Here is a 57,671-nt window from a genome sequence, read left to right as displayed (position 1 = left end):
GCCGCGGGCTCGGCGCTCCTGGTGACACCCGCCGTGACCATGGCCCCCTCCGCCAGCAGGAACAGCTGCCCGCCCAGCGCGGCGGGCAGCCCCGCCGCGTCCACGAGCGTGTCGAGGTAGTTCCGGAACGCCCGCTTGTGGGCGCGCACCCGGTCGGCCACTCGCTCGGACCTGGCGCCGAGCTCCCCGTACGCGTTGATCCACGCGCAGCCGCGGAAGCCCGGCTCGCCGAACCACGCGCCGAGCCAGTCGAACACGGCCAGGATCCGCTCCCGGGGCTCCCCGTGCCGCTCGACGTACTCGGCCAGCCGTCCGCGCCAGCGCGTATCGCGCCGCTCCAGGTACGCCTCCACCAGCTGCTCCTTCGCCGGGAACAGCTGGTAGAGCCGCTTGAGCGACACCCCGGACGTGCCGCGCACGTCATCCATGCCGACGGCCTGCACGCCCCGCCCGTAGAACAGCTCCTCGGCGGCGTCCAGGGCCCGCTCCCGGGCGACTGCGCTGTCCATGTACGACCACTCCTTGACGCGAGAACGAGCGTTCTCCTACCGTATCAGCCGATGTGGAGAACGCTCGTTCTCCGCTGCCGATCAGGGAGGATCCATGACCGACCGCCCGCCGCTGCCGCCCTTCACCCGCGAGACCGCCGCACGGAAGGTCCAGGCCGCCGAGGACGCCTGGAACACCCGCGACCCGCACCGGGTCGCCCTCGCCTACGCGGAGGACTCCGTCTGGCGCAACCGCGACACCTTCGTCACCGGCCGCGCCGCCATCGCCGACCTGCTGACCCGCAAGTGGGAGCGCGAGCGGGAGTACGCCCTGCGCAAGGACCTGTGGGCCTTCGACGGCAACCGCATCGCCGTCCGCTTCCAGTACGAGTGCCGCGACGCCGACGGGCAGTGGTGGCGCTCCTACGGCAACGAGCTGTGGGAGTTCGACGCGCACGGCCTGATGAGCCGTCGCGAGGCCAGCATCAACGACGTACCGATCGAGGAGACGGAGCGCCGCATCCACGGTCCACGGCCGGAGTCCGAACGCGGGCACACGTTCCCCGTCCGGTGAGCCCGGGAGGCCGCTAGGGTTTCCGGGATGACCGAACAGGCCGCCGCCCGGAAGCCCTTCCTCTACGTCGTCGTCTGTGCCGCCGGCATCGCCGCCGACGTCAGCAAGCTGATCACCGCCGCGCAGGAGCGGGACTGGGAGGTCGGCGTCATCGCGACGCCGGTCGCCATGAACGGCTTCTTCGACACCGCAGCCGTCCGAGCGCAGACGGGGCGCCCCATCCGGTCCGCCTGGCGCACCCCGGGCGAGCCGCGGCCGTTCCCGGCGCCCGATGCCGCGGTCGTCGCGCCCGTCACCTTCAACACCGTCAACAAGTGGGCGGCCGGCATCGCCGACACCCTCGCCCTGGGCACCCTCTGCGAGGTCGCCGGGCTCGGCGTGCCCATCGCCGCCCTGCCGTGCGTGGCCGACGCACTGGCCGCCCACCCCGCCTACCAGGACAGCCTCGCACGGCTGCGGGGGATGGGCGTGCGGTTCGGGGACCCGTACGCCGGAGAGCCGCAAGAGGACGGCGACCGACCGGAGTTCGGGTGGGAACGGGCGCTGGACCTGCTCGAACGCGGCTGACGGTCAGTCGCAGCGGACGGCCGGCCCTTCCATCATCCCGCCTGTACAGCGCCTGCCCGCGCGGCATCCCGTACCCCGGCTTCGACACCACCGTCGAGCAGGCGGACGCCGGCGCGACCCGGACCCGCGGTGCGCGTCCCGTCGGGGGCCGACAGGGCAGGATGACCGGCTAGGGGGCTTCTGATGGATCTCCGCGGCGTCGCGACGCCCGGCACGCTCCCCCAAGCTCTTCGAGCAGGGGGGACCCCCACTCGCCGCACCGGACAAAAGGCCTGGTAGCTCCGCTACAAGGCCTTCCGCCCGGCACGCCGAGAGCACGCACCGAACGCCGCTCCTTCTTCCACGGAGATCCATCAGAAGCCCCCTAATGGGGTTCGCGCGGCGCGAACTCGGTTCCGCAGGGCCCTGCCCCGTCGCTCTCCGGCAGCACGACCCGCGCCCCGCTCATCGCCAGCGTCCGGTAGAACCTGCCGATCCGCTCGGCGGACCGCCCCACGTAGTGCCCGATGAACGACCGCCGGAACCGGTCCGCCGAGCGATTGGGCTGCGAACCGTGCACCAGACTCCCGTTGAAGAACAGAACATCCCCCGGCGTCATGTCCACCGGCACCGCCGCCAGCCCTGCCGGAGGCGCCACGTACTCCCGAGCGAAGGACACCTCCGCGTCGGCGAGCTCCGGACAGAACAGGTCCATCCGATGCGTGCCGGGCACGACCTCCAGCCCACCGTTCTCCCGGTCGATCACATCGCAGGCCACCCACGCGGCCACACACGTCCCCGGCTCCACCCGCAGGTAGAAGTTGTCCTGGTGCAGCGCCTGCCCCCGGGCCCCCGGCGGCTTGAAGTAGAACATGCTCTGCGCGGCGAGCACCTCCTCCCCGAGCAGCACCTCCAGCACCGTCCGCAGCCGCGCGTCCAGCAGGACCTCGCGTGCGACCTCGTTGATCTCGTGCGGGTGCATCACCCGCGGCCAGACGCGCAGCGGATCGGCGTCCGGCGTGTCCGCCGCTTGCGGCTCGAAGTGCCCCGGCACCGGCCCGCCGTCCCGCAGCGCCGCGAACGCGCCGCACAGACGGTCGGTCTCCCCGGCCCCGAAGAGCCCGCGTGCGACGGTGAAACCGCCCTCCTCGAACTCCTCCCGGTATCGCCGCAGCCGCGCGGGGTCCAGGAGGGGAGCGCCGGTGGCGCTGTTGCCCGGGACTGTCATGAACGCCTCCTCGGTTGGGTGCCGACAGTGCGGAACGGTAGACCGCCGAGCGGTGAGAGAGGATGCCCGTGCGTGCTGACGGATTGCCCGGCACCGCTGAGGGGTCCCTTCACCATGCCCGCCCGGCTGCTGGAGGGCACCGGCCGGCCCGTGGAACGCGTCGCCGCGGCCCCGGGTTTCGCCGGCCCCTTCCCTTTCAGCCGCGTCTTCCGGGAACGCTACGGGGCACCGCTCGGGGCCTGCCGGACGGCGCACGGCGGTCCACCCGGCTGAGCACCGCCATTGGTTTTCCGGGGCGCCTCGAAAGGCCGGCGCGCGGACGGCGGCCGAGGGCGTGAGCTGCCGTGCGGGCGGCGGTTCAATGGTTTTGCGGGCGACGCCAGAAGCCGGGCTAATACACGTTTCCAAACCGGGCGGACAGCGCGTAAATCCCTTTCGCCGTACTGGCTGACAGTTTGTCAAAAGGCGTTGGGCGGGTACGCAATGCACGAAACCGCAAGATCCCTTGTTCCTCGTCGCTGACCTGTGCAAAGGTGTGCCCTGTCGGTGTGCTCACATCACACCCTTCTTTCGTATGCGCGAGGCCACCGTGCCGGCATACCCCTTGGTATGGACCTTTCTCCGCATGTCCTTGAGAGGAATGCTGCCGTGAAAGACGCAGGCCCGTCGAATTCCCCGGCTCAGGCCCGCAGGTTCGGCCCGACGGATGAGCAGCTGAGCTCCGAGCTCAGGAAGTGGACGGGGGCGACGCCCGCGCTGCATCCCGTCGGCGAACTGCTGGACCGGCACTGGGAGGCGGCCTTCGCCTACGCCCGGCTGTGCACCGGCGGCCCGCGTTCCGCCGGCATGCTCACCACCGCCGCATTCACCCGGCTCTTCGGCGAGACCCTGCGCCAGAACGGCCCGACCTCCGCATGGCGGCCCCAGCTCCTCGTCACCGTACGGCGCATCGCGGCCGAGTGGGCCGGCGATCACCGGCGCGACATGCTCCACCCGGACGTGCTGTCCGGGACCGGTGAGGTGGAGCGGCCGACCGCCCGGCTGCTGCCGTCAGCGCACCGGCGCCTGCTGTCCGGGGCGTTCCAGCGGCTGCCCCAGTCCGCCCGCTGCCTGCTGTGGCACGTCGAGGTCGAGGCCGAAGCGCTCGCCGCCCCCGCCGACCTGCTCGGGCTGGACGAGGAGGGCGCGCGCGTCGAACTGGGCCGGGCCCGCGACCGGCTGCGCGAGGAGTGCCTCCAACTGCACCGCGAACTCGCCCCCGCCGAGGAGTGCCGGCGCTATCTTCGACTGCTCGACGTGACGTACCGGCGTGGCGGTCTCGGCATCGACCCCGATCTACGCGCGCATATCGAGGGCTGCGGCCACTGCAGCGCCGCCGCGGACCAGCTCAGCCAGTTCAACCACGGCCTCGGCGTCGCCCTCGCGGAGGCCGTGCTGGGCTGGGGCGGCCGGGAGTACGCGGAGAGCCGCGTGAGCGGTGCCGGGGAGGTCTCCCCGGAGGGCGGGATACCCGTGGGCCTGGCCGGTGACGTGTTCACGCACGCGGCGAGGACCGCCATGGATCCGGCCGACATCGCGCGTGCGGCCTTCCCGGACCCGGTCGACCCGGTCACCCTCGCGGGCACGATCGGCGAGTCGTTCACCGACCCTTCGGGCCCGCCGGCCGCCCCGGCCGGCTTCGCGGCCGAGGCGCAGGCGCCCGCCGACGACAGGGCCCACGCCCCGGAAGTCCTCCCCACCACCCCCGGCGCCCCCGCAGCGGCCGGGGAAGCCGCCGGGGGCCCGCATGTCCTGGGCCCCCGTACCGCTGCCCGCAGATCTGCCCTCAAGGCGGCCCGCCGTGCCGCCCGCCGCCGTCATCTCACCGCCGGCATCCTGACCGTCAGCGGCCTGGTCGCCCTCCCGCTGGTCCTGTGGTCCATCGGCGGCTCCGGTGACGACGCCCCGGCCGGCGCGGGCCGGCCCGCCGGGGAGGCCCCCGACTCCGAGGCGGGCGGGCCGAGCACCGATCCGTCCTGGGTCGGTGCGGGCGACGCCCGGAAGGGCGCCCTGCGCGGCCGGCTGCACAACGTCTCCTCCGGCCTGTGCGTAGGTCTCGACGGCAAGAAGGCCGTCGAGGACGCGGAGGCCGAACTCACCGCCTGCTCCTCGGACTCCACCCAGCAGTGGACGTACGAGACCGACGGCCTGCTGCGCAGCGGCGCCGCCCCCGGCCTGTGCCTGGACTCCCGCCTCGGCTACTCGGTGCGGCTGGCCCCCTGCTCGGGCGCGTCCCGGCCGGACGGCAAGGACATCCGCTACGACTTCACTCTGCAGGGCGCCCTGGTGCCGCGCTGGAACCAGGACCTGGCCCTGACCCCCGCCGCGACCGACGGCTCGGGAGCGCTGGTCCTCAAGGCCCGGGCCGACGACCGGGTCCAGCGCTGGGCGATCGACACCTCCAAGGCCGACCTCCAGATGGAGGCCGTCACCTGGGACGCCCCCGCGCCGGCCCCGCGCCCCACGCCCACCCCGACCCCCACGCCGTCGAAGACACCCGAGCCGGCACCCACCCCGAGCCGGTCGGCCCCGCAGCCGACGCCGAGCACCCAGCCCCCCACCGCTCCGTCCTGCGAGCGCTACGGCTACTACTGCGACGACGACGGCCAGTACGGCTATCCCGGCTACCCCGGCTACGGCTACGGCTATGGCGGCTACGGAGGTGGCCACGGGTACGGCGGAGGCGGCCGCCGCTGACCCGGGGCCCGCCCCACGGCCCGGCCACGGCCGGCGACAGCCGCAGCGCCACCACGGCCGGCACGAGCGCCGCCGGTACCGTGAGCAGCCCGATCCGGGTCAGCTCCCCGAGCCCGGCCCTGTGCCCGGACTGCCGCACGATCCGCCGCCGATGAAACAAGGCGCCGGTGAGAGACCCGCGACGGCCCTGTTCGCCGTCCAGCGCCCGCCCCGGCCGTGGTGGGGAAGCCGTGCCCCAGAGGGAGATCTGGCCGCGTGCCGGCGGGAGGCAGCCCGGCTTCAGATCTCCTCGAGCAGCGCCAGCTCCGCCCAGATCGTCTTGCCCTCGGTGGTGTGCCTGCTGCCCCACCGCTGGGTGAGCTGGGCGACCAGGAGCAGACCCCGGCCGCCCTCGTCCCAGGTCTTGGCCCGGCGCAGATGCGGTGCCGTGTGGTTGGCGTCGGACACCTCGCAGATCAGCGTGGCGGCGTCATGGATGAGGCGGAGCCGGATGGGCGGGGCGCCGTAACGGATGGCGTTGGTGACCAGCTCGCTCACCACCAGCTCGGCGGTGAACGTGGCCTCGACCATCCCCCAGCGTTCCAGCTGGTCCACGACCTGCTTGCGGATGGGCGCCACCAGCGCCGGGTCGGCCGGGATGTCCCACGTGGCGACCTGGGACGACGGCAGGCCGCGGGTGCGGGCCAGCAGCAGCGCCACGTCGTCCGCGGAGCCGCCGGGCGGGAGCAGGGAGTGCAGGACCCGGTCGCAGGTCTCGTCCAGGGAGTCGGAGGGGGCCGACAGGGCCTCGCGGAGCATCCGGGAGCTCGCGTCGGCCTCCCGCTCGCGGCTCGCGAGCAGCCCGTCCGTGTGGAACGCCAGGACGCTGCCCTCCCGCAACTCCACCTCGACACTCTCGAAGGGCAGCCCCCCGACCCCCAGCGGTGGCCCCGAGGGCAGGTCGAGCCGCCGGGCCGGGCCGTCCGGCGGGACCAGCAGGGGCTGCGGGTGCCCGGCCCGGGCCAGGTTGCAGCGCCGCGACACCGGGTCGTAGACCGCGTACAGGCAGGTCGCTCCCATCTCCCCGGTGCCGGCGTCGCCGCCGGTCTCCTGGGACAGCCGGACGACCAGGTCGTCGAGGTGGGTGAGCAGCTCGTCGGGGGCCAGGTCGATGTCGGCGAGGGTGCGGACGGCGGTGCGCAGCCGGCCCATGGTGGCCGAGGCCTGGATGCCGTGGCCGACGACGTCCCCGACGACCATCGCGACCCGCATCCCGGACAGCGGGATCACGTCGAACCAGTCGCCGCCCACGCCGGAGCGGGTGGCGGGCAGATAGCGGGAGGCCGCCTCGACCGCCGCCGTGCGCGGCAGGGTGCGGGGCAGCAGACTGCGCTGCAGCGTGAGGGTCGTCTCGCGCTCGCGGGAGTAGCGGCGCGCGTTGTCGATGCAGACGGCGGCCCGGGCCGTGACCTCCTCGGCCAGCAGGACGTCGTCGTCGGTGAAGGCCTCGGGGCGTCGGTACCGGGTGAACACGGCGACCCCGAGGGTCGTGCCCCGGGCCTGGAGCGGGACGGACATCGTGGAGCGGATGCCGTACTCGCTCATCCGCCGGAAGCGGTCCGTGTCCCAGGAGAGCCAGTGCTCCAGGTCGCCGGACGAGCCCGAGGCCACGATGGTGTGGCTCGCCACCAGCGAGGTGGCCTGCGGGGAGCTCTCCGGGTAGACGTCGACCTGCCCCGGCTTGGCGCCGGCCTCGGGGCTGTCCGGATGGACCGAGCGGTGGGCGGCCCGGCGCAGAATCACCGGCGGAACCGGGGGCCCGACCGACTCCTCGCCGTGCTCCTGCTCCTCGAGCAGGTCGACACTGACGAAGTCGGCGAGCGCCGGGACGCACACGTCCGCCAGCTCCTGGGCCGTACGGGTGACGTCGAGGGTGGTGCCGATGCGCACGCTCGCCTCGTTGACCAGCTGCAGCCGCTCCCGCGACCGGTACTGGTCGGAGAAGTCGTGCGCCGTCACGCACAGGCCCCGCACCCGCCCCGTGTCGTCGGTGAGCGGTGCGATCCGGGCCAGCCAGGCGTGCGCCGCCCGGGCCTCGCCGCTGGCCTTCAAGTACGTCTGCATGTCCTGGCGCCGTCCGGTGCTGAGCACCCGGCGCAGATACGCCTCGAGCTCCCTGTTCTGCGGGCGGCTGCCGATGTCGGTGGGCCGCAGACCCAGCAGCCGCTCGGCGGGCAGCCCGACGAGGTCCGCCATGGCGTCGTTGACGCCGCGCAGCCGCAGCCGCTCGTCGAAGATCATCGTGGCGCAGGGCGACTGCGTCAGGGCCGCCCGCACCAGCGGATCGTCCGGCAGTCCCTGCCCCGCCTGGGCCTCCGGCGGGGACACGGCGAGCCAGTCGGTCGTCTCCGCGCCGTCCGGCGGTCTGCGGTGGGCGAGCACCCACACGGGCACCGGATGGCCGTCCTGGTGACGCAGTGTGACGGTACCGCTCCAGCGGGCGCCGTCCGGCATCGGCGGCGGTTCCGAGGCGTCGGCCAGCAGCGCGGCGGCCGGGCGCCCCACGACCTCGTCGGCCGTGTGGCCCAGCAGGCGGCGGGCGCCCTCGCTCCACTCGGTGAGCGTGCCGTCGGCGGCGATGACCGCACGGGCGGCCACGCCATCGTCGATCGGCTCGTCCGGGCTCATCGTCGCCACTCCATACGGACACTCACAGTGAACAGGGAAGTCGCTTGAGTTCCAGCCTAGTCCGTAGGAGCCCGGCGTGAACCGGTAACCCCCGTGCCGCCCGGCCCGGCCGGCCGGCGCGCCGAACCGGCCGACGTGGCATCCGGAGCAGAAGGACGCTCCCGCACCCTTGACGGGCCGGTGTGACACCTCGACAGAATCTGTTTGTTCGCGATGAGTTGTGATTACTTCTGGGCCCTGATGAGGGAGAGTCGCCATGTCGGTCACGCGCAGATCGGTCTTACTCGCCTCCGCGGCCGCCCCCGCGGCCGGAGCGCTGCTCGGCGCCCCGGAGGCATGGGCCGCCGAGGAGGCGCGCGGCGCGTCCGGCCGCCGCGTCGTCGCGCTGCGCGACGGGTGGCGCTTCGTGCTGGTGAATCCGGGCGGGATCAGCGACCCGACCGGCGCCTACGCCGACGCCCACCTTCCCGGACACGACGACTCCGGGTGGCGCGAGATCGCCGTCCCGCACGACTGGAGCATCGAGCAGGCCCCCACCACCGAGCACGGCACCACCAGCGGCACCGGCTTCCTCCCGGGCGGCCTCGGCTGGTACCGCCTCGCCTTCACCCTGCCGCCCGCACTCGCCGGCAAGCGGATCTCGGTCGAGTTCGACGGCGTCTACATGGACTCCTCCGTCTACTGCAACGGCGAGGAGGCCGGCCGCCACCCCTACGGCTACACCGGCTTCGCCCTCGACCTCACCGACCTGGTGCACACCGACGGAACCACCGAGAACGTGCTCGCGGTCAAGGTCCACAACCGGCTCCCCAGCAGCCGCTGGTACTCGGGCAGCGGTATCTACCGCGAGGCCCGGCTGGTGATCACCGAGCCGGTGCACGTGGCCCGCTGGGGCACCCGCGTCACCACGCCCGAGATCTCCGCCCAGCGGGCCGTCGTACGGGTGGCCACCTCGGTCGTCGACGCGTCGGGCGAGGGCGTGGACGTCGAGATCGTCTCCCGGATCGTCGACCGCAAGGGCCGGACCGTCGCCCGTACCTCCTCCACCGTCGCCGTCACCGGCGAACGGACCGAGACCCACGAGCTCACCGTCCGGCGGCCCGAGTTGTGGGACATCGCGGCCCCGCACCGCTACACCCTGCACACCGACCTGCGCGTCGGCGGCAGAACCACCGACACCTACCGCACGGTCTTCGGCATCCGCACCTTCCGCTTCGACCCCGACGAGGGTTTCTTCCTCAACGGCACCCACCACAAGATCAGGGGCGTCGACCTCCACCACGACCTGGGCGCGCTCGGCGCCGCCGTCAGCGTCGACGCGGTGCGCCGCCAGATGGAGATCATGCTGTCCATGGGCGTCAACGCCCTGCGCACCGCCCACAACCCGCCCGCGCCCGAGGTGATCCAGGTCTGCGAGGAGCTGGGCGTCGTCATGCTGGTGGAGGCCTTCGACTGCTGGCGCACCGGGAAGAACCGGTACGACTACGGCCGTTTCTTCGACGAGTGGGGCGAGAAGGACGCCACCGAGATGGTGCTGGCGGCCCGCAACTCGCCCGCCGTGCTGATGTGGTCCATCGGCAACGAGGTGCCCGACTCCACCTCCACCGCCGGCCTCGCCATGGCCGACCGGGTCATCGCCGCGATCAGGGCGGCGGACGACACCCGCCCGCTGGTCATCGGCTCCGACAAGTACCGTCGCCTCCCCGCCAAGGGCTCCGCGGCCGACCTGATGCTGGCCAAGCTCGACGGCCTCGGCCTCAACTACAACACCGCCAAGTCGGTGGACCAGCTGCACGCGGCCTACCCGCACCTGTTCCTCTTCGAGTCCGAGTCCTCCTCGGAGACCTCCACCCGCGGCGCCTACCAGGAGCCCGAGCACCTCAACACCGGCGAGAATCACACCCCCGGCAGGCGCTCCACCTCCTCCTACGACAACAACCTCGCCTCCTGGACCATGAGCGGCGAGTACGGCCACAAGAAGGACCGGGACCGCGAGTGGTTCGCCGGGCAGTTCCTCTGGTCGGGCATCGACTACATCGGCGAGCCCACGCCGTACGACGTCTTCCCGGTCAAGGCGTCCTTCTTCGGCGCGGTCGACACCGCGGGCTTCCCGAAGGACATGTACTACCTCTTCCAGAGCCAGTGGGTCGGCGAACCGATGGTGCACCTGCTGCCCATGACCTGGAACCATGAGGAAGGCGAGACGGTCGAGGTCTGGGCGTACGCGAACGTCGACACCGTCGAGCTGTACCTCAACGGCAGGTCCCTGGGCGTCAGGCGGTTCGACACCAAGAAGACCGTCGACGGCCGCACCTACCTGGAGACGACCGAGGCGACCGGCGACGACAAGACCTTCACCGACGGCCCCTACCCCGGCAGCTACACCAGCCCGAACGGCAGCGCCGGCAAACTCCACCTGACCTGGAAGGTGCCCTACCGGCCGGGCGTACTGAAGGCCGTGGCGCGGCAGGACGGCAAGGTGGTCGCCACCGACGTGCTGCGCACGGCGGGCGCTCCGCACGCGATACGCCTGACCGCGGACCGCGAGTCCCTCGCCGCGGACGGCCGTTCCCTGGTCTTCGTGACCGCCGAGGTCGTCGACCGGCGCGGTGTCGTGGTGCCGGACGCGGAGCACCTGCTCTCCTTCGAGGTGGCGGGCGGTTCCCTGGCCGGGCTCGACAGCGGCCGCCAGGAGAGCGCCGAGCGCTACCAGGCGAGCACCCGCACCGCCTTCCACGGCAAGACCCTCGCCATCGTCCGCTCCGGCACCAGGGCGGGCACCGTGAAGGTGACCGCCCGCGCCGGCGGCCTGCGCGCGGGCACGGTGACGGTACGCGCCACCCGGGCGCAGGACCGGGCCCGGACGGCTCCGCCCGCCTTCCAGCCGGAGCACCCCAAGCCCCTCGACCCTCCGCACGCGGACGCCAGTTACTCCGGACGCCCGGACACCCTGCCCGCCGCCATGCTCGACGGCGACCCGGCCACCGGGTGGTCCAACGGCTTCTTCAAGCAGGCCACCGCCCTGCTGCCCGCCTTCGACGGGGCGCGCGCCGAGGACTGGGTCTCGGTCGACTACGGACGCACCCGCGGCTTCGACCGGGTCGACGTCTCCTTCACCGAGGACGCCGCGCACAGCCTGCCCGCGGCGATCGAGGTGGCGGTGTGGGACGGCCGCGCGTGGCGTGCCGTGCGGAACACCGCGATCGACTGGGCCACCGCCTCCGGCAGCCCGACCGTGATCACCTTCGAGGCCGTGCGGGGCTCCCGGATCCGGCTCACCCTGACGAGCCGCCACCCGGACGAGGCCCGGGGCGCGATCCGCATCAGCCGCCTGGAGGCGCCGGCGCTCTGACCGCTGCGCGCAGCGGTCCGGGCGGGCGGCGACAGCCAGTCCCGTCCGGACCGTTGACGGGGTGTCACATCTGCCACAACCATGGCGGGCATCCGCACTTGGGAGCGCTCCCACACCGAGCGCCACCCGCACCTCCCCAGAGGAGCCCGGACGTGAAACGACGCAGAACCGCCCTGTTGTCCCTGACGGCACTGCTGGCGACGGCGCTCACCGCGCTGCCCTCCGCGCCGGCCGGGGCCGAAGAGAGCGAGCAGGTCAGGAACGGAACCTTCGACACCACCACCGACTCCTGGTGGACGACCAGCAACGTCACCGCCGCTGTGTCCGACGGCCGGCTCTGCGCCGACGTCCCCGGCGGCACCACCCATCGCTGGGACGCCGCCGTCGGGCAGAACGACATCACCCTCGTGAAGGGGGAGTCGTACCGCTTCTCCTTCAGCGCGACCGGGACACCCGCCGGGCACGCGGTGCGGGCGATCGTCGGTCTGTCCGTGTCGCCGTACGACACCTACCACGAGGTGACGCCGCAGCTCAGCGTCTCCGGCGACACCTACGCCTACACCTTCACCTCGCCCGTCGACACCGCTCAGGGCCAGGTCGGTTTCCAGCTCGGCGGCAGCGCGGACGCCTGGCGCTTCTGCATGGACGACGTCTCGCTGCTCGGCGGGGTGGAGCCGGAGCCGTACGAACCCGACACCGGGCCCCGGGTCCGCGTCAACCAGGTCGCCTACCTGCCTGCCGGGCCGAAGAACGCCACCCTGGTCACCGACGCCACGGCGAAACTGCCCTGGGCGCTGAAGAGCTCCGGCGGGAGGGTGGTCGCCCGGGGCACGAGCGTGCCGCGCGGCGTGGACGCCTCCTCCGGGCAGAACGTCCACTCCATCGACTTCGGCGCCTACCGCAAGAAGGGATCGGGCTTCACGCTCGTCGCCGACGGCGAGACCAGCCGGCCCTTCGACATCGGCGCGAGCGCCTACGAGCGGCTCCGGCTGGACTCGGCGAAGTACTACTACACCCAGCGCAGCGGCATCGAGATACGCGAGGACCTGCGCCCCGGCTACGGCCGCCCGGCCGGTCACGTGGGTGTGGCGCCCAACCAGGGCGACACCGCCGTGCCCTGCCAGCCCGGAGTGTGCGACTACACGCTCGACGTCAGCGGCGGCTGGTACGACGCCGGCGACCACGGCAAGTACGTCGTCAACGGCGGCATCTCCACCTGGGAGGTGCTGAGCACCCACGAACGCGCGCTGCACGCCCGCACCGGCGACGCCGGCAAGCTCGGCGACGGCGCGCTCGCCATCCCCGAGAGCGGCAACAAGGTCCCCGACATCCTCGACGAGGCCCGCTGGGAACTGGAGTTCCTGCTCAGGATGCAGGTGCCCGACGGCAAGCCGCTGGCCGGCATGGCCCACCACAAGATGCACGACGAGCAGTGGACCGGCCTGCCGCTGCTGCCCAGTGACGACCCGCAGAAGCGCGAACTGCACCCGCCGTCCACCGCCGCCACCCTGAACCTGGCCGCCACCGCCGCGCAGGCCGCCCGCCTGTACCGGCCCTACGACAAGGCGTTCGCAGGCAAGGCGCTGGCGGCCGCCCGCAAGGCCTGGTCGGCGGCGCTCGCGCACCCCGACCGCTACGCCTCCGAGAGCGACGGCATCGGCGGCGGCGCCTACGCCGACAGCGAGGTGACCGACGACTTCTACTGGGCGGCGGCCGAGCTGTACCTCAGCACGGGGGAGAAGCGGTTCGAGGAGTACGTCCTGAAGTCGCCGGTCCACACGGCCGACCTCTTCGGTCCGCTCGGATTCGACTGGGCCCGCACCGGCGCGGCGGGACGGCTCGACCTCGCCACGGTGCCGAACAAGCTGCCCGGCCGGGACAAGGTCCGCCGGTCCGTCGTCAAGGGCGCCGACCGCTACCTGGCCACGCTGAAGGCACACCCCTACGGCATGCCGTACGCACCGGACGGCAACACCTACGACTGGGGCTCCAGCCACCAGATCCTCAACAACGCCGTCGTCCTCGCCACCGCCTACGACATCACCGGCGCCTCGAAGTACCGGGACGGCGCACTGCAGAGCATGGACTACATCCTGGGCCGCAACGCGCTGAACATCTCCTACGTCACCGGCTACGGCGAGGTCAGCGCGCAGAACCAGCACAGCCGCTGGTACGCCCGCCAGCTCGACCCGAACCTGCCGAACCCGCCCAGGGGCACCCTCTCCGGCGGGCCGAACTCGAGCATCCAGGACCCCTATGCACAGAGCAGACTCCAGGGCTGTGTCGGACAGTTCTGCTACATCGACGACATCCAGTCCTGGTCGACCAACGAGCACACGATCAACTGGAACGCCGCCCTGACCCGCATGGCCTCCTTCGTGGCGGACCAGGGGTAGGGACCGTACGAGCACACCGGGTGCCGGGGGGAGTCCGCCGACAGGACGCCCCCGGCACGCGCGCGTAGCCTGGTGGCATGCCAGCGGTGCGGGTCGACGGCATCGAGGTCGCGTACGACCGGGTGGGCCAGGGCCCGCCCCTCGTGCTCGCGCACGGTGCCACGACCGACGCGCGCCTGTGGCGTCCGCAGGCCGAGGACCTGGCCGACGAGTTCACCGTCGTCGCCTGGGACGAACCGGGCGCAGGGCGCTCCTTTGACGTTCCGCCGTCCTTCGCGCTGGCCGGGTACGCCCGCTGTCTGGCGGCCGTCATCGAGGACGTGGACCTCGGCCCGGCGCACGTTCTCGGCCTGTCCTGGGGCGGGACCGTGGTGCTGGAGCTCTACCGGTACCACGCGGAACTCGTCAGGACGCTGCTCCTCGTCGACACCTACGCGGGCTGGAAGGGCTCGCTGCCCGCGGCGGAGGTGCAGGCGAGGGTCACGGGGGTGGAGCGGATGCTCGCGGTCCCCGCCGAGGAGTTCGCGCCGACCATGCCGGGCCTGTTCGCCGGGCGGCCACCGGCCGAAGCGGTCCGCCTGCTGTCCGTGATGTCCGCCGACACCCGCCTGGAGAGCATGCGGACGGAGCTCACCCTCATGGCCGAGACCGACCAGCGCGATCTGCTGCCCGGGATCACGGTGCCGACCCTGCTGCTGTGGGGCGAGCTCGACGCGCGCTCCCCGGTGGACCTCGTCGCCCGTCCGCTCCTGGAGGCGATCCCGGAGGCCACCCTGGTCGTGCTGCCCGGCGTCGGGCACCTCAGCAACATCGAGGACCCGGAGGCGTTCAACCGGACCGTCCGGGAGTTCTGCCGCGCCCATTCCTGAGCGGACCCGCGACGCACGGCCGCGACGGCTCGTGCCCGACGGGCTCCCCCGGCCGCTCATGGGCGTCGACCCGACACGGTGATCTGGGCCGTGCGGATCGCGGCGTTCGCCGTCCCGGCGGGGAAGCGCCGCATCACGCGCGTCAGCACCCCGGCGACGAAGGCCGGCTCGCCGCCTCCGGCGCTCACACCGCCTCCCTGGACAGGTGGGCGAGCTTGTCCGGGTTGGCCACGACGTAGATGCCCCGCACCCGGTCGCCCTCCGGGGTGAGGTCCAGCACCAGGACGGCGAACGGGGCGTCGCCGTCGAACAGCACCGCCGCGTCGTCGCCGTTGACCCGCCGGTAGCGGAACACGGGGTGGCGCGGGCCGCCCCGGCCGGACCTGAGCAGCCGGGCTACCTTGTCCCGGCCGTGCACGGGGCGCAGACTCGCCGGCCTGCGCTTGCCGCCGGCGTCCGTCCACGCCGTGACGTCCGGCGCCAGGACCTCCATCAGCTCCGCGATGTCCCCGCCGAGCGCCGCTCGCACGAACCGCTCGGTCGCCTCCCGCCGCACCCGCGGATGCGCCTCGTACCGCGGCCGCCGCGCGTGCACGTGCTCCCGGGCCCGGTGCGCCAACTGCCGTACGGCGGCGGGGGAGCGGTCGATGATCTCCGCGATCTCGGCGTGCGGGTAGCCGAACACCTCACCCAGGACGAACACGGCCCGCTCCAGCGGGGTCAGCGACTCCAGAACCACCAGCATCGCCAGCGACACCGACTCGGAGCGCAGCGCCGGACCCTCGGCGGTCTCGGCGTCCTCGTCCGCGACCAGGGGCTCGGGCAGCCACGCCCCGACGTACGTCTCCTGCCTGCGGCTGATCACGGCACGGCGGCGCAGCGCGTGGTTGACCGCCACCCGCACGAGATAGGCGCGGGGATTCCCGACACCGGCCAGGGGGGCGCCCCCGCCGCGGGCCGTCCAGGACAGCCAGGTCTCCTGCAGGACGTCCTCGGTGTCGGCGACACCGCCGAGCATGTTGTAGACGACGCCGAACAGCAGCTCGCGATGGTCGACGAACACCCCGGTCGCCTCGTCGAGCGGGGCGTCGGTGCCGGGTACGGGGATCTCGGTCATGTGTGGGCCTCCCAGGGACGCGCTCACCACTGCGAGCCGGGACGGAACCCGGAATGTGACATCGCGCGGCGCGATGTGACCCACCTCTCAGCTCCCGGCCGTCCGGGAGACCTCGTCGGTACCAGCGGGCCTCCGCCTTGACCTGGGGGTATTTACGAGTCAGTACCCGAGCGGTACCGTGAAGTCATGCCAGCTCTCAACGTGGAGTTCAGCGACCGCGAACTTGAGGACCTGCGGCAGATCGCCAAGGAGCGCGGTACGTCCATGAAGGCGCTCGTGCGGGAGGCGGCCGCGGCGGACATAGCCCGGCACCGGGCCCTGCAGGAGGGCGCCGAAGCCTTCCGCCGGTTCTTCGCGACCCACGCCGACGAGTTCGCCGCCGCGTTCCCCGACGACGAACCGCCCGCCAAGGGCGAAGGGCGGGCCGCCTGACCGATGGCACCCGTCCTCCATATCGACGTGCCCTGGCTGCTGCAGCGCCACGAAGAGGTTTTGCCGGACCAGCCCACCGTCAACGACTTCTCCGCGCTGGTCGCCGCCGTCGCCCGGCACCGCGTCGACCCGCCGCGCCTCGGGGTGAACTCCGACCCGGCCTGGCGGGCCGCCGCGCTGCTGCACACCATCACCGTGCTGCGGCCACTGCCCTCGGCCAACGCCCGCTTCGCCTGTGCCACCGCCGTCGCGTACATGTTCGTCAGCGGTGCCGGCATCGACCCGCCCTACGGCGCCCTCGTCGACCTCGCCCGCGACCTGCTGTCCGGCGCGACCGACATCTACGGGGCGGCGGACCGGCTGCGTTCCTGGCAGATCTGAGGTGGATCCGAGGCAGATCCGAGGAACCCGGCTCGGGTGCCCGATTCACACGGGCCGCATGGAAATGTCGAAAACCGGTGCGAGCCACGTGCGCACGTTCCCGTTTCTGACTTTCTGTCAAAGGCGTGTATATCGCCCCCGCGCCTTGTTGGCCGTGAGGGGGTTGTGCCAGAGTGCACCACACGTGCGGGGGGGAATGGCCGGGTGTCGCACGTGATTCGCAGACCGGGTCCGATTCACCACCAATGAATTCGCACCTCCCGCGCCGCGCCAAAGAGGTACGCACCAACCGGGCCTCCTTTTCCGGCGCCAGGACTTCTGTGTGTCACATGCGTGGGAAGGAACCATCTCAGTGCCCACCCCCCACCCCCCTCGTCCCCCGTATCCCCCGCCCGGCGGGGATCCCGGGGACTCCGACGAAAGCCTCGCCGCCCCGCTGAGAGGCAGACCGGAGGGCGAGGTCGCCGCCCATTCCGTCGCGCTGCTGATGGCGCGGCACTGGCAGCCGGTGCACGACTACGCGGTCATCTGTCTCGCCTCGTCGGCGCAGGTCGCCGCGATGGTCACAGGGACCGCCTTCCACCGGACCCTCAACCGCCTCGCCTTCGGGGAGTCGGCCGTCGCGCTGCGTCCGGCCCTGCTGGTGACCGTGCGCGACACGATCCGCGAGTGGTCCGGCGACGATCGAATATCGGCTGTTCTGCCCGCGTTGCAGAAACCGGCCGGAGGACGCGGACTGCGCGCGGCGACCTCCATGACCCCCGAAAACCGCACCCTCGCGGAGCGGGCATTCCAGGCACTTCCCGCACCCGCGCGCTGTTTGCTGTGGCATGTCGAGGTCGAGGCAGATCCTTTAAGCGTTCCGGCCGGACTGCTGGGCATGGATACCGACGTCGCGTCGGCAGCCCTCGAACAGGCACGGGCCGCATTCCGGGATGGCTGTGTACATGCCCATCGCGAACTCGCGCCGACCCAGGATTGCCGGTTCTACAACCGTCTGCTCGATGTCCCGATCCGCCGGGGCGGCGCCCTGCTGCCGGATGTCCAGGAGCATCTGACGGAGTGCCGCTACTGCCGGAACGCGGCCGAGCAACTGAGCCACTTCGAGGGCCCGCTGGGCCCGCTGATCGCCGAAGCGGTGCTCGGCTGGGGCGCCCGCCGCTACCTCGACTCCCGTCCGGGCCGGGCCTCGCCCGCCACCCGGGGCGGTCGCGCGGGCCGGCGCGGCGGCGGGCGGCACGGGCTGCTGTCCCGGATCCCCCTGCCCGCGCGCCGGGGCGCGGGCGCCCGGATGCCTCGGGCGCCGCGCTCCTCGAGGGCGCTGCTCTCGGGCGTCGGCGCGGTGTCGGCCGGGGTACTGGCGACCGTGCTCATCATCAGCGCACAGTCGTACGACGGCGGGGAGGCCGACCCGGCCGGCTCCAACAGCGCTGCCGGCGGCAAGGGTCCGACGTCGGCGACGCCGCCCGACACGGCCGGACTCCCCACGGCTCCCGGTGTGACGCGGCTGCGCAACGTGGGCGCCGACCTGTGCCTCGACATCCGGGACCTGCCGAAGGAGGGCGCGGCGACGAAGCTGGCGCAGTGCTCGGCCGTGTGGACCCAGCAGTGGACGTACGAGGACGACGGGCTGCTGCGCAGCGTCGCCGACCCCGGGCTCTGCGTGGACTCCCACAAGGACGCGGGCGTCGTGGTCCTCGGCACCTGCGCCGACGAGAATGCCGAGCGGGGCGACGACGTGCGCTACGACCTCACCGTGCAGGGCGGGTTGCTGCCCCGCTGGGACGAGCAGCTCGCCCTCGCCGCCACGAACGACGAACCGGACGCCGACATCGTGGTCAAGGTCCGCGACCGCTCCGACGCCCAGCGCTGGCTGTCCGAGCCGGTGCCGGAGACGGCGGGTTCCCTGTCGATCGAGGAGCACGAGGATCCGGCGGCCCGGCAGGTGACCCTGCCCCACGGCTGGACGGCGTGACCACGGGCCCCGGGGCCTGGGCGGGGCCGCGCGGCGCACGCGTCGCGCAGCCCCGCCTGTCAGGCCCGGGTCCTCGACGAGGTCCGCCGGGCCGATCGTGCTCGGGCCGGCATGGCCCGACAGGGCGAGGTGAGATCGAGTTCGGCCGGCAGACAGTGGATGACGTGCTCCGCTCCCGGCTGCCCGTCGGGCCCGAGGTCGTAGACGTACGGGCGGCCGACCAGGACGGCGCGGGCGCCGAGGGCGAGCGCTTCGACGATGTCGTCGCCGGTGCGGATGCCGCTTCGAAGAGGACGGCGAGCCGGTCGCCGACGGCCTCCACCACGCGGGGCAACGCGTCGGCCGCCGCGACGGAGCCGGCCACCTGCCGGCCGCCGTGGTCCGACACGACTGCCCCGTCCATGCCCGCGTCGGCCGCCAGCCGGGCGTCGTCCGGGTGCAGGACGCCCTTGGCACGGAGCGCCGGTTCAGGATCCCCCGGCCGACGCGCGCAGGACTCGGGCCAGTTCACGCGGCTGGGAGAACATCGGCCAGTGGCCGGTGTCCATCGTCACCAGCTCCCAGTGGTCGCTCTCGAGGAGCGCGGCCACCGCGGGCATCGGCTCGTCCCCGTCGAGCAGGCACTTCACATACGTCGCCGGCAGCTCGCCCAAGGGGCGGGCCAGGACGGCCGGTTCGGTGAGCGTGGCGCCCGGGTGCGGCGTCGAGCCGACGATCCGGGCGATCTGCGCGTCCGTCAGGCCCTGCCCCGTGTAGTCCTCCGCGCCGAGTGGCGGCCAGTACCCCGCGTGGCCGTCGATCGCCTGCCGGACATGGCCGCTGGGCCAGCCGGACAGGAACGACTCCCCGGCCACCGGCACGTTCGCGTCGACGAACACCACGCGCCGCAGCCGGTCGCCGATCCGCTCGGCGGCCTGCCCCACCGGGATGCCCGCGTAGCTGTGTCCCACGAGGACGACGTCGTGCAGGCCGAGGCGCTCCACCTCCTCGACGATGTCCCGGACATGCGTCTGCTGCCCGGCCGGCACACCCTGCTTCTCGGCGAGGCCCGACAGCGTCAGCGGATGGACCTCGTGCCCGGCGCCGCGCAGTTCCGCGGCCACCTCGTCCCACGCCCACGCCTCGAGCCACGTCCCTGCCACCAGTAGGAAGTCGGTCATGCCGGCAACTTAGCCGAGGGGTACGACAACGCCCCCTCGGTCACTCCTCGTCATCCGCGCCCGGCGTGCGGTCCGACTCGGTGTCCGGCCCCTGCTCCCGTACCCGCTGCACGTGTTCCAGGGAGTCGCGCAACTCCGCCAGCCAGTCGTCCGTATGACGCTGGACCAGGCGTACGCACCAGGCCAGCGCGTCGCTGCGGCTGCGGGCGACGCCGCCTGCGATCAGGGTGTCGAGGACCTGGCGCTCCGGCTGCCGCAGCCGCGTCATGACGGGCGCGGCCACATGCGTGAAGAGAGCACGCCGTCCGCCGCACTCCACGCCCCAGGACACCTTGCGGCGGTACCGGTGCTCGGCCTCCCGGGCCACCGCCATCCGGTCCTCGCGGGTGCGCTCCCGGAATTCGCGCACCCGGCTCTCCAGGGCCGCCTCCCGTTCGGTGGCCAGCGCGGCCTTGGCCAGCCGGGGTTCGGGGATGCGGCCGATCACGGTGATCTCCTCGCGGTCGACCGTGATCTCGGTCAGTTCCTCGAAGAGGTCGTCGGGGAGGCGGCCGGTGAACCAGCCGCGCAGTTTCTCTCGCTGCTCGTTCGTCATCATGTAATGACGATTACGCGGCCGGAGCATGAACGCAAGCGGTTGCAAAGTGGTCGTCCGAGAGCGGATTCGGAATGTTTCAGGCCTATTAACGAACGCACCAGAATCAGCCATCTGGCCGCTTCGTACCCCCGGAGGCCGTGCGGTTACGGGCTTCCTCCGTGCGGGTTCCGTAACTTCACGCCACTGATTCAATACGCAATGTTACTGAAACCCGTGGGGTCGATGTGTGTTTCGGCGGCGGACTCGGCAGACTCGCGCTCGCCGCCCCGGGCGCCGACCGGGCACGGGCCGGCACACGTTGTAATCGAGCGGAAGGATGCACACAATGCGGACCCCCGCGCGCTGGGCCATGACTCTCGGACTGACGGCCACCGCCGTCTGCGGACCCCTCTCCGGGGCCGCGCTCGCCGACCCGGGTCAGGCCCCCACCGCGCTCTACGCCCCGTCGGCCCTCGTTCTCACGGTGGGCCACGGCGAGAGCGCGATCGCCGCGACCCCGGAACGCGCGGTCACCCTGACCTGTGCCCCGAGGCCCTCGGGGACGCACCCCGCCGCCGGCCCGGCCTGCGCTGAACTGCGCGGCGTCGGCGGCGACTTCGACGCCCTGACCGCCAAGGAGGGCGTGATGTGCACCAAGCAGTACGACCCGGTGGTCGTCACCGTCGCCGGTGTCTGGCAGGGGCAGCGCGTCTCCTACGAGCGCACCTTCTCCAACGAGTGCATGAAGAACGCCTACGGCACGGGCGTCTTCTCCTTCTAGGGCAGCACTCCCATGGACCGGGATCGCGCTGTTCCCGTGAGGCACAGCGGACCGTGGCTGGGGAGCCGGGCCGCTGTCACGGGACGCCGTGATCTCGCACAAGGGGGCCGGCGGGCGGAGTGGGGCCGCCCGCCGGCCCCTGGGCGTTGCCTGGCCCCGGGCCTCGGGGCCTGCGCATCACGCCCGGTCGCGGTGGCTCGTGTCGCACCACGGATAGCGGCGGCTGCGGCGGCAGGTGCACAGGGCCACGCGGAAGCGGTCGGAGGTGACGATGGATCCGTCCTCCAGTTCCACTTCCACCGGGCCCTCCATCAGTAGCGGCCCCTTGCGCTGGACGGAGACGCGGCGCGGGGCCCCGGAGCGGTCAGACGGGGAGTTCGGCACGGACGACCACCAGCTCTTCCTCGTTCTCGGTGGCGGACAGCAGTCCCCGCTCCCGAAGCCAGCGTTCCCGGCCGCGCAGCACGGGGCCGAACGCGATCCGGTGCCGGCGGGTCACCGCGGCCTTCAGGCCGGCCGCGCGCAGCCGCCCGGCCGTGAGGTCCGGGTCGCTCAGCGCCGACTGTACGAGCAGGAGCACCCCGCCCGGCCGCAGCAGTGCCGGTGCCTCCCGGCAGAGCCGGTCGACGACCAGCCGTCCGTCGCCGCCCGCGTCCCAGGCCCGGGCCGCGCCGCGCGGCCTGCGACGGCAGTCCGGAGCCGGCACGTACGGCGGATTGGCCAGGATGAGGTCAAACGTTTCGCCACGCACGGGACCGAAGAGGTTCCCGTGCCGGATGCGGACCGTGAGACCCGCCAGCCGGGCGTTCAGCCGGGCTGCCAGCACGGCACCCCAGGACACGTCGACGGCGGTCACACGCAGGCCGCGGCGCGCGGCCTCCAGAGCCAGGGCGCCGGACCCGGTGCCCACATCGAGTACCTCCGCGCCCGGAGGCAGCGGCTCGTCGGACAGGGCACCGGCCAGCAGCTCGGTGTCTTCCTGTGGGGCGTACACGCCCGGGAGTACCAGTGGATTCACGGCACGCCGGGTACCCCGGCCTTCAGGAGATATGGGTTGTTTCCTGGGCAAACGGTTCACGCAGTGACGAACGTGATGCGCGCCAGTCGGTGAGCAGCCGGGCGCCGAAGCGTTCCTCGACGAACTCGGTGGCGTCGATCCCGAAGGCGACGTCCGGGGCGAGGTGCGGCTCCCGCTCCAGCAGGCCGCCGATGACGTCGTGGCGCACCACCTGCTCGTGGACCGCGTCGGCCTCGACGTGCTCGTCGTAGAAGTGCTCGGCTGCGGGCCCGGCGCCGGTGCGGCGCATCGCCTCGGCGAGCCGCCGCGATCCCGGTGACGAGGTGATCTCGACCGTCGCGAAGTGGCCCACCAAGGCGCCTCTGAGGGCCCGGTGCAGGCCGAAGAGGGACATCATGTTCACGGTGACCAGGGCCTCGGCCGACGCGGCGCCGAGGTAGCGGCCGTACGTCGTGTCCAGGCCCAGGTCCGCCATCAGGTCGGCGAACAGGCGGGCGTGCACCCGGTCGGCGCGGCCGCCGCCCCACTCGTCGAACTCCACCGCCGCCATCGCCGCCTTGGCCCGGCCCCACAGCCGCGGCAGGACCCAGGCGTGCGGGTCCGCCTCCTTCAAGTGGTACAGGGAGCGCTGTGCCGCGTACTCGCGCAGGTGCCACAGCTCGCCCTCGTCGCGCAGGAAGTGGCTGACGCCGGTGCCGTCGACGGGCTCGACGAGGAGGCCGGCCAGCGCCTCCTCGACGCTGTCGTGGGTCCGGGTGTCGGCGCGCAGGGCGGACAGGAAGCGGTCTTCCATGGCCGCGCGGACGCGCAGCAGGCCGGGGTCCCACTCGTGCTCGGGGGGTACGCCCGCGTAGCCGCGGTAGTGCAGCTCGTAGCAGAGGTAGAGGGCGAGCTGGAGATCGTCGCCGTACACCTCGGCGCGGGCGACCTCCTCGAGGCGGGGCAGCCGGCCCGCACCCCGCAGATACGCCCCGACACCCCTGCTCAGCGGACCGCGCGGGGTGGGCAGTCGTGGTCCATCGTGCTCCATGCGCGCCGAGTACCCGGTTGGGGCACAAGGTCACCGAAGGAGCCGGAGATCCTGGTCATGGCCCTGCGTGCGGGTGAAGGCGTGGCGCGGGCCCGGGCCGCCCGCGGTAGCTCCGTCCGCAGCCGCCGGCAGCCCGGGCCCATCCCGGTCATCCCTCGTTCAGTCCCCTTCGGACTCCTCCTGGGCGCGTACGTTGGGAGTGATGGCCTCACCGGCCTCGCCTCGGTGGTGTCGCTGTTCGGCGGAGTCCGGGGTGCGCGTCTCGGCGTCCTCGATCTCGTGCAGGACCTCCTCGAACGCCGTCCGGGGCTGCTCGCCGGAGCTGTCGCGGTGCTCGTCGTGGGACACAAGGTCTCCTTTCCTGCGTGCGGTACGGGAACCGTTCCTGGGTTCGGTCGGGGGACCGCTCAGTTCGAGCCGGTCGCTATGCGCAGCGGCACCGGGTCGGGAGGGGCCGTCTCCTCCTCACGGTGAGCGACCTCCGCCCACCAGGACGGTCCGTCCTCGATGTGCCGCAGCAGCACGCCCTCGCGGATCGCCCAGGGGCAGATGGTGACCGACCTGATACCGGTCAGTTTCATCGCGGTGTGCCCGACGACCGCGCCGGCCAGGCTCTGGGCGGCCCGGGGCGCGGAGATGCCGGGCAGGCGGGCGCGTTCCTTGGCGGGCAGGGCGGCCAGCTGCGTGATCGCCTCGCGCAGTTCCGAGCGGGGCATCTCCCGGTCGACGAACGGCCCGCGCCGTCCGGGCGCGGCACCGCACAGCCGTCCCAGCTGCTGGAACGTGCGGGAGGTGGCGACCGCGGTGCGCGGCCCCTCCCAGCGGATCCGGGCCGCGACGTCCCGCAGCTGGTGGCGGACCTTGCGGCGCAGCGCCCGTACCCGCTCCGGTGACGGCGGGTCCTCGTCCGCGAAGAACTCGTGGGTGAGCCGCCGCGCGCCCAGCGGCAGCGAGGCCACGAAGTCGGGCAGCCGGCCGCGTCCGAAGGCGACCTCCAGGGTGCCGCCGCCGATGTCGAGCAGGGCGAGCGGCCCCGAGCGCCAGCCCATCCACCGCCGGGCCCCGAGGAACGTCAGTTCGGCCTCGACCTCACCGGGCAGGGTGCACAGGTCGACGCCGGTCCGGGACCGGACGGTCTGCAGCACCTCGTGCCGGTTCGGCGCGTTGCGCACCACGGCGGTCGCGAAGGCCAGGGGGCCGGACGCACCCCACCGGGTGGCGGTCCGGCTCGCGTCGGCGACCGCCTCGACGAGCTGTTCCACGGCCTGCTCCGGGATGGGTCCCCCCGGTGTGACCTGCTCGGACAGCCTGAGCCGCCACTTGGCGGTGTGCACGGGCAGCGGTACCCCGTCCGCCGCGTCGGCGACCACAAGTCTGACCGTGTTCGATCCCACATCCACCACGCTGATTCGCATGGGCCGTGGGTACCCATTTCCGCGCCGGATCAACGGAACGGCGCGTGTACCAGGGCGAAGATGCGCCACCGGGCAGAGGGGAGAGGGACCGACGCGTCATTGCGCACGGCGCCCCCCGGGGCCTCACCGGTGACCTGCCGCGCCGGACGCCCGGGCGCGCGGCGCGCGGCAGGTCACCGCTCCGCACGCCGGTGCCGAGGCGCCCTGGAAGGGGTACCGCACCGCCTGCGCCGCCGCGCGGGCCCCCTTTGGCGTCCCGGTGCCCGGACAGGCCTGGGCCGTCACGTCATCTGACGCCGTACCAGCTCGTGCAGCCGCCCGTTGGTGTCGGCGAGCAGCTGCGCGGGCGGGCCCTGCTGGATGACCTTTCCGTCCTCCATCACCACGACCCGGTCGGCGTCCATCACCGTCGACAGCCGGTGCGCGATGACGACCCGGGTGGCGTTGAGGGCCTTGGTGCTCTCGATGACCGTGCGCTGCGTCTCGTTGTCGAGGGCGCTGGTCGCCTCGTCGAAGAAGAGGATGCGCGGCCGGCGGATCAGGGCCTGGGCGATCATCAACCGCTGGCGCTGACCGCCGGAGACGGCACCGCTGCTGGAGACGATGGTGTGCAGGCCCATCGGCATGCGCTTGATGTCCTCGGCGAGCCCGGCCATCTCTGCCGCCGCCATGGCCTCCTCCGGCGTGTACGCCTCGGTGCCGCAGATGACGTCCAGGATCGAGCCGGTGAACGGCTGCGCGTGCTGCAGCACCACACCGCACTGGCGGCGCACCGCCGACTGGTCGAGGGCCGCCAGGTCCTGACCGTCGTACAGCACGCTGCCCGACACGGGCCGGTCGAAGCCGATCAGCAGGCGCAGCAGCGTCGACTTGCCGCAGCCGCTCGGGCCGACGACCGCGACGAACTCGCCCGGCCGCGCCTCGAAGGACACGTCGTCCAGGACCAGCGGACCGTCGTCGGAGTACCGGAAGGACACCCGCCGCGCCTCGATCGCCCCGGTCAGCGGACCCGGGCGGGTGCTCGCCGCGCGCACCTCGGGTGTGGCGTCCAGCACCGGCTTGATCTGTTCGAACAGCGGCAGCGCGGCCACCGCCGAGACGAACGCGCCCGTCAGCTGCGTGACGGAGGTCAGCAGCATCGTCACCGAGGTGTTGAAGGTGAGGAACGCGGCCGCCGACATCGAGCCCCGGGCCGGACCGGCCAGCAGCATGAACATCAGCAGGGTGCACAGCGGCAGGTACACCGCCCCCAGCACGCTCGTGAGGTTCTTGATACCGCCGACCTTCTGCTGGAGCTCACGGCTGCGCGCGAACTGCGCCGCCCACGCGGCGTACGCGTAGTTCTCAGCGGCGGCCACCCGCAGCTTGGGCAGGCCGCGCAGGGTCTGGAACGCCTGGTTGTTCAGCTTGTTGGAGAGCACCACCAGCCGCCGCTGCCAGCGCACCTGCCACAGTCCGAGCCCCAGGAACACGGCCGCGATGACGACGAGCATGCCGATCGCGGCCATCGCCATCGGCACGCTGAACCACAGCAGCAGCCCGAGGTTCATCGCCCCGACGGTCACCGACTGGGCGACCGTCGGACCGACCCCCGCCAGCAGCCGGCGGATCGAGCTGATGCCCATGGCCGCGCTGGCCAGTTCGCCCGTGGAGCGCTCGGTGAAGAACTTCGTCGGCAGTCTGAGCAGCCGGTCCCACACGGCCGGCTGGAGCGTGGCCTCGATCCGGCCCTCCAGCCGCAGGATGGTCAGGTTCTGCAGCAGCATGAAGGCCGCCGCCACCACGCTGCTGAGCATCACCGCCAGACACACCTGCACGATCAGGTCCGTCTGCGCCTTCGGCACGAACTCGCCGAGCACCTTGCCGGTCGCGATGGGCACCAGCGCCCCGATCGCCACCGTGACCAGACCGCTGAGCAGCAGGCCGGTGAGGTCACCGCGCATGCCCTGCACGCAGAACCGCAGCAGCCGCAGCGGACTGAGCCCCCGCTCGGGCAGCGGACGGTAGAACATCACCGCGCGCGGCTCGAACTCCTCGGCGTTGGCCTTCTCGACCGGCGTCTCACGCCCGGTCGACGGATGGACGGCGACGTATCCGCCGCGCCGCCACAGCAGTGCCACCGGCGCCCCGGACAGGGCCCGCTGTCCGACCAGCGGCCCGACGTTCTCCCGCCACCAGCGGCCGTCCAGCCGTACCGCCCGGGTGCGGACGCGCGAGGCCAGGGCGATCTGCTCGACCGGGTCGAGATGGTCGCCGCCCGTGCCCTTCTGGGTGGGCTCGGTGAGGCCGATCCCGGCCGCCTGCCCGACCAGCCTGCACGCCGCGTAGGTGGCGTCGGCGTCGGCCGCGGTGGTCCGCTTCGACGACCGCTTGCCGATGGAGGCGAGCAGGGTCCGGTCGGCCTGGGCGCGCACCGCCTCACCGGCCTTTATGCCCTCGGCCGTGCGCGTCTCGTGGGTGCGTTCCAGCTGCTCGATCCAGCGGTCCAGCGTGGTCAGCAGCCGGTACTGCTGGTCGACCACGGACTGCCACAGCGCGGGGTCCATCAGCAGGTCGGACGCAGCCTCGGCGCCGTACAGCGAGCCGTACTGCACGCTGCCGGGCGGCACCTGCATCCAGAACACGTCGTCGTCCTCCCCCACGCTCGAATACGCTCGCGCGGGGGGACCCCCATGTGCCGCCGCCCGCTCGGTGGCCATCGGCGCCTGGAAGAGGATCGACAGGCTGCGGCCGACACCGAGGGCGAACGCGTACTCCAGGGGGCTCGTCGTCGGCGGCACGTACTGCGGGTTGCCGTACTCGTCGTACGACCAGGTCGCGGTGCCGGCGGGCTGGTACAGCTCGCGCAGGCCGATGCGGTGCACCACGCAGTCCCGCAGCGGGCGGGCCACCAGCGTGTGCTGCGGACCCGGCACCGGGCCGAGCACCAGCGAGCCCGCCTCCAGCCGGCCGAGGTGGTGCCAGTGGCCCTGCCGGCCGGCGTCGACCGCGAACAGGTCGACGGCGCCCGCCGCGACCAGCCACAGCACCTGCGGTCCCTCCAGGTCCAGCCGGTTGAACCCGGCGCAGTCGATGCGCGAGCCCATCTGCCCGAAGGCGCCCAGGACGAGGTCGCCCTCGTGCCCCTGAACGGTCGTCATCTCAGCGCTCCCTGACCAGTGCCGCGTAAGCGCCGCCGCGCGCCACCAGCTCCTCGTGCCGTCCCCGTTCCACGACCGTGCCGTGCTGCAGGACGACGATCTCGTCGCTGTCGCGCACGGTGCTGAGCCGGTGCGCGATCACCACGCAGGCACAGCCGCGCTTGCGCAGGTTGTCCATCACGGCCAGTTCGGTCTCCGCGTCCAGCGCGCTGGTCACCTCGTCGAGCACCAGGATGCTCGGCCGGCGCACCAGCGCCCGCGCGATCTCCAGACGCTGGCGCTGCCCGCCGGAGAAGTTGCGGCCGTCCTGCTCGACCTTGCTGTGGATGCCGCCCGGGCGGCGCGTGATCACGTCGTACAGGGCGGCGTCGCGCAGCGCGTCCTCCACCGCGTCGTCGGGGATCGACGGGTCCCACAGCGCCACGTTGTCGCGGACCGTACCCTCGAAGAGGTACACGTCCTGGTCGACGAAGGAGACGGAGGCGGCCAGCGCCCCGCGAGGGATGTCCTCGATGCGCTGCCCGTCGATACGGATCACGCCCTCCCACGGCGCGTACAGGCCGGAGATCATCCGGGACACCGTGGACTTGCCGCTGCCCGAACCGCCGACCAGCGCCACCTGCTGCCCGGGGCCGACCGTCAGGTCGAAGCCGGTGAGCAGGGGCTTGTCCAGCGGGCTGTAGCCGAACGAGATGTTCTCCAGCTCGACATGCCCCTGGAGGCGGCGCGTCGAATCACCCGCGCCCGGACGACCGTAGAGCGGGTCGGCCTTGAAGTTCTCCACGTCCTTGAGCCGGGCCACGTCCGCCGCGAAGTCCTGGATGCGGCCCGCGACGCCGTTGAGCCGGGTCAGCGGGGCGGTGAACCGGGTGACCAGCGCCTGGAAGGCGACCAGCAGGCCGACCGAGATGTGGCCCTCGACCGCCCGCATGCCGCCGATCCAGAGGATCAGCGCGCTGTTGAGGGTGGCGAGCGTCGGCGCGACCACACCCAGCCAGGCGCTCGGCACCCCGAGCCGCTGCTGCTCCTCCAGCGTGGTGGCGTGCTGCCCGGCCCACTTGCGGAAGTAGCCGTCCTCGCCGCCGGTCGCCTTCATCGTCTCGATGAGCTGCAGGCCCGTGTAGGCGGTGTTGGTGAGCCGGGCCGTGTCGGCGCGCAGCTTCGCCGTGCGCGTGGCACGCAGCCGGATGACGACCCGCATGGCGACGATGTTCAGCAGGGCCACGCCGATGCCGACGAACGTGAGTTGGGGGTCGTAGGTGTACAGCAGCACCGCGTACAGGACGACGACGACCGCGTCCACGCCCGCCGCCGCGAGGTCGCGGGACAGGGTCTCGGCTACCGCGTCGTTGGACTGCAGCCGCTGCACCAGGTCGGCCGGGCTGCGCTGGGAGAAGAACGTCACCGGCAGCCGCAGCAGATGGCGCAGGAAGCGGGCGCTGGAGAGGGTGGAGGAGATGATGCGGCCGCGCAGCAGGTTGGCCTGCTGGAGCCAGGTGAGCACGACCGTGAGCAGTACGCACGCCGCCATCGACGTGAACAGCACGCCCAGCAGCGAGGTCTGGTCGCCGATCAGGAACTCGTCGATGTAGGTGCGGCTGAGCGCGGGCACCGCGGCGCCGACCACCACCAGCAGCAGGCTCGCCAGGACGGCCGCGGGCATGGTGCCCGCGGTGCCGCGCAGCCGGGCGGGCATCGCGCCCAGGACGCCCGGCTTGCGGCCGCCCCGGGTGAAGTCCTCGCCGGGCTCCATGACGAGGACGACACCGGTGAAACTGCCGTCGAAGTCCTCCATGGACACAAAACGGCGTCCCTTGCCAGGGTCGTTGATGTAGACGCCGCGGCGGCCGAAGCGGCGGCCCATGCCGTCGTAGACGACGTAGTGGTTGAACTCCCAGAAAAGGATGGCCGGCGACGTCACGTCGGCGAGGGCGGCCGTGTCCATCTGCATGCCCTTGGCCGTCAGTCCGTAACTGCGGGCCGCCTTCAGGAGGTTGCTGGCGCGCGAGCCGTCGCGGGAGACACCGCAGGCGATGCGCAGCTCCTCCAGCGGGACGTGCTTGCCGTAGTGGCCGAGCACCATCGCCAGGGAGGCGGCGCCGCACTCGACGGCCTCCATCTGGAGCACGGTGGGCGTGCGGACGGTCTTCGCCCTGGGCTTGGGCACCTTGCGCTTCGGCGGGGCGGCGCGGCGCCTGCCCCGGGCCTCCTGTGCGGTCGCGCTCATGGCAGCAGCCAGTCGACGGGACGCTCGTCGGCCAGCCGGATCGACCCCGAGGCCTGCGTCATGGAGCTCAGCTTGAACGGCGGTCCGTCCGCGGACGACCACTCGTACCCGCTCTTCGTGGCGGACGACTTGTCCAGCCGGACCGTCACGGCCACCGGCCTGCCCTTCCTGGTGAACTGCTCGCCCAGCTGGCTGTCGCCGAGGAACGCGGCGATCTGCTGCGGGGACTGCGCCGAGCGGTCCACCGACTTCACGTGTCCGCGCAGCACGCCGTACTCCTGGGTGGGCACCGACTGCACGGTCAGGTCGACAGCGGCGTCGTCGGGGATGGAGGCGGCGTTCTCGGCGGGGACGTACACGGTCGCGTACAGCGGGTCCTGCGTGCGGGCGACCTTCTCCACGGCGGCGACGTTCGCGCCGGTCTGGATGATCTGCCCGACGGTCGCTGCCAGCGCGGAGACACGGCCCGCGTCGAGCGTACGCACGACCGACTCGCCCTTGGCCGTACGGACCTTGACGACGGGGGAGCCGGCCGACAGCCGCTCGCCCTGCCGCGTGAGGACGGCGGTGACCTGGCCCGCGACGGGGCTCTGGAGGACGTAACTGCCCTGACCGTGCGTGAGGATGGCGGGTGCGGTGACGGTGGAGGCCACCGAACCGGTCACCGCCCACAGTGAGGCGGCCGCCATCGCGACCACGGTCACGGACAGCACGAGCCAGCCCTGCGGGCGGGCGAAGCGCACCGGCAGGTCGAGTTCCTCCGGCGACTGGAGCTTGGCGAGGGCCTGTTGGCGGAACTGCAAGGAACTTCCCTCACCCGTAGAAGAGGTACATACGGCCGTAGCAGAAACTGTTACGGCACCCGAAGATCCCGGAACCGCCGGCTGCGGCTCCGGGAGTCAACGGCACTGGGGCTCGATCAGAGACCGGCGACCAGGTTGGTGACCGGGGCGGTGTTCAGGCCGGTGACGCCCTCGACGGTGCCGACGGCCGTGTCGACCACGCCGGAAACCGGAGCGATGCCGTTGACCGTGTCGGTGACGGTGTTCACGGCGTTCACGGACAGGCCGCCGGAGACGGCGTCGAGCTCGGCGTCGGCGATCTCAACGGTCTCAACCTGGGGGGTGGAGTTCATGATGGAACTTCCCTTCATATGGATATCTCACAAGGGGGGAGCGGCCCCCTCTGGGGGACAGATGACGGCCGCGACCGCGAGCGCCGGACGCCCGTTTCCGAGTGCCCTCCGCGGCCCCCGCGGTGCGATGGATCAAAGCACGCTGCGGGCGCGGGCTTCCAATCAACCAACCCTCTCACCAGGGGACTTGCGACTCAGCGGCACCGATCCGTGCAGGTCCGCACACGGCTTGGGGGCGAGGTCTTCACATGCGCCACGGCATCGGCTCATCCAGGCCCTTGTATTCCCGGGTGGCGAATCAGGCACTCCCGCCCCAAAGGCGTGACCCACGCACCGAGGCTGTGGACAACCCTTCTTCAGGTGACCGGGTTGAGCATTCGATGTGCAGATTCGCTGAAGTCGGGATTGAACTCCGCGATCGCAACAGATCGTTTCCGGGTGGATGCGGAGCGTTCCGCTCCGGCGTGCCGGACGAGGACCGCCGCTGAAAGGCCGTCATCCGGCCAGGGGCCGGCGCGGACCGGTCGGGGCCGCACCGCCTGGTCCGCCCGCTGTGACCAGCGGTGTCACAGACCGTGCGGTCGGTGCGCCGGCCGGCGGGAGTTGGCTGATTCCGGGGTGCGAAGGGATCACTCGCAAACGGAATTGAACGCCCCGCGTGGCCCGTGCGTACCAACAGCCATCCAGGCGCCCCCCAGAAGCTGCCGGACGGCGGCACCTACTCCGTTCCCCAGGAGGAGAGAAGTTTGAGTCACAAGCGAATTCCGAAGCGCAAGGCCGCGATAGCGGCGGGCGGTGTGGTGGCGCTCGGCGCGGCCGCGATCCTGCTCCCCAACGCCAACGCCTCGCAGGACGGTTCGTCCGACGGCGCGGCGACCGCGCCGAAGACCCTGAAGGCGGGCGACGCCTCGGATCTCGCCTCGCAGCTCTCCGGGCTTCTCGGTGAGGCGTTCGGCGGCTCCTACTACGACGGCGACAGCCAGCAGCTCGTCGTCAACGTCGTACCGGGCGACAACAACAACGTGATCGTGCAGGCCAAGGCGGCGGGCGCGAAGGTCCGCGAGGTCGACAACAGCTGGTCGGAGCTGCAGGACGGGGCGTCGACGCTGAAGGCCGAGGCGACCATCGCCGGCACCTCGTGGTCGATCGACCCCCGCACGAACAAGCTCCTGGTGACGGCCGACAGCACCGTGACCGGTGCCAAGTGGGACAGACTGACATCCACCGTGCAGAGCCTCGGCTCGGACATGGCGACCATCAAGAAGTCGGCCGGTACCTTCAAGCCGTTCGTCTCCGGCGGTGACGCCATCTTCGCGGGCGGCTCGCGCTGCTCCCTCGGCTTCAACGTCACCGCGGGCGACGGCTCGCCCGCGTTCCTGACGGCCGGACACTGCACCCTCGGCGGCAACGAGTGGTCCGACACCCAGGGCGGCCAGCCGATCGCCACCGTCGACCAGTCGACGTTCCCCGGCGCCGGTGACTTCGCACTCGTGAAGTACGACGACCCGGCGACCGAGGCGCCCAGCGAGGTCAACCTCGGCGACCAGACCGTCCCGATCACCGAGGCCGCCGAGGCGACCGTCGGCCAGGAGGTCTTCCGGATGGGCAGCACCACCGGGCTCTCCGACGGCCAGGTCCTCGGCCTCGACGCCACGGTGAACTACCCGGAGGGCACGGTCACCGGCCTCATCCAGACCAACGTCTGTGCCGAGCCCGGCGACAGCGGCGGCTCGCTGTTCACCCAGGACGGTCTCGCGATCGGCCTGACCTCCGGCGGCAGCGGTGACTGCACGGTCGGCGGCGAGACGTTCTTCCAGCCGGTCACCACCGCCCTGGAGGCGGTCGGCGCGACCCTCGGCGCGGGTGGCGCGGCGGGCGCCGGCGCCGGCGCGGGTGAGGAAGCCGGTGGCCAGGAGGCCGGAGCCGGTGAGGAAGCGGGCGCCGGTGAAGAGGCCGGTGCCGGGGCCGGCGAAGGAGCGGGTACCGGTGAGGAAGCCGGTGCCGGTGCCGATGAGCAGGCCGGAGGCGACGAGGCCGGTGCCGGAGCCGGTCACGACGCGGGCCAGGGTGCCGGGGGCGACTCCAGCCTGACCGAGTCCCGCTGACCCGGTAAGCCGCCGGCAGCCGGTCCGGCGCCGCCGGTCCGCTCCCGCCCCTTCCTGGCGGGACCGGGCCGGCCACCGGCACGCCCCGGCTTCGGCCGCGGCCTCGGTCGTGATCCCGGCCGCCGTGGACCGGGCAGGCCCTCCGGCGGGATTCCCGGCCCGGTCTGATGCCGGGAGCGAGGCTTCGGGCACCGAAGGCGACCCCCACCGTCTTCGGCGTACGTCGGGGGGAACACCCCCGTCCCGGGTCCCAGGGGCCGGGGTCCCGGGCGCCGGTGGGCGGGGAGGTTCCGCGCCCTCGGCGTCCCCTGTTCTACCCGTCGACCCTGATCAGCAGCAGGGCGATGTCGTCGAGTCGTTCCTCCCCGTCCGTTCGTGGCCGCTCCTGGTGGACGAGGCTGTCGGCCAGTTCGTCCAGCGGCCGGTCCCCGGTGTCGGCCAGGCGCCGGCCCAGGTCCGCGAGGGCCTCCTCGAAGTCCGTGCCGGGGGACTCGACCAGCCCGTCGGTGTAGAGGACGAGCAGGGAACCGGGCGTGAGGGCGACCTCCGTCGTCGGGTACACCGCCGAGGCGTCGATGCCCAGCAGCGGGCCCCCGGCCAGGTCGAGGACGCGGACCCGCCCGTCCGGCCGTCTCAGCAGCGGCGGCGGATGACCCGCCCGGGACATCACGGCCCGCCCGTGCGCCGGGTCGAGCCGCAGGTACAGGCAGCTGGCGAACAGGTCGGACCCCAGGTCGAGCAGCAGCCGGTTGGTGCTGCGCATGACCTCCTCGGGCGCCTGGCCCACGGTCGTGTACGCGCGCACCGCGGTGCGGACCTGCCCCATCAGCCCGGCCGCCGTGACGTTGTGGCCCTGCACGTCCCCGATCACCGCCGCCGCCATCCCCTGGGTGTGCACCAGGTCGTAGAAGTCGCCGCCGATGTCCATGCCCTGAGTGGCCGGCACATAGCGGCCGGCCGTCTCGATGCCGGGCACCGACGGCAGCGAGTGCGGCAGCAGGGCTTCCTGCAGACCGTGCGCGAGCCGGTACTTGGCGTCGTAGAGCAGGGCCCGCTCCAGCGCCTGGGCGATCAGCCCGGCCAGGCTGGTCATCACCGCCCGCTCCTCCGTCGGGAAGGTGTGCGGCTCGGCGTAGGAGAGCACGCACGTCCCCACCGGCCGGCCCTGGGCGATCAGCGGCAGAAAGGCCCAGGCCGCGAACCCGTCGGGCGTCGCGGGCCGCGCGGGGTAGAGGCGCTCCAGCTGTTCCTGCGACTCGAAGAACGCGGGTACGCCCGTGCGCAGCACCTGTGTGCCGGGCGTCGGCTCGGACAGCGGCATCCCGTCGAACCGCTCCACCACGTGCGCGTCCGGGTACCCGCGATGCCCCAGCACGCGCAGCCGGTTCGCCCGCGAACCAAGGACGACCAGGGCCTGGCTGCCTACGGCCGGGGCGATCTCGTCCGCGACCAGCTGCACCACGTCCTGCACCCCCACCGCCTCGGTGAGCGCGCTGGCCAGATCCAGTACCTGCGACATGGTGACCAGCCGGGACGGTTTCCCTTCGGGCGGCGGCGTGGTCCGGTTCATCTGCGACACGGCCCGGGACCGGGTGATCCGGACGCTCAGACCCGTCGTGCTCGGGTACAGGCGGAACGAGAGCCACTCGCCGGGCGGGCGCAGCGCCACGAACGAGGCGGTGTGCTGACTCATCAGCGCGGCCCGGTAACGGTCCTCGTACACCGGGTCGTTGAGCCACGGCACCGACGCCCACAGCTGGGTGCCGAGCAGCCGGCTGACCGGGACGTTCAGCAGTTCGGCCGCCGCTGCGTTGACGAAGCCGATCCGCCCGTGCAGATCCAGCGAGACCAGCCCGTACGGCAGGCGGCTCACCATCCGGGCCGCCTCGACCGTGCCGAGCGTGCCGGCTATGCCGCCCATCAGGGGTGAGGCGACCAGATCGGACTCGGGGTGTGGCGCGATGCTCATCTCGGCGGCCCGCTCCAGCCGGACCGCCAGCCGGCCGCAGGCCGCGGTCAGGTGCTCGCGCTCGTGGTCGGACAGCTCCGGCGGATGCGCACCCGGCCAAGTCACGAAGACCGCGCCGTACACGGTGGACTCGGTGGCGATCGGCACCGCGGCCAGGGCGAAGGGGTAGGGCAGCACCACGGCGATCCGCGGATAGCGGCGGGCCATCTCCTCCTCGCCGCCGACCCACACCAGCCGACGCTCGCGCGCCGCGTCGGCGACCGGGATCGGCGCGCTCAGCCCCACCCGCTCCCAGGGCGCCGCGAATGCCCGGGGCAGGCCGGCCATCACGGCCATCTCCAGCACCGGCTGGTCCGGCGCCAGCAGATACACCGCGCCGGAGTGGGCGTGCACCTCGTCCATCATCGAGGCCAGCGCCAGGGACAGTACGGGGCGGCCCACCGGCGTCCTGGCGGTCGCCGGCGCCTGCGCGGACGAGTGCCCGTCGGACATGCCGACCACCTCCTCGCACGGCCGCGCGACCGGGTCCAGGAACAAATCTCCCCCCTGGCAGCCCGTCGCGCACGACGAGCGGCACGGGAACCGCCCCGGTTACCGTCGGTCACAGGCGTCTTACCTCGCCGGAGGCGCCGACGTACCCAGGCCGGGGCGTCCCATGCCCCCGCAGTCGAAGCGCGGCTGGGCGTGCAGTCGCCGCACGTGCGCCCCCGCGCACCCTGATGGCCGGATCTTCGCGCCCACGCAGGGTCACGGTCGCGAACAATGGGGCACGCGCTCAACGGGACGAGGGGGCGTACGGCGAGCTGAGGGGGTGGCGGTGATCCGGGTGCTTCTGGTGCACGACGAGTGTCTGGTGCGATCGGTGCTGGCGGAGTGGCTCCGGGCGGAGTCCGACCTGACGGTGCACGACACGTCGTGGAACGGCGCGCCGGGCCTGGTGCGGTCGGTACGGCCGGACGTGTGCGCGGCGGACCTGGAGTGCGCGGACTCTTACGGCATCCCTCCGCTGGGCGAGCTGTGCCGCCCGGCACCGGACCGCGTGCGCCCCCGATTACTCGTGCTCGCCACCGCGAACCGGCCGGGGTTGCTGAAGCGGGCGGTCGAGGCGGGGGCGCTCGGCTACGTCGACAAGGAGGGCTCGCCGCAGAACCTGCTGCGCGGGATCCGCCGGGTTGCCGAGGGGGAACGTTTCGTCAACGACTCGCTGGGCTTCGGTTTCCTCAAGGCCGCCGAGATGCCGCTGACCCGCAGAGAACTGAGCGTGTTATCCCTCGCGGCCGAGGGAGCCTCCGTCGCGGAGATCGCCGGGAGCCTGCACCTGTCCCACGGGACCGTGCGCAACTACATGGCGGCCATCACCCGCAAGACCGGGGCCCGCAACCGCATCGACGCGATCCGCATATCCCAGGGCCAGGGCTGGCTCTGACCGCCGGGCCGCCGCGGGCGTCCAGCTGCCGACCAGGTCCCGGTACAGCGCCGAGGTCCCCATCAGCTCCTCGTGGCGGCCGTACGCCGTGCTCCGGCCGTCCATGACCAGGACCCGCGCGGCGCGGCGAGCCGAGCTGATGCGGTGGGCGACGACCACCAGTGTCCCGCCCGGCCGCTCGGCGAAGGCCCGCTCCGCCTGCTCCTCCGCCCCGGGGTCCAGATGGCAGGTCGCCTCGTCGAGCAGGGCGAGCGGGGCGTACGACAGATAGGCCCGGGTCAGCGCGACGAGTTGCCGTTCGCCGGCCGACAGGGCCGTGGGGTCGACCCGGGCGCCGAGGCCGCCCAGCCGCCCGGCCAGCGGGGCGAGGCCGACCGCCTCGGCGGCGGCGAGCAGTTCCTCCTCGGGCACGGGGTCCGGACGCAGGTAGGCGAGGTTCTCGGCCAGGGTGCCGCCGAAGACGTACGCCTCCTGCGGGATGAGCACGCGCGCCGCGGCGGCGTCCGGGCCGGGCACAGGGTGGGCGCCGACCCGGATCGTGCCGCGCTGCGGCGTGAGCAGTCCGGCCACGAGCGCGGTGAGCGTGGACTTCCCGGTGCCGCTGGGCCCCACGACGGCGAGGTGCCCGCCGGGCGGCAGGGCGAGGTCCAGGTCCTGGACGACGGGGGTGCTGGCGGGGCCGTAGGCGAAGGTGACAGAGGTGAGGGCGAGAGCCGGGGGAGTGTCCTCGCGGGATTCACCGCCCGGGGGCCCCGGGCTCGGGGCGGTGGTGCGGGGCGGCGGGTTCGAGACGGCCGTGGGGGAGCCGCCGGGGCGGGGCGCGTCGGAGCCGGAGCCGGCGTCTGTGGGACGGGGGTTCCGGTGCGGGTGGGTCGGGCCGGGGGTGTCCGGCGCGGCGGGGCCCTGGTTCGAACGGGGCGTGTCGGTGTCGTCCGCAGGGCGGCGGGCCTGGTGCGGAAGGGGCGCGTCGGTGGTGGCCGTGGGGGTGGGCGGTTGGTGCGCGGAGTCCGTTGCCGTCAGGCGTCGCAGGACCACCGTCAGGCGGGAGCCGCTCGTGCCCAGGCCGTGGATCAGGTTGCGCAGGGCGGGCAGGAGCGACTGGGTGACGTAGGCGAGGGCGCCGACCAGCGCGCCCGTGGTGACGCCGTGGGCCAGGAGCCAGGGGGCGGCGGCGAGCAGCAGCACGATCGGCAGCTGGCCGCCGAGCGCCAGGGACAGCACGCGCAGCACACCCCAGTGGGCCAGGGAGCGCGCCGCGCGGAACTCCGCCTCGACCCGTTCACCGGTGGCGCCGGCGATGTGCGCCTCCGCGCCGGTCGCCGTGATGTCCCGCAGGCCCGGGCAGACGGTGCCCAGATGCCCGGCCAGGGCCTCGTCGGCGACCAGGAACGCCTCCTGCCGCCGGGCGAGCGGCCGCAGCGTCGCCGCGAACAGCGCCACACCGGCGGCCAGGGGCGGCCCCACGACGAGCAGGAGCGGCGGGGCGAGCGTGAACAGTCCGGCCAGGGCGCCGGCAGCGGTGAACACGAAGGAACGGGAGACCATGACCAGCCCGGCGAACGTGTCCCGGGCGATCTCCACCTGCTGGGTCAGCCCTGACAGGGACCCCGCGTCACCGGTCCGCACCCCACGGGAGACGACGTGTGCCACGAGCCGGTCCCGGAGGGGTTCGACCAGCGCGGCGACGGCGGCGTAGACCCGCGCGGTGCCGTACGCGCCGAGCAGGACACCGAGCCCGGTCACCGCGAGCCAGGCCAGCCCGACGTCCATCCGTCCGCGCAGGAACCCCGCGTCCAGGGCGCGGGCGGGCCCGTATCCGATGAGGAAGGTCTGCCCTGTCTCGAGCACGGACCAGACGGTGAGCCGCAGGAGGACCCGCCGGTGGGCCAGCAGGTAGCGCAGGCCTCGCGCGGGCAGGGTCGTCCTCCTCGCGCCGGTCATGTCTCCGCTCCGCTCCCGGCCTCCGCCGGCTCCCCGAACACCGCGCGGTACTCCGCGACCCGCCACAACTCCTCGTGGCGCCCCACCGCCCGCACCCGCCCCCCGTCCAGCCAGGCGACCCGGTCCGCGCACGCGGCCGTCGCGGCCCGGTGGGCGACCAGCAGACGGGTGCCGCCGGGGCCGTCGCCGAGGAGGGCGTCGGTGATGTGGCGTTCCGTCACCGTGTCCAGGCTGGAGAGGGCGTCGTCGAGGATCAGCAGGCGGCCGCCGTGGGCGAACGCCCGGGCGAGGCCCAGCCGTTGGGACTCGCCGCCGGAGCGCGGAGCGTCCACGACGGCGGTGCCGTAGCCGTCGGGGAGGCGGCGGACGAAGTCGTCGGCGAGGGCCCGGCGGGACGCCTCGCGGATGCGTGCGGGGGAGGGGCCGGGCAGGCCGAGGCCGAGCGCCTGCTCGATGGTGCCGCCCAGGAGGGCCGGGCGGGCGAAGGCGTAGCCGACCGCGCGGCGCAGGTCGTCGTGCGGCAGTTCGCGCAGCGGCACCCCGTCGAGGAGCACCTCGCCCGCCTCCGGGTCGGTGAGCCGCCCGGCGAGCGCGGCCAGCAGCGACTTGCCCGCACCGGACCGGCCGACCACGGCCAGGGTCGTGCCGCCCGGGACGTCGAGGTCCACGCCGTCGAGCACGGTGCGTCCGCCGCGCCGGGCCGCCACCCCGCGCAGCTCCAGCCGCCCGGGGCCGTCGGGCAGCCGGCGGGTGCCGAACGCGGTGGCGGGCTCGGTCTTGATCTCGCCGAGACGCCGGGCCGCCGCGCGGGCCCGGGCCAGGCCCGCGAGCCGCCCCACCAGGACGCCGACACCCGTCGCGAGCACCGCGTACCGCGAGGCCGCGAGGACGTCCCCCACCGACAGCCGGTCCCGGGTGAGCAGCACACCGGCCACGGCGACGACCCCGAGCTGCAGCAGCGGCGCCACGGCGACCGCCTGGGCGGCGGCCCGCCCCTGCACCCGCCACATGCGGTGCCCGGCCCGGGACAGATCCGGCAGCGGCCGCAGCACCCGGGTCGTCTCCTTGCCCTCCGTGCCCGCCGCCCGCACGGTCCGGACACCTTCGACGGCCTCCGCCAGCGCGGCCGCGATCCGGCCCTGCGCCCGCTGGTAGCGCGTCGCGCTCTGCGTGGTGTCCCGGGCGACGGTGCGCAGGAGGAGGGTCAGGACGGGGGCTCCTGCGAGGAACACGGCCGCGAGCCACCAGTCGAGCAGGCCGAGCGCGACCACACCGCCGACGGGCCCGGCGAGCGCGGCCAGGAGTGCCGCGCGGGCCGCGGGCGTGGTTCCGGCCTCGGCGGCGTTGCCGACCAGCCGTGCGACGAGGTCCCCGGAGCCGAAGCGGTCGGCGGCCCGCGGGCCCGCCCCCAGGACGTGCCCGGTCAGGCGGCGGCGCAGCCACGCGGTCGAACGGGCGTCGACGGTGCCGGTGAGCACGGTCTGGACCGCGTCCAGCAGCGCCAGCAGCAGGACGAGGCCGGCGCAGTACAGCACCCAGCGGGTCGCCGGGGCCTGCGCCAGCAACAGATCGAGGGCCCGGCCAAGCACGGCGGGCAGCAGCAGTCCGGCACCGGTCGCCGCGATGCTCACCAGGCACAGGGCCGCGCAACGGGACCCGCTGTACCGGGTGGCCGTACGCAGCAGCGTGCGGGCGTGTCCGGCCGCCGGGTCGTCGTCGGCACGCGGGGTCATACGGGCCTTTCGGGGAACGGGCGGGCCCCGGACGGCCCCTCCCCGAAGGGAGGGAACCGCCCGGGGCCGCGCAGACCGCCGGTCAGAGACAGAGCAGGACGCTCGCGGCGCTGATGCAGGAGAGCAGGCTCACCGTGCTGTTGCCGCCGCCGTCGGTCCGCTCCTCGGTCTCGATGGTCTGCAGGTCGAGAAGTGCCATGGTGTGTCCTTCCGTTGGGTGTCCGTCCGTGGTCATCCGTGGGGACGGGGTGGTGTCACGACTCCGCCGGATCGCGGAACCGCGTCATGTGGGCCGCCGGTGGGGCGGCGGGAGGAACGGCAGGTGGGCGTCGGACGCCGGGTCGAGGGCCGCGCCGAGCGCCAGCAGGCACCCTGCCGTTCCGGTGGCGAGGTCCATGGAGAGCCGCATCATCTGGTGTCCCGGGAAGGCCAGTTGGCCCTGGTACGTCATCGCGAACCAGCCGAGCCCGGCGATCTGCCCGGACAGCCGGTCCCCGGTCGCGCCCGGCGCGGCCGTGCGGCTGAGGTGCAGGATCATTCCCGCGCGGCCCTGGAAGAGCCCGGGCTGCGCGTAGAAGCGTGAGGTGGCGGCCGTGACGACGCCGGAGCGGGCCGCCTCGAACTCCCCGGCGAGGCCGGGGGAGTGGGTCACGAGGTCGTCGAGGACCATGCCGAGCCCCGCGCTGCCGTCGCCGAGGTAGGGCAGGGTCCGCCAGCCCTCGTCGACCTCCAGCGACCCGTTCTCGCGGGTCACGCAGGACTCCAGGTCCCGGCGCAGCGCCACGGCCGCAGCCTCCAGCCAGGCGTCCTGGCCGGTCCACTCGTACTGCCGCAGCATGAGCAGCGCCGGACCCGTCGCGCCGCGCAGCAGTCCCGCGCGCCGCCGGGGCGTGGCCGGGAGCGGCTCGGTGAGGCGTTGTACGAGGATCCGCGCGGCCTCGCCGGCCCGCTCGCGCAGCTCCGACTCGCCGGTGGCGCGGGCCAGATGGCCCAGGACCAGTCCGAGTCCGGCCAGTCCGCCGTGCAGATCGGAGGAGAGGTTCTGCCAGCGCTCCGCGAGGATGCCCTCGACCAGGTCCAGCGCCCGCTGCCGGTGGCCGAGCCGGTCGAGGACGAGGGCGACCCCCGCCAGCCCGTCGTACAGCCCGAGCGGCGTGCCGGCCGGGGCCGGTGCCGTCCGCTCCAGCAGCCAGCGCTCGCCCTCCTCGTACCGCTCGGCGCCGGCGGCGTCCAGCGCGTACAGCACACCCGCGGCGCCGTGGGCTATGCCCAGCCCACCGCCGTCCGAGAACTGGGCGACGTCGCCCGGGAAGAGCCGGTCGTCGCGCTCCGGGGTGGCAGAGGCGAGGATGGCCTTGACCATCGAGTCGCGGCTGTACGGCCAGTCACCTGGGTCCACCGGCGCGGAGGGGGCGGCCACCACCCGGCCGGACACCTCCCGCGTGATCTCCGTGACCGCCTCGTCGAGGAACTCCCGCGGCACGTCCGGGAACTGCTCCGCGATCACCTCGGCCAGATGCGCCGCCTTGCCGCGGTCGACCACGAACAGCGTGGTCACGGGCAGGAACAGGGCCAGCCGCAGACAGGCCAGCGCGTACCGGTCCACGTCGGCGCCCCGGCGGTCCGGCGGCGCGAAGAAGCCCGGGTGGGCGACGACCTGGCGGCCGTTCTCCCCGGCCGGGGCCGCGGCCTCGAAGTCGAGGAGGAAGACCGTCTCCTCGTCCGGCGCGACCATGATGTTGAAGACGTGCAGGTCGTTGAAGACGATGCCGCGCGCGTGCACCGCCGCCACGGCCTCCTCCACCCTGCGGTGGACGCGCAGCGCCCACGCGGTGTAGGAGGCGACGGCCTCGGGGTCGGGGTCCTGGGCGAGCAGCGGATGCCGCTCGGCGAAGAAGGAGTTGAGCGGACGGCCCTCCAGTAAGTCCATCACCAGGAAGCGGTGCCCGCCGAGCTCGAACCAGTCGCGCACCTCCGGGACCACGCCCGTGCCCGCCACCTGCTCCAGCGCCCGCTTCTCCCGCTCCAGCCGGGCGATCGCGTCGGCGCCGTCCGAGGCGAGGCCCGCGTGCGGCCTGCCCTCCTTGAGGACGACCTTGCGCCCGTCACGGGTGTCGGTGCCGGCGTAGACACCGCCGCCGTTGGAGAAGTGCAGCGCCTTCTCGATGCGGTAGGGCAGCTCGCCGGTCGTCGTGGTGTTCCGCGCGTCGAGGTGCGGCTGGAGGAACGGCGGCAGCGTCACCCACCCGGGCACCTGGAAGGACGGCGACCGCCGGTCCGGCACCAGCCGCTCCTCGCCGTCGCGCACCGCCGGCACCAGCGAGCCCCGCTCGTCCACGACGAAGGAGCGCGCGAAGGCGCCGTACCGGACGTACAGCGGGCCTTCGCCCCAGCGCAGGTCGGTGAGGATGTACGGCCCCTCGAAACCCTCCAGCAGCGCGCCCAGCTCGCGCAGCACCTGGTGCAGCTGCTCCTCGTCGGCCGGGTAGACGGTGACGAACTTGCCGCTGCCGTCGCGGGGCGCGTACTTGGTGTTGCGCAGGTGCAGCAGGTGCGGTCCCGGCACGAACTTGAAGGGGACCCGGCGCTCGACGCAGTAGTCCCACACGATCCGGGCGACCTCCTCCGCGTCCGCCCGGGTCGCCGAGGCGTGGATCTTCCAGCCCTGCGCCGGGCCCTGGAGCGGCCCGCCGTCCGGGCCGAGCGGCGTCATCGTCAGCCAGTCGCCGATCCGTGCCGCCTCCCAGCCCTCGGGCACCGGCCGGCGGGCCGTCTCGTAGAGGTGCGGGGCTGTCCCCTGCCCGCTTCCCGCGAGCCGGTCCGGCGTCTCGTAGAAATGCCGGTCGGCGAGCGCGTACACCTCGTACCGCTTGTCCATGCGTCCCCCTCCTGACGGGCACCGAGCCTTCCAGCCACGCGGAGGGCCCGGACAGTCACGCCTGTCACGAGGTCACCGTGCGGAACGCATGCGTCAAGACATGTTCGGTTCCTTTCGAGCGTCCGCGTCCGCGCGCCTCCACGGAACGCTCACAGGGGCTGCGCAGGTGTCTCATAAGCGCTGTAATGGCCAACGTGGTCAGACAGGGCGCCCAAGAACCCCAACCCCAGGAACCCCAAGAACCCGGAACGCGGACGCTGCGTGCCGAAGGTGCCCTCAAAGCGATCGCGATCGACCAGGAGTCGCCCGAACGGGTGCGCCGCGTCCTCGAACAGGCGCTCGTCTTCGCCGGTGCCGCGTTCATCGCCGTGTACGTGCCCGGTCAGGACGGCGAACTGCTCTGCCTCGTGGAGTCGGCCGGGGTGCCCAGGACGCTGTACGGACTGCGCGACAGCTACCCCCGCGCCGGGCGGTCCCCCGTCGCCGAGGCCCACCGCGCCGGACAACCCGTCTCGATGAGCCCCGCCGAACTCGCCGAGCACGCGCAGGCACGGCGCGTGCCGTCCCGGGACTTCCACCTGGTCGCCCTGCCCGTGCACGGCGACGGCGGTGGCTCCCTGCTCGCCGTGAGCGAGCGCCCCGCCGGGTTCGACACCGACGACCGCAAGTGCCTGGAACTCATCTCCGAGGCGGTCGCCTTCACCGCCCCGGTCGCGCCAGCCGAGGGCGGTGAACTGCCGCAGGGCGCCTTCAGTCTCGCCATGGACACCGGCCGCGTCCGGGCCGGCGACGACCTGCTGGACCTGTTCGGCCTGGACCCCGTCGCATTCGACGGCCGGGTCGAGACGCTGCTCGGCCTGACCGTGCCCGAGGACCTGCCCTCGCTGATGTCCGTGGTGGAGGCCGGCCACATGTCGATCGGCGACCGGGAGCTGGAGTTCCGGGTGCTTCAGCCGGCCGGGCCGCCGAAGTGGCTCCGGCTGCGCGGGCGCCTCGTGCCCGGCGGCGAGGGCCACCCGGCACGGCTCGTGGGTACCGTCGCCGACGCCTCCACCCTGCGCTCCGACGTCACCGACGTGGCCCGCGTCCAGCGCCTGGCCGCCGCGCTGGCCACCGCCCTCACCGTCCGCGACGTGGGCAAGGCCGTGGTCGCAGCCCTGCGCCGGCCGCTGCGGGCCGACCGGATCGCACTCGCCGAGCTGGAGAGCGACCGGCTTGTCGTCACCGTCCTCGACCCGCCCGAACCCGAGGCCTGGCCCGAGCTGTGGCGGTCGGAATGGCGCGGCGAGTGGCCCGACGCGCCCGTCCGCGCCATGCCCACTCTCGCCGCCGCGCTCCGCGAGGGCCGCGCCCGGATCTGGCCCGCCGGCAGCCCTCTGGAACCCACCCTGGCCGAGGTCGGCCCCGGCGGTCTGGCCGTCCTGCCGCTGCCCGCCGGGAACCGCATGGCGGGGGCCTGCCTGATCGGCTGGGACGCCCCGCACGACTTCGGCTCCGACGAACGCGCCCTGCTCACCGCCAGCGCCGGCCTGGCCGGACAGGCGCTCGTCCGGGCGCGGGCCTTCGACGCCGAACACGAACTCGTCGGCATGCTCCAGCGCCAGCTGCTGCCGCGCCGCCTGCCCCGGCTGCCGGGCGCGGTGGCCGTCGCCCGCTACCTGCCCAGCACGGCAGGACTGGAGCTCGGCGGCGACTGGTACGACGTCATCCCGCTGCCCGACAACCACGTCGCCCTCGTCATCGGCGATGTCCAGGGGCACAGCGCCGGGGCCGCCACCCTCATGGGCCAGATGCGCACCGCCCTGCGCGCCTACGCCGTCGAGGGCCACCCGCCGGACGTGGTGGTGGCGCACGCCAACCGGCTCCTGATGGACATGGAGAGCGATCTCTTCGCCACCTGCTGCTACGTCGACGTCGACCTGGAGGAGGGCGCCGCCTGGTACGTGCGCGCCGGGCATCTCCCGCCCGTGCTGCGGCACCCGGACGGCCGGACCGAGATCGCGGAGGCCGAGGGCGGACCACCCCTCGGGGTGATCACGCAGGCCGAGTTCCCCATGAGCCCGCTCAGGCTGCCGCCCGGCACCGTGATCGCCCTGGCCACGGACGGGCTCGTCGAGACGCCCGACGCCGACATCGACGAGGGCATGGGCCGGCTCGCCGAGCGGCTGGCCGGTGCCGCCCCCGCCGACCTGGGGCTCGTCGCCGACGCCCTCCTCGGTGACGCCCGCCGCAGCGACGACGTCGCCCTGCTCCTCCTGCGCTACGACGGGATGGACCTGCGCCCGCTGCGGGAGAGCTGGACGGTGTGGCGCGTGCCGCAGGCGGTCGGGCACGCCCGCCGCTTCGCCCGGCGCACCCTGCGCTCCTGGGGCGTCACCGTCGACTACGACGCCGCGCTGCTCGTCGTCTCCGAACTCGTCACCAACGCCCTCGTCCACACCGACGGCAAGGTCCGCATGGACCTCACCCTCATCAACAACCGCCTGCGGGTCGCCGTCGCCGACGCCTCACCGCGCTCCCCGGTCCGGCCCACCAGCATCGGCTGGGAGGCCACGGGCGGCCGCGGCATCCTCCTGGTCGAGGCCCTCTCGGCGACCTGGGGCACGCTGCCGGTCAGCGGAGGCAAGCAGGTGTGGGCGGAGCTGACGCTGGGCCGCTGAGCGGCGCGGCCGCTCCGAACCGGCCGGTCCGGACCGGCTGCTCCGGACCGGCTGCTCCGGACCGGCTCCTCAGGACCGGCCGAGGCCGGCCGCACCTGGTGATCCCGCGGGGCAACCGGGTACCCGTCGGCTCGCAAGACGGAGAAACCCCGCGAGCCGAAGGAAGAGGAACATCATGGCTCAGCATGTCCGCGACATCATGACCGGCGACCCGGTCACCGTCGGGCCGCAGACCTCCGTCGCCGAGGTGGCGCGCATCATGCGCGACGAGGACCTCGGAGCCGTCCTGGTGACGGACGGCGACGAGCTGCGCGGCCTGGTCACCGACCGTGACCTCGTGGTCCGGTCGATCAGCCGAGGCGGTGACCCGGAGCAGACCACCGTGTCCGGCGCATGCAGCGACGAGCTGGTCACCGTCGGCCCCGACGAGAATCTGGGGCACGCGGTGGAGCTGATGCGCGAGCACTCCGTGCGCCGCATCCCGGTCGTCGACCACGGGCACCCCGTGGGCATCGTCTCCCTCGGCGACATGGCCATGGAGCGTGACCCGGAGTCGGCGCTCGGTGACATCAGCGCCGCGCGCCCCAACGCCTGACCACGCCGGCCGGCCCCGCGGTCCCGCGCACCCACCCGTGCGCGGGACCGCCGTACGTCGGGCAACGGCCACCCGGCGAGAAGGAGTTCGGCGTCGCGTCACGGGCGTCCCGGCCCGGGTTTGTTCGGTTTCTCCCTGGGGACTCGAACAAGAGCGGATGCAGAAGGAAGATGATGAGTCGTGACGTCCATGGACACACCCGAGAAGCCCGCCGTCCGCCGGCCCGAGACCGGCTGGTCGAAGGCGCGCCGTCTGCGCGGCAAGGCCGCGCCGCGCACCTGCCTGCCCGCCGTCGAGGACCGGGCCGCACCCGGAGCCGTGCGGTCCGGGGCGGAGGGGAACATCGTCAGGGGCGAGGACTGACCGCTCCCCGGCAGGCCGACGGGTGACGAGCGGAGCAACTCCGCGTATCAACAACTAAAAGAAGTGATGCTCACATCCGCCGGATCGCGACTATGGTGAACCGAATGAAGGCTCTCGTGCTGTCCGGCGGCGCAGGAACACGGCTGAGGCCGATCACACACACGTCGGCCAAGCAATTGGTGCCCGTGGCCAACAAGGCCGTGCTGTTCTACGGGTTGGAGTCGATCGCCGACGCCGGCATCACCGACGTCGGCATGATCGTCGGAGACACGGCCGCGGAGATCGAGGAAGCGGTGGGTGACGGGTCGAAGTTCGGCCTCGAGGTCACCTACATTCCCCAGGAACGGCCCCTCGGGCTGGCCCACGCGGTGCTGATCGCCCGGGACTTCCTCGGCGACGACGACTTCGTGATGTACCTCGGCGACAACTTCATCGTCGGCGGCATCACCGGCCTCGTCGAGGAGTTCCGCACCCACCGGCCCGACGCCCAGATCCTGCTCACGCGCGTGGCCGACCCGCGCGCCTTCGGTGTCGCCGAACTCGACCCGTCCGGCCAGGTGATCGGCCTGGAGGAGAAGCCCGACCAGCCCAAGAGCGACCTCGCGCTGGTCGGCGTCTACATGTTCACGCCGCTGATCCACGAGGCGGTCCGCTCCATCGAGCCCTCCTGGCGGGGCGAACTGGAGATCACCCACGCCCTCCAGCGCCTGATCGACTCCCGCGCCGACGTGCGCTCCACGGTCGTCAAGGGCTACTGGAAGGACACCGGCAACGTCGGCGACATGCTCGAGGTGAACCGCACGGTCCTCGAAGGCATGGAGCGCCGCATCGACGGCGAGGTGGACGACGCCTCCGAGACCATCGGGCGGGTGGTCGTGGAGGAGGGCGCGCGGATCGTCAACTCTCGTATCGTCGGCCCCGCCGTCATCGGCTCGGGAACCCTCGTCAGCAACTCCTACGTCGGTCCCTTCACCTCCATCGCGGAGAACTGCCGGATCACCGACAGCGAAGTCGAGTTCTCCATCGTGCTGCGGGACTCCTCGATCCGGGGTGTCGGCCGGATCGAGTCCTCGCTGATCGGCAGGCATGTCGAGGTGACCCCGGCCCCCAGCGTCCCCAGCGCCCACCGCCTCGTCCTCGGAGACCACAGCAAGGTGCAGATCACTTCATGAACCTCCTCGTCACCGGCGCCGCCGGGTTCATCGGTTCCCGCTACGTGCGCGCACTGCTCGCCTCGGACGCCCCCGACGCGCCGCGCATCACCGTGCTGGACAAGCTCACCTACGCCGGCACCCTCGACAACCTCGAACTGACCCACCCCCGGCTGGAGTTCGTCCAGGGCGACATCTGCGACGCCGAACTGGTGGACAAGCTCATGGCCGGCGCGGACCAGGTCGTGCACTTCGCCGCCGAATCCCACGTGGACCGCTCGATCACCGGCGCCGCCGACTTCGTCCGCACCAACGTCCTCGGTACCCAGACCCTGCTGGACGCCGCCCTGCGCTACGACGTGGGCCCCTTCGTGCACGTCTCCACCGACGAGGTCTACGGCTCCATCGAGTCCGGCTCGTGGCCGGAGGACCACCCGCTGCAGCCGAACTCCCCGTACTCGGCCTCCAAGGCCTCCTCCGACCTGCTCGCCCTGGCCTACCACCGCACCCACGGCCTGGACGTGCGCGTCACCCGGTGCTCCAACAACTACGGCCCGCACCAGTTCCCCGAGAAGGTCATCCCGCTGTTCGTCACCAACCTCCTCGACGGCCACAAGGTGCCGCTGTACGGCGAGGGCCGCAACGTCCGCGACTGGCTGCACGTCGACGACCACTGCCAGGGCGTCGACCTCGCCCGCGCCCAGGGCCGGCCCGGCGAGGTCTACAACATCGGCGGCGGCACCGAGCTCACCAACAAGGAACTCACCGGCCTGCTCCTTCAGGCCTGCGGCGCGGACTGGGACCGGGTGGAGTACGTCGAGGACCGCAAGGGCCACGACCTGCGCTACTGCGTCGACTGGTCCAAGGCCCGCGACCAGCTCGGCTACCGTCCCCGCCACGACTTCACCACCGGCCTCGCCGAGACCGTCGCCTGGTACCGCGACAACCGGGCCTGGTGGGAGCCGCTGAAGCGGCGCGTCGCCCAGGAGCGGGCATGAAGTGGCTGATCACCGGGGCTCGCGGGATGCTCGGCCGTGACGTCGTCGAGGAACTCATCCGGCGCGGCGAGACCGTCGTGGGCCTCGACCGCGCCGCCCTGGACATCACGAGCCCCGAGGCCGCCGGCACGGCCGTCCGGGAGCACGCCCCCGACCTCGTCGTGAACTGTGCCGCGTACACGGCTGTGGACGACGCCGAGACCGACGAGGCCCGCGCCCTGGAGATCAACGGCGAGGGACCGCGCCTGCTGGCCCGGGCGTGCGCCGCACACGGCGCCCGCCTGATCCACGTCTCCACGGACTACGTCTTCTCCGGCGAGGCCCGCACCGCTCCCTACCCGGAGGACCACCCGACCGGCCCGCGCACGGCCTACGGCCGCACCAAGCTGGCCGGGGAGCGGGCCGTGCTGGAGGAACTGCCCGGCGCGAGCGCGATCGTGCGCACGGCTTGGCTCTACGGGGTCCACGGCGCCAACTTCGTGCGGACCATGATCGGTGTCGAAGCCCGCCGCGACACCCTCGACGTCGTCGACGACCAGCGCGGGCAGCCCACCTGGAGCGCGGACGTCGCCGGGCGGATCGCCGACCTCGGGCCCCGGCTCGGCCCCGACGCACACGGCGTCTTCCACGCCACGAACTCCGGCGAGGCCAGCTGGTACGAGCTGGCCCGCGAGGTGTTCTCCCTCATCGGCGCCGACCCGGACCGGGTCCGCCCCACCAGCAGCGCGGCCTTCCCCCGGCCCGCGCCCCGCCCGGCGTACAGCGCACTCGGTCACGACAGGTGGCGGGAGCTCGGCCTGGAGCCGATGCGGGCATGGAAGCCTGCCCTGCGCGAAGCACTCCCCCTTCTTTGCAAGGAGATGTCCCAGTGAAATGGCGTAGTTCCTGCGGATACCCACGTGTGTGACTTGTTGTTTCTGTTCGCGGGTGCCCTGCCGCCTACTCACTTGGGCGCGTGAGGCCTTCCCGCCCGCCCGGCGCCGATCCCTTGCAGCCCGCCGGCAGTAAGTCGCTCCACCGTCCAGTGCCCGACCGGTAGTCCCGTGAAAGGAAACGTCCCCGCGATGTCGATCAGAGCAATGGTGAAGTCTGCATTGGGTGAGAAGAACCTGCGGGTTCTGCGCCGGCTGAAGAAGCGCCTCTCCACCAAGCGGGCCGAACCGGCCAAGCCGACCGGACCCCAAGCGATCTCCGGCGATCTCAACAAACTGGCCGTGTATTTCAAGACGGACAAGTGGGGAACGCACCGTTATACCCAGCACTACCAGCGCCATCTCCAGCACCTGAAGAACGAATCGTTCAACCTGCTGGAAATCGGGATCGGCGGTTACAGCCGGGCCGGCCAGGGCGGGGCATCGCTGCGCATGTGGAAGCACTTCTTCCCGAAAGCGCAGATCTTCGGAATGGATATCCACGACAAGTCATTTGTCGATGAGGACCGCATCACGACGTTCATCGGTGACCAGTCCGACCCCGCGTCCCTGAACGCTGTCGCCGACAAGATCGGTGAACTCGACGTCATCATCGACGACGGCAGTCACCGTAGCCCGCACGTGATCACGACCTTCGAGACGCTCTTCCCCCGGCTCAAGGACGGTGGCATCTACGTCGTCGAGGACACGCAGTCGTCGTACTGGCCCGAATGGATGGGCAGTGAGGATCTGGACGCCCCGAACACCAGCATGGCCATGCTGAAGCGGTTGGCGGACGGGCTGAATTATGAGGAATTCGTGGACGAGAGCTATCAGCCGACCTACACGGACCTCAACGTCGTCGGCGTGCACTTCTACCACAACCTGGTGATCATCGAAAAGGGCAGGAACGCCGAAGGCACCAACAAGCGGAGCGCGCTGAAGCAGCGCTACGCCAAGTCCTGATCCCGGTGAGTGGGAACAACACCCTCCCGCCGGGTCTGCATCGCCGGCTGTCCGGCGACATCCCCCAGGGCGAGGTCGGACCGACAGCGTCACTCCGGCCGGTAGCGGGCAGGACCCGGCAACTGCCGGGCCCTGCCCGCTCGGGCTTGGCCGATCGGTGCGGTGTCCAGAACGCACCGGGGTGCATGATCAGGCGGTCTCTGGTGCGGCGTCAGCCGCTGAACCGCTCACGCAACCGCCTGTAGTGGTCGGAGCAGGCCGCGTACGTGGGCAGCAGCCCCGCCTGCTCGGCCTCGGCCAGTGACGGTGCCTCGGCGTCCCTCGGCGAGAGGACGGCAGGGATGTCATCGGGCCAGGCGATGCCCAGCTCCGGGTCCAGTGGATTCACCCCGTGCTCGCGCTCCGGCGCGTAACCCGTCGAGCACAGGTAGACGACGGTGGCATCGTCGGTGAGCGCCATGAACGCGTGCCCGAGCCCTTCCGCGAGGAACACGGCGTGCCGGGTGTCGCTGTCGAGCCGCACTGCCTCCCAGCGGCCGAAGGCCGGGGAACCGACGCGGATGTCGATCACCACGTCCAGGACGGCACCGCGCACACACGTGACGTACTTGGCCTGTCCGGGCGGCACATCGGCGAAGTGCACACCCCGCAGCACGCCCCGGCGGGAGACCGAGCAGTTGGCCTGGGCCAGGGACAGGTCGTGGCCCGTCGCCTCGCGGAACTCCTCGCCCCGGTACCACTCGTGGAAGCTGCCCCGCTCGTCCGGGAAGACCTTGGGTTCCAGAACCCAGGCGCCCTCTATCCCCAGTGGTCGCATGCTGTCACTGCCCTCCGGTACTGATACGGGAAACCACCTTCCGGCGCGCGGCCCCGAGCACCCTCCGCGCACGTCGCGCCAGACGCAGCGCGGTGCCTGGCCCGGGTACCGGTGCCACGAGCACACTCCCGTCCCCGGCGCGCAGGGCGAACGGCAGTCCGGTGAAGCGGGCCCCGGCGGCCCCCGGGGTGAGGCACAGGGCCACCCGCCAGATACCGCCCGTCAGGCCCTCGGCGGGCAGCGCCGCCTCCAACACCGCGCTCGCCCCTGCCGCCCCCGGGGAGAGCGTGCCGGGCGTCTCGAGGGTCCGGCTGGCGGAGACGAACCTCAGCCGCACCTCGGTGTCGCCCGGGACGTGCAGCGGAAGCCGCACCCGGAACAGGCCCTCGGAGACCGTGACGTCCGCCTGCCGCACCCGGCCGAGTCCGAGCCGCTTGCCGCGCGTGCCCAGTTCCAGGGAGAGGTTGCCGTGCGGCTCCGTCCAGTACGGCAGGACCGCGCGCTCGCCGACGACACCCGCCTCCGGGGCGGGCCGGTTCCCCCGCGGGGCGGGGCCCAGGCGGCACTCCTTGGTCCAGCCGCCCAGCTTGACCCGGACGACCGCGTCCCAGGCGCCGTCGCGCGGCAGGTCGGACGGATCGACGGTGGCGGTCGCCCGCAGCACCAGCCGGGCCTCCTCGCCGTCCCCGACGGGCACGGACTCGCGCGTGAACCGGACCGGCTGGAAGTACTGCGCGGCGCTGGAGCGCTCCCGCAGCAGCAGATCCGCCGTGGCCTGCCCGAAGCGGGCGGCGGTCTCCGAGGCCACCCACCGCACGGCCTCCGTCACGTCCTTCGGCGTGTCGGTCAGCGGCGCCGCCTCGGCGCCGGCTGGAAGCGGCATCGGCTCCCCGGCGGACAGGTACTCGGCCGTGAAACCGATGGCGAGGGAGCCGTCCCGCCACTTGATGTCCCCGGGAGCCGCCTTGGGGGCGACACCGGACTCCCACTCGGCGAAGGCCACCACGTCGTCGTACCGGTCGGCCGCCGTCAGCGCGGCGACGACCTGCTGCGCCGGTTGCAGACCGGCCGCCACACCGGGCCCGAACCGCTCGACGACGATCTCGTGGATCTCCGCGAACAGCTCCCTGCGGTAGTCGTCCGGAAGGTTCAGTAAACGCCGGGCCCGCAGCCGCTCGACCATCTCCACGCGCAGCCAGCGCCGGAAGAGCTTGTCGCGCACCGGGCCGGGCTCGGTGTACCGCTCGACGACGTCGAGGGCCTCGCGGAGGTTCTTGAAGTAGCCGACGGGATCGAAGCGTTCGAAACCGGCGTTGGAGCCGTCGTCGCGCCGGAGGTGGTAGTAACAGACGTAGTCGCTGAGCACGGAGACGTTCTCCGCGCGCAGATACGCCTCGGCGATGAAGACGTGGTCCTCCAGGCGCCGCCTGCCCTCGGGGAAGCGCAGTCCGATGCGGTCCAGGAACGCGCGGCGGACCATCTTGTGCGGGGTGAGGCTGTCGATGAGCGGTGCGCTGTCGACCGTGGCGCGCGGATGGTTGCGGCGGAACAGCTCCACCGGCACCCCGCGGCCCTTGCCGGCCATCTTGCCCACGACGACGTCGGCGCCGTTGGCCACGCCGTAGTCGTACATCCGCTCCAGGGCCTCGTCGCCCAGGTAGTCGTCGTTGTCGACGAACATCACGAACTCGCCGCGGGAGGCCTCGATGCCGACGTTGCGGGGCTTGCCCGACCAGCCGGAGTTCTCCTGGTGGATGACCTTCATCCGGGGGTCCTCGGCGGCGAGCCGGTCGAGCCGGGCCGGGGTCTGGTCGGTCGAGCCGTCGTCGACGAAGATCACCTCGTACTCGTCGTGAGGCAGCGACTGCCGCTGCAGCGAGGAGATGCAGTCCTCGATGTAGGTCCCCGGGTTGTACACGGGGACGATGACGCTGACCTTGACCGGCATCGGGTTTCCGGGCCCCTTCGGGTCGCTTGCCGTAGACGTCCTGTTGTACTGCGTGTTGCCCGATGCTAACCCGGTCGGGTGGACGGTCTCGCGTCCGGACCCGCCGCCGAGACCGTGCCGTGATCATCTCGGCGGAGGGCCAACTGGGCTGTGTCGTCGGTCTGTTCGGGGTCAGGGGCGCGCCTCAGCCGGCGATGTCCACGCCGTAGCTCCGGGCGAGGGCGTCGAGGCCCTGGTCATACCCCTGCCCCACGGTGCGCAGGCGCCACAGCGAGCCGCGGCGGTAGAGCTCGGCCAGGAGCAGCGTGCGTTCGGTGGTCGCCGCGTCCAGAGTGGCCTGGACCAGGGGCGCGGCGCTGGTGCCCGGGCCTGAGCTGATGTGGATCGCGCCGACGTCGCCGAAGGTGGGCGTGCCGTCGATGGCGGCGGCGATCACCACCTTGCGGGCCGAGGGCGGCAGCGAGGAGAGGCCGACGCTGATCGTCTGCTCGGTCGGCCCGTCGCTGTGCAGCCGCACCGTCCCGCCCGGGTCCTCCGGTGCACCGTAGAAGACGAAGTCCTCGTCGAAGAGGACCTGTTCCTCCTCGTCGATGACGAAGGCGACCACGTCGATCTCACACGACGTCTGCTGGCCCCAGGACGCGGTGACGGTCCAGGGAACCGCCGCGTCCGGTCCGCCGGGCTGTGGCAGGTCCACGACGCCGCCGCGCGGGAGGACGCACGGGGCCGCGGGCCCGCGGCCCTGCCGGGGGAGCGGGACGATGACCGGGGCGTCCAGCCATGCGGCGTCGTGCGTGGGGAACGCGAGGGCGGTGATCCGCTTCATCCGGCGGTCCCGTTCGCCGCCGTCCAGCAGCACGACGTCGGTGACGCTCGCGGAGAGGTTGATCGCCGCCGCCCCGCCAAGCTCGACGATCCTGCTCCGGGCTGCCACGGCGCCGGGGTGAGTGCCGCCGAGCACCAGGACCCGCCGACCGGAGAGGAGGCGCTCCGGGGCTGGGCCGGCCGGGTGCGTCGGCGTGGACGTCGTCGCGGGTTCCGCCGGTCCGGGGAGGGCGGGGCGGGCGGACTCCTGGACCGGCACGGCGGTGTGAGTGGAGGCCAGGACCGGGGCGAAAGTCGCGGCGGGGGCCGCGGGTGAGGGGATCGTGGCTTCCGCGGGCCGCTCCCGCTCATGGGGTGTCCCCGGCCGTACATCCTCCAACAGCCGTACGAACACGGCCTCGTCGAGCACGAGCACCCCCTCCGCCAGGGCGCGCCGTGCCTTGGCGGATCCGGACGAGGCGTCGTTGGTGACCAGTGCGCTGGTGTGCCGGCTGACGGACGCCATGACCTTCAGCCCGGCCTCGATCGCCTGCCGCTCCAGCTCCGCGCGCGGCGTCCGCGTCTCACCGGTGATCGCGATCTTCATACCCTGGATCAACGGTCCGCCCTGCTCCGGCCGCCCCGGATTGCGGTACGCGCACGGAGCTTTGGGCGCCCGGGGCGCGAACCGGGGGTCCTGGCGCGGCGGGCAGGACACCAAGGGCAGCGGCAGTTCGAGACGAGCCGCCTCCCGCAGCGACGCGCGCAGCACACCCGCCAGCACCCGGGTGTCGTCGAGCGCGTCGTGGGCCCTGACCTGGGGGACGCTGTAATGGGCGGCGAGCGTGCCCAGCCTGAGGTCGTCGGTCGGCGGATCCACCCGCCGGTTCAGCGCGAGGGTGCACAGGCGCCGCGCCACCGGGAGCGGGGCACCGGCGCGGGCGAACTCGTGGGCGAGGAAGTCGTAGTCGAACTGGGCGTTGTGCGCGACCAGCACCCGGTCCCGCAGCATCGCCTCGATCCGCGGCGCGACCTGTTCGAAGGCCGGCGCGCCCCGCAGCTTCTCGGCCGTCAGCCCGTGGACGTGCACCGGCCCGGGATCGCAGCCGGGGTCGAGGAGCGTCGAGAACTCGCCGGTCTGCTCGCCGTCCGGGCCCAGCGTCACCACGGCCACGGACAGCACCCGGTCGCGACGGGCCACCAGCCCCGATGTCTCGACGTCGACCACCGCCCAGTCGTACGCGTAGTCACGCAGGCCGGACGGATCGAGGGCGGAGGAGAGGAGAGACATGGGGGAAGGATGGAGGGATCTTCACCGACGCTTCAACCTGAATGCCGGTTCATCCCCATAAGTGGATATTGCGATGACACCCTCTAGGGTGATGCCGTGCGCTTGCTCCTCATGTCCGACACCCATCTGCCCAAGCGGGCCAGGGAACTGCCCGCCCTCCTGCTGGCCGAACTCCCGCACGCCGACGTCGTGTTCCATGCCGGGGACTGGGTCGACACGGCCACCCTCGATCTGCTGGAGGCCCGAAGCCGCAGGCTCGTCGCCGTGTACGGCAACAACGACGGACCTGACCTGCGCGCCCGGCTGCCGGAGGTGGCGTACACGGAACTGGGCGGGCTGCGCTTCGGTGTGATCCACGAGACGGGCCCGAAGCAGGGCCGGGAGACGCGCTGCGCCGCCCGGTTCCCCGATCTCGACGTGCTGGTCTTCGGGCACAGCCACATCCCCTGGGACACCACGGCCCCCACCGGCCTGCGCCTGCTCAACCCGGGCTCCCCTACGGACCGCCGTCGTCAGCCCCATTGCACCTACATGACCGCCACCGTCGCTGATGGCCGCCTCACCGACGTGGCACTGCACCGGCTGCCGCCCCGCACGAGCTGAGGCGAGCCGGCCGCACGTCGGCGACCGCCCTCGGAGTGACCGTGCCGTGGTCGGCGCAGGGGCCGGGACGAGGGCGCGCGGCCCTGACTCACCGGGGGCGCGGCGGGTGCACCGCTCCCTCCGTGGCGGTGAGCGGCGCACCGGTGCCGCCCCACCGCAGCGCCACGATCTCGGCGGCGACCGAAACGGCCACCTCCTCGGGCGTACGGGCCCCGAGGTCGAGGCCGACCGGGGACCGCAGCCGGGACAGCTCGTGCTCGGTGAGCCCGGCCTCGGCCAGCCGATCGGCCCGGTCGGCGTGGGTGCGGCGACTGCCCATCGCCCCGATGTAGGCGGCCGGCCTGCGCAGTGCCTCCGTCAGCAGGGGTACGTCGAACTTGGGGTCGTGCGTGAGCACGCAGATGACCGTGTGCTCGTCGGTGCCGGTGTCGCGCAGATAGCGGTGCGGCCACTCCACGACCACCTCGACGCCCTCGGGGAAGCGCCGGGGCGTGGCGAAGACCGGGCGGGCGTCGCAGACGGTGACCCGGTAGCCGAGGAAGTCCCCGATGCGGGCCACGGCCGCCGCGTAGTCGATGGCGCCGAAGACCAGCATCCGCGGCGGCGGTGCGAAGGACTGCAGGAACACGGCGACGGCGTCCTCGCGGCGCTGTCCCCCGGGCCCGTAGTGCCGCAGGACGGTCGCGCCGCGGGCGAGCTCACCGCGGGCGTCGGCGGTCACGGCGGCGTCCAGACCGCCCGCGCCCAGCGTGCCCGAGACCCGGTCCGGCCAGACGGCGAGCGTCGCACCGCGCCGGGCCGGACCGTCGGCCACCGTGGCCACGGTCACCGGCTCGCCCGCCGTGACGGAGTCCGCGACCGCGCCGAAGGCGGGATCCCGCTCGGGCGTGACGGGACGCACCAGGAGCGTGAGCTCTCCGCCGCAGGTCAGGCCGACCGAGAAGGCGTCCTCGTCGCTGTAGCCGAAGGTCTGGAGCCGGGCCTCGCCACTCGCCACGACCTCCTGCGCCAGCTCGAACACCGCGCCCTCGACACAGCCGCCGGACACACTGCCCACGACCTCCCCGTCAGGGCCCACCGCCATCGCCGCGCCCGGGCCGCGGGGCGCGCTGCGGCTGACCTCGACCACCGTGGCCAGGCCGAACGGGAGCCCGGCCGCGTACCAGCCACCGAGCACCGGGAGAACGTCCCGCACGAGCCGCTCCTCTCCTCCGCACACCCCGCCGGGTACCCAGGCAGCGGTCATTCCGTTGTGGCCCTGCGGACCG

Annotated in this window: 44 protein-coding genes and 2 pseudogenes (1 of these 46 cut by a window edge); 20 read left to right on the top strand and 26 right to left on the bottom strand. The window is 72.8% G+C overall.

The window, feature by feature from the left end; all coding sequences use genetic code 11:
- Positions 1-509, bottom strand: the 5' portion of a protein-coding gene (locus tag ACZ5TL_RS07080; RefSeq protein WP_468588354.1) for a TetR/AcrR family transcriptional regulator. 43 nt of this gene lie to the left of the window's left edge; 509 of the gene's 552 nt are visible here — the first part of the coding sequence; it begins with the start codon at positions 507-509; its stop codon lies beyond the left edge, outside the window.
- A gap of 94 nt (positions 510-603) precedes the next feature.
- Between ACZ5TL_RS07080 and ACZ5TL_RS07075 the strand changes: the two genes are divergently transcribed.
- On the top strand, positions 604-1,062 hold the full coding sequence (locus ACZ5TL_RS07075) for a nuclear transport factor 2 family protein (protein WP_468588353.1): 459 nt from the start codon (positions 604-606) through the stop codon (positions 1,060-1,062).
- A gap of 27 nt (positions 1,063-1,089) precedes the next feature.
- Positions 1,090-1,629, top strand: coding sequence for a flavoprotein (locus ACZ5TL_RS07070; protein WP_468588352.1), 540 nt, complete (start codon positions 1,090-1,092; stop codon positions 1,627-1,629).
- A 364-nt stretch (positions 1,630-1,993) separates the two neighbouring features.
- Here ACZ5TL_RS07070 and ACZ5TL_RS07065 read toward each other — a convergent pair whose 3' ends face one another.
- The gene (locus ACZ5TL_RS07065; protein ID WP_468588351.1) at positions 1,994-2,836 is read right to left on the bottom strand and encodes a phytanoyl-CoA dioxygenase family protein; all 843 of its coding nucleotides are present in this window, start codon (positions 2,834-2,836) and stop codon (positions 1,994-1,996) included.
- Between the two features lie 648 nt (positions 2,837-3,484).
- Here ACZ5TL_RS07065 and ACZ5TL_RS07060 point away from each other — a divergent pair.
- Positions 3,485-5,572: a ricin-type beta-trefoil lectin domain protein gene (locus ACZ5TL_RS07060; RefSeq protein ID WP_468588350.1), complete on the top strand. Its 2,088-nt coding sequence runs from the start codon at positions 3,485-3,487 to the stop codon at positions 5,570-5,572.
- 279 nt (positions 5,573-5,851) lie between these two features.
- Here the strand turns inward: ACZ5TL_RS07060 and ACZ5TL_RS07055 are convergent, their stop codons facing one another.
- The gene (locus ACZ5TL_RS07055; protein ID WP_468588349.1) at positions 5,852-8,239 is read right to left on the bottom strand and encodes a SpoIIE family protein phosphatase; all 2,388 of its coding nucleotides are present in this window, start codon (positions 8,237-8,239) and stop codon (positions 5,852-5,854) included.
- Between the two features lie 256 nt (positions 8,240-8,495).
- Between ACZ5TL_RS07055 and ACZ5TL_RS07050 the strand changes: the two genes are divergently transcribed.
- The 3 genes from ACZ5TL_RS07050 to ACZ5TL_RS07040 all read left to right on the top strand — a co-directional run bounded on the left by ACZ5TL_RS07050 (position 8,496) and on the right by ACZ5TL_RS07040 (position 14,856).
- Positions 8,496-11,591 (top strand): glycoside hydrolase family 2 TIM barrel-domain containing protein, encoded by a 3,096-nt coding sequence (locus ACZ5TL_RS07050; protein ID WP_468588348.1) that lies wholly within the window; start codon positions 8,496-8,498, stop codon positions 11,589-11,591.
- Positions 11,592-11,743: 152 nt separating this feature from the next.
- The gene (locus ACZ5TL_RS07045; RefSeq protein WP_468588347.1) at positions 11,744-13,987 is read left to right on the top strand and encodes a glycoside hydrolase family 9 protein; all 2,244 of its coding nucleotides are present in this window, start codon (positions 11,744-11,746) and stop codon (positions 13,985-13,987) included.
- A 77-nt stretch (positions 13,988-14,064) separates the two neighbouring features.
- A complete protein-coding gene (locus ACZ5TL_RS07040) occupies positions 14,065-14,856 on the top strand; it encodes an alpha/beta fold hydrolase (protein ID WP_468588346.1) in 792 nt (263 codons plus the stop codon).
- A 56-nt stretch (positions 14,857-14,912) separates the two neighbouring features.
- On the opposite strand, the gene ACZ5TL_RS07035 is transcribed toward ACZ5TL_RS07040, so the two are convergent.
- Entirely contained in the window at positions 14,913-15,044 is a 132-nt protein-coding gene (locus tag ACZ5TL_RS07035; RefSeq protein WP_468588345.1) for a hypothetical protein, read from the bottom strand.
- Positions 15,041-15,973, bottom strand: a complete 933-nt coding sequence (locus ACZ5TL_RS07030; protein ID WP_468588344.1) for a sigma-70 family RNA polymerase sigma factor — start codon at positions 15,971-15,973, stop codon at positions 15,041-15,043. Before ACZ5TL_RS07030 ends, ACZ5TL_RS07035 begins: the two co-directional genes overlap by 4 nt.
- Before the next feature lie 186 nt (positions 15,974-16,159).
- Between ACZ5TL_RS07030 and ACZ5TL_RS07025 the strand changes: the two genes are divergently transcribed.
- The 3 genes from ACZ5TL_RS07025 (at position 16,160) to ACZ5TL_RS07015 (ending at position 18,761) form a co-directional block, all read left to right on the top strand.
- Positions 16,160-16,405: a hypothetical protein gene (locus ACZ5TL_RS07025; protein ID WP_030845137.1), complete on the top strand. Its 246-nt coding sequence runs from the start codon at positions 16,160-16,162 to the stop codon at positions 16,403-16,405.
- 3 nt (positions 16,406-16,408) lie between these two features.
- Positions 16,409-16,786: a toxin Doc gene (locus ACZ5TL_RS07020; protein ID WP_468588343.1), complete on the top strand. Its 378-nt coding sequence runs from the start codon at positions 16,409-16,411 to the stop codon at positions 16,784-16,786.
- A 352-nt stretch (positions 16,787-17,138) separates the two neighbouring features.
- Complete coding sequence (locus ACZ5TL_RS07015) at positions 17,139-18,761, top strand: RICIN domain-containing protein (protein ID WP_468588342.1); 1,623 nt, start codon at positions 17,139-17,141, stop codon at positions 18,759-18,761.
- Positions 18,762-18,827: 66 nt separating this feature from the next.
- On the opposite strand, the pseudogene ACZ5TL_RS07010 reads toward ACZ5TL_RS07015, so the two are convergent.
- The 3 genes and pseudogenes from ACZ5TL_RS07010 to ACZ5TL_RS07000 all read right to left on the bottom strand — a co-directional run.
- Positions 18,828-19,215: pseudogene (locus tag ACZ5TL_RS07010) on the bottom strand (alpha-hydroxy-acid oxidizing protein); the annotation flags it as partial.
- Positions 19,216-19,228: 13 nt separating this feature from the next.
- On the bottom strand, positions 19,229-19,921 hold the full coding sequence (locus ACZ5TL_RS07005) for an alpha/beta fold hydrolase (RefSeq protein ID WP_468588341.1): 693 nt from the start codon (positions 19,919-19,921) through the stop codon (positions 19,229-19,231).
- A gap of 40 nt (positions 19,922-19,961) precedes the next feature.
- Positions 19,962-20,519 carry a hypothetical protein gene (locus ACZ5TL_RS07000; RefSeq protein WP_468588340.1) on the bottom strand — a complete coding sequence of 186 codons (558 nt, stop codon included), beginning with the start codon at positions 20,517-20,519 and terminating at the stop codon, positions 19,962-19,964.
- A 325-nt stretch (positions 20,520-20,844) separates the two neighbouring features.
- Between ACZ5TL_RS07000 and ACZ5TL_RS06995 the strand changes: the two genes are divergently transcribed.
- The gene (locus tag ACZ5TL_RS06995; RefSeq protein ID WP_468588339.1) at positions 20,845-21,279 is read left to right on the top strand and encodes a protease inhibitor; all 435 of its coding nucleotides are present in this window, start codon (positions 20,845-20,847) and stop codon (positions 21,277-21,279) included.
- A 177-nt stretch (positions 21,280-21,456) separates the two neighbouring features.
- Here the strand turns inward: ACZ5TL_RS06995 and ACZ5TL_RS06990 are convergent, their stop codons facing one another.
- From ACZ5TL_RS06990 to ACZ5TL_RS06950, 9 genes are all read right to left on the bottom strand, one after another.
- Positions 21,457-21,663 carry a CDGSH iron-sulfur domain-containing protein gene (locus ACZ5TL_RS06990; RefSeq protein ID WP_468588338.1) on the bottom strand — a complete coding sequence of 69 codons (207 nt, stop codon included), beginning with the start codon at positions 21,661-21,663 and terminating at the stop codon, positions 21,457-21,459.
- A complete protein-coding gene (locus tag ACZ5TL_RS06985; protein ID WP_468588337.1) occupies positions 21,644-22,297 on the bottom strand; it encodes a HemK2/MTQ2 family protein methyltransferase in 654 nt (217 codons plus the stop codon). The genes ACZ5TL_RS06990 and ACZ5TL_RS06985 overlap by 20 nt, the downstream gene beginning before the upstream one ends.
- A 22-nt stretch (positions 22,298-22,319) precedes the next feature.
- Positions 22,320-23,327 (bottom strand): iron-containing redox enzyme family protein, encoded by a 1,008-nt coding sequence (locus ACZ5TL_RS06980; protein WP_468588336.1) that lies wholly within the window; start codon positions 23,325-23,327, stop codon positions 22,320-22,322.
- A gap of 159 nt (positions 23,328-23,486) precedes the next feature.
- Positions 23,487-23,675 (bottom strand): hypothetical protein, encoded by a 189-nt coding sequence (locus ACZ5TL_RS06975; protein WP_468588335.1) that lies wholly within the window; start codon positions 23,673-23,675, stop codon positions 23,487-23,489.
- A gap of 59 nt (positions 23,676-23,734) precedes the next feature.
- Positions 23,735-24,742 (bottom strand): Ppx/GppA family phosphatase, encoded by a 1,008-nt coding sequence (locus ACZ5TL_RS06970; RefSeq protein WP_468588334.1) that lies wholly within the window; start codon positions 24,740-24,742, stop codon positions 23,735-23,737.
- A gap of 281 nt (positions 24,743-25,023) precedes the next feature.
- Positions 25,024-27,882, bottom strand: coding sequence for an NHLP bacteriocin export ABC transporter permease/ATPase subunit (locus tag ACZ5TL_RS06965; RefSeq protein WP_468588333.1), 2,859 nt, complete (start codon positions 27,880-27,882; stop codon positions 25,024-25,026).
- 1 nt (position 27,883) lies between these two features.
- Entirely contained in the window at positions 27,884-30,109 is a 2,226-nt protein-coding gene (locus ACZ5TL_RS06960; RefSeq protein WP_468588332.1) for an NHLP family bacteriocin export ABC transporter peptidase/permease/ATPase subunit, read from the bottom strand.
- Entirely contained in the window at positions 30,106-30,912 is an 807-nt protein-coding gene (locus ACZ5TL_RS06955) for a biotin/lipoyl-containing protein (protein WP_468588331.1), read from the bottom strand. Before ACZ5TL_RS06955 ends, ACZ5TL_RS06960 begins: the two co-directional genes overlap by 4 nt.
- A gap of 116 nt (positions 30,913-31,028) precedes the next feature.
- On the bottom strand, positions 31,029-31,244 hold the full coding sequence (locus ACZ5TL_RS06950) for a type A2 lantipeptide (RefSeq protein ID WP_468588330.1): 216 nt from the start codon (positions 31,242-31,244) through the stop codon (positions 31,029-31,031).
- Between the two features lie 746 nt (positions 31,245-31,990).
- Here ACZ5TL_RS06950 and ACZ5TL_RS06945 point away from each other — a divergent pair.
- Complete coding sequence (locus ACZ5TL_RS06945; RefSeq protein ID WP_468588329.1) at positions 31,991-33,349, top strand: S1 family peptidase; 1,359 nt, start codon at positions 31,991-31,993, stop codon at positions 33,347-33,349.
- A gap of 313 nt (positions 33,350-33,662) precedes the next feature.
- On the opposite strand, the gene ACZ5TL_RS06940 is transcribed toward ACZ5TL_RS06945, so the two are convergent.
- Positions 33,663-35,810: a PP2C family protein-serine/threonine phosphatase gene (locus tag ACZ5TL_RS06940; RefSeq protein ID WP_468588328.1), complete on the bottom strand. Its 2,148-nt coding sequence runs from the start codon at positions 35,808-35,810 to the stop codon at positions 33,663-33,665.
- Here ACZ5TL_RS06940 and ACZ5TL_RS06935 point away from each other — a divergent pair.
- Positions 35,809-36,660: pseudogene (locus ACZ5TL_RS06935) on the top strand (response regulator transcription factor); the annotation flags it as partial. The gene ACZ5TL_RS06940 and the pseudogene ACZ5TL_RS06935 sit on opposite strands and share 2 nt — an antisense overlap.
- Here ACZ5TL_RS06935 and ACZ5TL_RS06930 read toward each other — a convergent pair.
- The 4 genes from ACZ5TL_RS06930 to lanKC form a co-directional block, all read right to left on the bottom strand.
- Positions 36,583-38,685 carry an ATP-binding cassette domain-containing protein gene (locus ACZ5TL_RS06930; protein WP_468588327.1) on the bottom strand — a complete coding sequence of 701 codons (2,103 nt, stop codon included), beginning with the start codon at positions 38,683-38,685 and terminating at the stop codon, positions 36,583-36,585. The pseudogene ACZ5TL_RS06935 and the gene ACZ5TL_RS06930 sit on opposite strands and share 78 nt — an antisense overlap.
- A complete protein-coding gene (locus tag ACZ5TL_RS06925) occupies positions 38,682-40,418 on the bottom strand; it encodes an ABC transporter ATP-binding protein (protein ID WP_468588326.1) in 1,737 nt (578 codons plus the stop codon). The genes ACZ5TL_RS06930 and ACZ5TL_RS06925 overlap by 4 nt, the downstream gene beginning before the upstream one ends.
- Before the next feature lie 82 nt (positions 40,419-40,500).
- Positions 40,501-40,617 carry a SapB/AmfS family lanthipeptide gene (locus ACZ5TL_RS06920; RefSeq protein ID WP_031113019.1) on the bottom strand — a complete coding sequence of 39 codons (117 nt, stop codon included), beginning with the start codon at positions 40,615-40,617 and terminating at the stop codon, positions 40,501-40,503.
- A gap of 84 nt (positions 40,618-40,701) precedes the next feature.
- Positions 40,702-43,296: a class III lanthionine synthetase LanKC gene (lanKC, locus tag ACZ5TL_RS06915; protein ID WP_468588325.1), complete on the bottom strand. Its 2,595-nt coding sequence runs from the start codon at positions 43,294-43,296 to the stop codon at positions 40,702-40,704.
- Between the two features lie 185 nt (positions 43,297-43,481).
- On the opposite strand from lanKC, the gene ACZ5TL_RS06910 reads away from it, so the two are divergent.
- The 7 genes from ACZ5TL_RS06910 (at position 43,482) to ACZ5TL_RS06880 (ending at position 50,940) form a co-directional block, all read left to right on the top strand.
- Positions 43,482-45,956, top strand: a complete 2,475-nt coding sequence (locus ACZ5TL_RS06910) for a SpoIIE family protein phosphatase (RefSeq protein ID WP_468588324.1) — start codon at positions 43,482-43,484, stop codon at positions 45,954-45,956.
- A 175-nt stretch (positions 45,957-46,131) separates the two neighbouring features.
- Positions 46,132-46,551, top strand: coding sequence for a CBS domain-containing protein (locus ACZ5TL_RS06905; protein ID WP_468588323.1), 420 nt, complete (start codon positions 46,132-46,134; stop codon positions 46,549-46,551).
- 180 nt (positions 46,552-46,731) lie between these two features.
- Positions 46,732-46,914, top strand: coding sequence for a hypothetical protein (locus ACZ5TL_RS06900; protein WP_468588581.1), 183 nt, complete (start codon positions 46,732-46,734; stop codon positions 46,912-46,914).
- A gap of 104 nt (positions 46,915-47,018) precedes the next feature.
- Positions 47,019-48,086: a glucose-1-phosphate thymidylyltransferase gene (locus tag ACZ5TL_RS06895; RefSeq protein WP_468588322.1), complete on the top strand. Its 1,068-nt coding sequence runs from the start codon at positions 47,019-47,021 to the stop codon at positions 48,084-48,086.
- Positions 48,083-49,063 (top strand): dTDP-glucose 4,6-dehydratase, encoded by a 981-nt coding sequence (gene rfbB, locus ACZ5TL_RS06890; RefSeq protein WP_468588321.1) that lies wholly within the window; start codon positions 48,083-48,085, stop codon positions 49,061-49,063. Before ACZ5TL_RS06895 ends, rfbB begins: the two co-directional genes overlap by 4 nt.
- Complete coding sequence (gene rfbD / locus ACZ5TL_RS06885) at positions 49,060-49,935, top strand: dTDP-4-dehydrorhamnose reductase (protein ID WP_468588320.1); 876 nt, start codon at positions 49,060-49,062, stop codon at positions 49,933-49,935. Before rfbB ends, rfbD begins: the two co-directional genes overlap by 4 nt.
- 192 nt (positions 49,936-50,127) lie before the next feature.
- Positions 50,128-50,940 (top strand): class I SAM-dependent methyltransferase, encoded by an 813-nt coding sequence (locus ACZ5TL_RS06880; RefSeq protein WP_468588319.1) that lies wholly within the window; start codon positions 50,128-50,130, stop codon positions 50,938-50,940.
- Between the two features lie 211 nt (positions 50,941-51,151).
- Here ACZ5TL_RS06880 and rfbC read toward each other — a convergent pair whose 3' ends face one another.
- The 3 genes from rfbC to ACZ5TL_RS06865 all read right to left on the bottom strand — a co-directional run bounded on the left by rfbC (position 51,152) and on the right by ACZ5TL_RS06865 (position 55,800).
- The gene (gene rfbC, locus ACZ5TL_RS06875; RefSeq protein ID WP_468588318.1) at positions 51,152-51,757 is read right to left on the bottom strand and encodes a dTDP-4-dehydrorhamnose 3,5-epimerase; all 606 of its coding nucleotides are present in this window, start codon (positions 51,755-51,757) and stop codon (positions 51,152-51,154) included.
- 4 nt (positions 51,758-51,761) lie between these two features.
- Positions 51,762-53,705, bottom strand: a complete 1,944-nt coding sequence (locus ACZ5TL_RS06870) for a glycosyltransferase family 2 protein (protein ID WP_468588317.1) — start codon at positions 53,703-53,705, stop codon at positions 51,762-51,764.
- 184 nt (positions 53,706-53,889) lie between these two features.
- Positions 53,890-55,800, bottom strand: a complete 1,911-nt coding sequence (locus ACZ5TL_RS06865; protein ID WP_468588316.1) for a TerD family protein — start codon at positions 55,798-55,800, stop codon at positions 53,890-53,892.
- A gap of 96 nt (positions 55,801-55,896) precedes the next feature.
- Here ACZ5TL_RS06865 and ACZ5TL_RS06860 point away from each other — a divergent pair, with 96 nt between their 5' ends.
- Entirely contained in the window at positions 55,897-56,403 is a 507-nt protein-coding gene (locus ACZ5TL_RS06860; RefSeq protein ID WP_468588315.1) for a metallophosphoesterase family protein, read from the top strand.
- A gap of 88 nt (positions 56,404-56,491) precedes the next feature.
- Here ACZ5TL_RS06860 and ACZ5TL_RS06855 read toward each other — a convergent pair whose 3' ends face one another.
- Positions 56,492-57,598, bottom strand: coding sequence for an XdhC family protein (locus tag ACZ5TL_RS06855; RefSeq protein ID WP_468588314.1), 1,107 nt, complete (start codon positions 57,596-57,598; stop codon positions 56,492-56,494).
- Positions 57,599-57,671 lie beyond the last annotated feature (73 nt).

The sequence above is a fragment of the Streptomyces sp. NPDC033136 genome, assembly GCF_055578235.1.
The sequence above is the reverse complement of the archived record's forward strand: the minus strand, read 5'-3'. Positions and strand labels throughout refer to the sequence as shown.

What these genes read in the sequence shown, in the direction of transcription:
- ACZ5TL_RS07075 (WP_468588353.1), top strand. Translation starts at nt 604, where the DNA reads ATGACCGACCGCCCGCCGCTGCCGCCCTTCACCCGCGAGACCGCCGCA.
- ACZ5TL_RS07070 (WP_468588352.1), top strand. Translation starts at nt 1,090, where the DNA reads ATGACCGAACAGGCCGCCGCCCGGAAGCCCTTCCTCTACGTCGTCGTC.
- ACZ5TL_RS07065 (WP_468588351.1), bottom strand. Translation starts at nt 2,836, where the DNA reads ATGACAGTCCCGGGCAACAGCGCCACCGGCGCTCCCCTCCTGGACCCC.
- ACZ5TL_RS07055 (WP_468588349.1), bottom strand. Translation starts at nt 8,239, where the DNA reads ATGAGCCCGGACGAGCCGATCGACGATGGCGTGGCCGCCCGTGCGGTC.
- ACZ5TL_RS07050 (WP_468588348.1), top strand. Translation starts at nt 8,496, where the DNA reads ATGTCGGTCACGCGCAGATCGGTCTTACTCGCCTCCGCGGCCGCCCCC.
- ACZ5TL_RS07040 (WP_468588346.1), top strand. Translation starts at nt 14,065, where the DNA reads ATGCCAGCGGTGCGGGTCGACGGCATCGAGGTCGCGTACGACCGGGTG.
- ACZ5TL_RS07030 (WP_468588344.1), bottom strand. Translation starts at nt 15,973, where the DNA reads ATGACCGAGATCCCCGTACCCGGCACCGACGCCCCGCTCGACGAGGCG.
- ACZ5TL_RS07025 (WP_030845137.1), top strand. Translation starts at nt 16,160, where the DNA reads ATGCCAGCTCTCAACGTGGAGTTCAGCGACCGCGAACTTGAGGACCTG.
- ACZ5TL_RS07020 (WP_468588343.1), top strand. Translation starts at nt 16,409, where the DNA reads ATGGCACCCGTCCTCCATATCGACGTGCCCTGGCTGCTGCAGCGCCAC.
- ACZ5TL_RS07005 (WP_468588341.1), bottom strand. Translation starts at nt 19,921, where the DNA reads ATGACCGACTTCCTACTGGTGGCAGGGACGTGGCTCGAGGCGTGGGCG.
- ACZ5TL_RS07000 (WP_468588340.1), bottom strand. Translation starts at nt 20,519, where the DNA reads ATGATGACGAACGAGCAGCGAGAGAAACTGCGCGGCTGGTTCACCGGC.
- ACZ5TL_RS06995 (WP_468588339.1), top strand. Translation starts at nt 20,845, where the DNA reads ATGCGGACCCCCGCGCGCTGGGCCATGACTCTCGGACTGACGGCCACC.
- ACZ5TL_RS06980 (WP_468588336.1), bottom strand. Translation starts at nt 23,327, where the DNA reads ATGGAGCACGATGGACCACGACTGCCCACCCCGCGCGGTCCGCTGAGC.
- ACZ5TL_RS06970 (WP_468588334.1), bottom strand. Translation starts at nt 24,742, where the DNA reads ATGCGAATCAGCGTGGTGGATGTGGGATCGAACACGGTCAGACTTGTG.
- ACZ5TL_RS06965 (WP_468588333.1), bottom strand. Translation starts at nt 27,882, where the DNA reads ATGACGACCGTTCAGGGGCACGAGGGCGACCTCGTCCTGGGCGCCTTC.
- ACZ5TL_RS06960 (WP_468588332.1), bottom strand. Translation starts at nt 30,109, where the DNA reads ATGAGCGCGACCGCACAGGAGGCCCGGGGCAGGCGCCGCGCCGCCCCG.
- ACZ5TL_RS06950 (WP_468588330.1), bottom strand. Translation starts at nt 31,244, where the DNA reads ATGAACTCCACCCCCCAGGTTGAGACCGTTGAGATCGCCGACGCCGAG.
- ACZ5TL_RS06940 (WP_468588328.1), bottom strand. Translation starts at nt 35,810, where the DNA reads ATGTCCGACGGGCACTCGTCCGCGCAGGCGCCGGCGACCGCCAGGACG.
- ACZ5TL_RS06930 (WP_468588327.1), bottom strand. Translation starts at nt 38,685, where the DNA reads ATGACCGGCGCGAGGAGGACGACCCTGCCCGCGCGAGGCCTGCGCTAC.
- ACZ5TL_RS06925 (WP_468588326.1), bottom strand. Translation starts at nt 40,418, where the DNA reads ATGACCCCGCGTGCCGACGACGACCCGGCGGCCGGACACGCCCGCACG.
- ACZ5TL_RS06920 (WP_031113019.1), bottom strand. Translation starts at nt 40,617, where the DNA reads ATGGCACTTCTCGACCTGCAGACCATCGAGACCGAGGAGCGGACCGAC.
- lanKC (WP_468588325.1), bottom strand. Translation starts at nt 43,296, where the DNA reads ATGGACAAGCGGTACGAGGTGTACGCGCTCGCCGACCGGCATTTCTAC.
- ACZ5TL_RS06910 (WP_468588324.1), top strand. Translation starts at nt 43,482, where the DNA reads ATGGCCAACGTGGTCAGACAGGGCGCCCAAGAACCCCAACCCCAGGAA.
- ACZ5TL_RS06905 (WP_468588323.1), top strand. Translation starts at nt 46,132, where the DNA reads ATGGCTCAGCATGTCCGCGACATCATGACCGGCGACCCGGTCACCGTC.
- ACZ5TL_RS06895 (WP_468588322.1), top strand. Translation starts at nt 47,019, where the DNA reads ATGAAGGCTCTCGTGCTGTCCGGCGGCGCAGGAACACGGCTGAGGCCG.
- rfbB (WP_468588321.1), top strand. Translation starts at nt 48,083, where the DNA reads ATGAACCTCCTCGTCACCGGCGCCGCCGGGTTCATCGGTTCCCGCTAC.
- rfbD (WP_468588320.1), top strand. Translation starts at nt 49,060, where the DNA reads ATGAAGTGGCTGATCACCGGGGCTCGCGGGATGCTCGGCCGTGACGTC.
- ACZ5TL_RS06880 (WP_468588319.1), top strand. Translation starts at nt 50,128, where the DNA reads ATGTCGATCAGAGCAATGGTGAAGTCTGCATTGGGTGAGAAGAACCTG.
- rfbC (WP_468588318.1), bottom strand. Translation starts at nt 51,757, where the DNA reads ATGCGACCACTGGGGATAGAGGGCGCCTGGGTTCTGGAACCCAAGGTC.
- ACZ5TL_RS06870 (WP_468588317.1), bottom strand. Translation starts at nt 53,705, where the DNA reads ATGCCGGTCAAGGTCAGCGTCATCGTCCCCGTGTACAACCCGGGGACC.
- ACZ5TL_RS06865 (WP_468588316.1), bottom strand. Translation starts at nt 55,800, where the DNA reads ATGTCTCTCCTCTCCTCCGCCCTCGATCCGTCCGGCCTGCGTGACTAC.